Raw genomic sequence first — 45,075 nt, 5'->3', positions numbered from 1 at the left:
CATCTGATTGTTGGTCGAAACTCAATCATGGCACTCGATGCCGAGCGGCAAAGCCGCTGAAGTGGGAAGTCTCCTTTTTACTCATTCAAGCCGAAGCCACTTCGCGGCGCGGCTCAATTCAGCAACTGTCTTGTGATCGACGAGCTCAGGCGGCCATCGTCGCCTCTGCTCTCAACTCATCCCGCCGCCGTGCATTGACGATGGTCAGCAGCTTGCGCATGCAGGCCACCAGCGCCACCTTGCCGAGCTTCCCGCGTGTCCTGAGCTGTTGATAGTGCGCTCGCATCAACGGATCCCAGCGCACCGCCGACAACGTGGCCATATACAACGCCACGCCCACTGGAGCACGTCCACCCCAGATCCGGCGCTTGCCCGAGCTCTGGCCGCTGTCCCGGTTCATCGGCGCCACGCCCACGAGTTTGGCGATCTGCCGTCGCCTCAGCGTGCCCAGCTCGGGCAGCAACGCCAGACTCGTGGCCTGGAAGATCGGGCCCAGGCCTTTGGACGACTGCAACGCCGGCGTCGCGTGCCGCTTCAGCAGCGCTTGCATCGCCTTGTCGATCGCGGCCAGTTCACGCTTGAGTGCCGTCAGCGTCCCTGCCATGAGCTTGTGCACCGCCGGCGACGCCGGCGCAGCCAGTTCCGCAGCTCGCGCTGCCAGGGCGTCGGAGCTTCGAAGCGGCGCAGGCGATCAGCGAACAAACGCGACAGCAGACACAGCAGGCGTGCGTCGATGGCGTCCGCCTTGGCCAATTCACCCGTGGCCCGGGCAAAGTCCCGGGCCTGGCGGGGATTGACCCGGCACACCCACAGATCCGCATCGCAGCACGCCTCCAGCAGCGCGTCTTCGTAGCCGCCGGTCGCCTCCAACACGATGCGAGGGTCGTCCAGTTTCCCCAGCCGGGTCACCAGCTTGCCGATCCCAAGCCTGGTGTTGGCGAAGCGCACCACGCCGGGAACCCCATCCACGGCCAGGTCCAAAGCCGCCTTGCCCACGTCAATGCCGACTGCTGTTGTGATCCTGATTCTCCGATACAGTACGAAAGGTCGAGAGCATCGCGCCCGAGGCCCACGCTTATCGGTTCGAGGGAAACCTCGATCAACTGTTCGGGCACAGGGCGCGAGATCCGGCGTGCGGCCCCTGCTGAATTACGGTGGTGCTGACACCGAGGCGTTATCGGGCGCGCACGCCGGGCTTTCGGCTTCTACAGTAGGGAATATTCAAGACATAAGGCGTTGGGTAGCATGCCAAAGGACACGGCAAATATGAACATCCGCAAAGCACAAGCAGAGGATCATCAAGCTCTCCTGAGCATATGGGAGCAATCAGTTCGTGCATCACATAACTTCTTATCAGAGCAAGACATTCAGTCTCTTTTGCCCGTCGTCCGTGACCAAGCCCTGTCTAACCTTGAAGTATGGGTGTTGTGTGGCGAGGCATTAGAACCTATTGGTTTTATGGGGTTTGACAACAACAAACTTGAGGCATTGTTTATTTCTCCATCTCGTTTCCGGCAAGGTGGTGGAAAGCTCATGCTCAAATACGCAAGAAAATTGAAAGGCGCATTACAGGTAGATGTAAATGAGCAAAATCCTCGCGCGGTGGCATTTTATTTATCCAATGGATTTGTAGTAACTGGCCGCTCACCAACCGATTCTCAAGGGCTGCCATTTCCGCTGTTGCATTTGCATGAAATCAGTCGACATGAGCAGCTCACAAGAACAATTTAAAATCAATATTCTGGCGTTAGCCATCTCTTACGGTTCCATCGCCACAACTTAAAGGGAATTTTCAATGAAGCATTTATTTGCCATTGCTATGTCCGTCTGCATGTTGCTTCCGTCTCTCGCATGGAGCGAATCCACTACGCATGTTGACAAGGCAAAGTCATCTACAACTACATGGCTTGCGATCACAGACTCCCTTGAGTACGCCAGTAGCTGGGAGCAAACCGCCGAGCTCTTTCAGAAAGCAGTGCCCAAGCAGAATTGGCAGAGCCAACTGGAAAAAACTCGGCTGCCACTCGGAGCGGTGAAATCCAGAGAGTTCAAGGTGGCCGAGACGGCGCGTGTTCTTCCCGGAGTGCCAGAAGGTCAATACGTTGTACTCCAGTACGAGACCCAGTTCGAGAAGAGCCCCAAGATGATTGAGACCGTGACCTCTACGCTTGATGGAGACGGAACGTGGAAGGTGGTTGGGTACTATATCAAACAGGCGAAGTAAGCACGCAGACGGCTAACCATTCCATCGAGGGAATGTCTTCTAACCGGCTGTGCCGGCCGGTAACCTCTCATGTCAAACGTTAGGCTTTGCAATAGGAGTCGTCACTGAATGGAGGTCAGAATTCTCGTATTTCCCGAGACAAAGATTGCTGCCATAGAGCATCAACGTGGGGCCCAATGTGTGTGAAGAAGAAATGGTCACCGACGTCTACTTACCGTTGAGGTGAAATCTTATGCAACCACGGCGTAAGCGCGGCAACCGCTACCTCAAGAAAATGACCATGCCCGGCATCCAACGCATTGTTGCTGGCATGTTGTTCGTGGTGGCATTGGGTTTGGTTTCGGGGCTTTTGTAATTTGACGCGATCACGGCTATGCCCTGATTATTCAGGCAACTTGAGGCAATGACATAGCCTGGCTTAATCCAGGTGTCAGGTTTCCCACGGCATCCGCCCTTTCTAAAACAATGCAAGTTTGAGATTTCTTGCAGCCTTGCAGTCCATCAGAATACGTATCCCATGAATATCACCGCATTCCAGGCGTTGGCCTGTCCGCTGGACGGCGATCCGTTACAGCGCCACGACTCTGCATGGCGCTGTGCCGCCGGTCACAGCTTCGATATTGCCCGCCAGGGCTATACCTATTTGCTGCCGGTCCAGAAAAAACGCTCGCTCGATCCAGGCGACAGCAAGGAGATGGTCGCAGCTCGCCAGCGTTTTCTGGATGCCGGTTTTTACCAACCGATTGCTGCTGCCGTGAACCAGGCTGTGCTGGCAAACCTGCCACCTGCGGCAATGGCCAGTTGCTTGGACGCCGGTTGCGGTGAAGGTTACTACCTGCGGCAACTGGCAACTGCCAGCAACGGACGGGCACTGGCGCTGCTGGGGCTGGATATTTCCAAATGGGCGGTCCTGTCGGCAGCCAAACAGGACAAACGGCCCAATTGGGTAGTGGGCAGCAATGCCAACCTGCCGGTGCAGACAGGTACGCTTGATCGGGTCCTGTGTCTTTTCGGCTTTCCCGTTTATGCCGAGTTTGCCCGTGTGCTCAAGCCAGGCGGCCAGTTACTGATGGTCGATGCCGGGTCGGATCATCTGCGGGAATTACGCGAAATCATCTATCCGGCCTTAAAGCCCAAACGCACTGCCGAGGTGACGATACCGGCAGGCTTTACCGAGCTGCCAACCGAGACTGTCCGCTATAGCCTGGAGCTTACCAGCCCAGAGCAAATTGCCGATCTGTTAGCCATGACGCCACATCTCTACCGCGCCAATGCCGAGGGTCGGGCCAAGGCTGCGGGTTTGACGGCCTTGATAGTTACGGTGGATGTGCGTCTGGCACGCCTCGGGCGGATTTTTTAGTCGGGTTACTTGGCCCTTCAGGACAGCGTTGGGTTCTGAAGTCTTAACCATATTTATGATGTTATAGAAATCGATACTTACCGATCAGTACGCTTCCTACTAACAGCCTTACATTTTCGAACAACGTTCACCTATCGAACCCTGATTTTTCAAACATCCGGGAACGTTACGGATACTTACGTACATACTTGTATGGTTTTTTTCCTGGCATGTCGTTTGCCGTCTGGCCATCCGGACTGCATCCGATAGATAAGGATTAATCATGACCAAGCACAAAGCTCTGTGCCTGCTGCTGGCACCTACCCTGCTCCCCATGGAAAGGTATGTTTTGGCAGAATCGGACGAAATGGAGCTTTCCACGATACGTATCGAAAATCAGGCGACAGCCAGCCTTAACACACCTACGTCGCTGGTTCCGCTGGAAGGCAAAACTGCCCATAGTCGTTTCGCTCTGCCCAAGAGCGTGGAAGCCGTACAGACGTATGATCAGGAAGACATCCGGAACATGCGCCCGCGCGACGTCAGCGACCTGATCGAAAGTTCGCTGGGGATGAGCATCGGTCGCCAAGGTGCCCGGGTGCACAACTTTTCCTACAACCGGGGCGACAAGGTCAGCATCATCCTGGATGGTGTCTATCTCACCCAGACCCAGGCGCAGCGGGTGCTCAGTGATATCCCGGTAGAGATGATCGATTCGATCCAGTTCCTGCGCGATTCATCGGTCATTACCATCAGCCCGCTGATGGATTTCGGCAGTGCCGGAGCCGGTGCGCCCAACCAGGGCTTTATCGTCATCAATACCCGCAAGAGCGGCCCCGGCAAGGATGGCGGTGAGCTGCGGGCCAGCTATGCCACTTACGATACCTGGAAGCGCTCCGGCTGGATTGGTAATTCCTGGCTGGATGGCCGGCTCACGCTCGGCGGTGGCTACCAGCGTTCGGAATCCAATGGTAAACCCAAATGGAACATGGCCTACGACGCCGACACCTGGCTCGCCAGCAGCGGCTGGAAGGATGAAAATTTCATCGCTTCCGCCTCCTTCTATCTGAACAAGGCTTCTCGCGAGATCCAGCGAGCCCGGGGCACTTATCGTGGCAATACCAAATATTCGGTGAGCGGCCCGACACCTGCAGGCGTGCTGGACAAGACCATCTGGAAATATGCGCCCATGGATACCCGGGTAATTTCCGTCAACCTGGCCAGGCCCTGGAACGATGTGCATACCACCGCCTTCACCTACGGCTGGACTGATGCTAAGGGTACCCAGTATCGCTACACCACTACGACCAATAAATCGACGGTGAAGGGACAGTTCGCCAAGGATCGGGCCAAGGAATGGAATCTCTCGCACACCATCGCCACTGCCAACAGCACCCTCAAGATCGGTGGCCAGACGGTATGGTGGTACCAACTCACCGAGGGTGAAACCCGTTCCCGCTCGGAAAAAGTCTACGGTCTCTACGGCACGTTCGAGTATCGCTTCACGCCTTCCCTGTCTGTGGACGCTGCGGTGCGGACTGATCGCAAGCGCACCATCCGAGGCGGCGATAAGTATCTGGACAATGGTTTCAAGACCCAGCTTTCCGACGATCAATGGAACGACCGGGCGCTCCTGTATTCCATCGGTGCAGCCTGGCAGATCGATCCTGTCTGGCGACTTTCCGCACGCTATTCTTTCAATCGGACGCCCACGCCGGACGTGATCACCACACGCAACAACGAAAACCTGCCGGCCGAGAAACGCCACCGCTACGAATTCGGCATCAATGCCAATTTAGGCCGCGCCTTCCAGGCCAGCTTCACGCCCTTCTACTACGTGATCAAGAACGCCAAGGTGACCGATGGTGCCATCGGTGTGGATGTCAACGGCAATCCGATTCTTGATGACCGTGGCAACGAAACCAGCGTCACCGTCTACCGGAACGAAAGCCAGGTTATCCGCAAGGGTATCGAGATAATGGTCCAAGGCCGTTTCGCCAATGACGCTCTGAGCTATGAGTTGGGCTGGACCTATTTCGACGACAGTGGGGAAAACGGCCAGACCGGCAACGAGGTTCCCGACAACAAATACAACGCCCGCCTCGGCTGGCAGCAAGGGCCCTGGAGCGCCAATGCGAGTCTGGTCCGGGTCGATCCCTACAAGAGCTACAACTATACCGTCGGCGATTTCACCACCCTCAATATCAATCTGGCCCGCGAATTCGCCTCTGGCTTCACCGCTTCGCTCTATGCGCAAAACCTCCTCGACGAACACTACGCGACCAATAACAAGGGCATGCCGATCCAGGCCAACTGGGGCAAGTTGCAGGATGTCGGAGCAACCTACGGACTCGAAATAGGAATGAAATTCTGATGAACAGACGACAGATTCTAGGCACGTTGGGGCTGCTGGGCGCCTTGCTGGCGACCAGTAATCCAGTATTCGCCGAGCGCCAGATCACCGATATGGCCGGACGCCGGATCGAGATCCCGGATAAAGTCGAAAAGGTCTACGCAATAGGCCACTGCATCCCCATCGTCGGCGCCGTCGCGCCGCAAAAGCTGGCTAACAACTATCACCTGAGCGAAGCCGCGTTGCGTTTTCTGCCACCCGTCTTTATCGAGAACAAAGTCATACCCAATACGGGTAACAGTCTATCCGATGAGGAAGTCATGAAAATGGCTCCCGATCTGGTCGTGATGGAGAAAATTCCTGGCGCCCAAGAGCGCGCCGACCGCCTGCAGGAGCGGCTGAAAACCCCGGTGTTGCTGGTGGACCTGGACATGCTGCAATACAAGCAGGCATTCACCTTTCTCGGCGAGCTGTTGCAGCAACCGGAACAGGGCCGAAAATTGGCCGACTTCGTCGCCACGAACATGGATCCGATTGCAGAGAAAGCCAAAAGCATTGCACAAGACCAACGAGTCAGGGTGTATTACGCGGAAGGCCCGGACGGCCTTTCCACCAACCCGGCCGGTAACAGCCACACCCAGGTGCTGGATTTCGTCGGCGGTATCAATGTAGCCAAGGTCACCAACCTTCCTGATGAGGGAATGAGTAGCGTCTCACTGGAGCAGCTTTATATCTGGCAACCGGATGTGATTCTGGCCTGGACGCCAGCGGCGGATCGCCTGACCACCTGGAAAGCCATCGTGGAAAACCCGCTGTGGCAAAAGGTAAAGGCAGTGAAGGCCGGGCAGGTGCTGCAGGTTCCCTGGATACCGTTCAGTTGGTTCGATCGCCCGCCGAGCAGCAACCGCATTCTCGGCACCTTCTGGCTGGCCCAGACGCTTTATCCGCAAACCTTCCAGTTCGACATGACGACCCTGACCCAGGAATATTTCCGCCTCTTCTATCACAAGGAAATTTCCGCAGCCGAGGTACGTTATTTGTTGGATCTGGCCCGGCCAACAGCAGCGGCTTCTCGATAGCCAGCCAAACGTCGACAGTTGGAAAGCACCGGTATCGCCGTTGTCGAGCTACGTTTCATTCGTCGCTCGACATACTGCGCGAGCAAACTCGGCGGACCGGCGAGGTTCTTGGCCCAGTGCTTGCTGTAAGCCTTGCAACAAAGTTGTTCCAGTCGCCTCCCGCGGCCCCGCAATCAATCAACAGCATGGAAGCCTTGCATGCGATTTTTCGGCGTCATCCTTGTTCTTCTGTTAGCACTCGTTCTGCTCTCCTTCACAGTCGGTCGCTACCCGGTCCCGGTCGAAACGGTATTGTCCATCCTCGGCGCGCAATTTCTGCCAGTCACGCCCGACTGGCCGCCGGAAACCGAAGCCGTGGTGATCGGTATCCGCTTGCCGCGTATTCTCGCGGCCCTGCTGGTAGGTGGGGCGCTGTCGATTTCCGGGGCAACCTATCAGGGATTGTTCCGCAACCCCATGGTTTCGCCAGGCATTCTCGGTGTTTCCGCCGGGGCCAGCGTAGGTGCGGCACTGGCCATCCTGCTGGGATACGGCATGCTGGGTATTCAGTCATTTGCCTTCGCCTTCGGGCTGGTCGCCGTCACGGCAACCTGGGCCATCGGAGCGACCATGGGCAAACGCGGCGATCCGATCCTGGTCATGGTGCTGGCCGGAATCATCATCGGTACCCTGTTCACGGCCTTTGTCTCGCTGGTGAAGTTTGTTGCCGATCCCTATAACACGCTACCCACCATCACCTTCTGGCTGATGGGCAGCCTGGCTTCGGTCGAATTACCCGACCTGGCCATAGCAGCCATTCCTGTTTCGCTCGGCCTGGCAGTTCTGTTGGGTATGTCGTGGATTCTCAATGTGCTCTGCTTCGGCGATGAAGAAGCCAAGGCTCTGGGCCTGGAAACCGGCCGCCTGCGCCTGGTGATCATCCTGTGCGCCACCATGGTTACGGCAGCGGCCGTGGCCATTGCCGGCATCATCGGTCTGGTGGGGCTGATCGTCCCGCATCTGGCACGCATGCTGGTAGGGCCGGATCATCGGGTTCTGCTGCCGGTATCGACAATCATGGGCGCCGGCTTCCTGCTGGCAGTGGATAATCTGGCTCGCTCGCTGTTCGAGGTCGAGGTTCCGTTGGGCATCGTCACGTCCATCATCGGTGCGCCGTTTTTCCTCTATCTGCTCAACCGCACCCGCAAAGCCTGGACCTGAAGGAGACCCCATGCTGGAACTACACGAACTGGATTGCGGCTACGCCCAACGCAACATTCTCGAGAAGCTCTCGTTTACTCTGGGCGAAGGTGAATTGCTCTGCCTGCTAGGCCCGAACGGTGTAGGCAAGACCACTCTGTTCAAGACCATTCTCGGCCTGCTGCCATCGCGCGGCGGCGAAATCCGCCTGAACGGCACACCGACGCGCAACTGGTCACGTCGGCAATTCGCCCAATGGGTAGGCTACGTTCCCCAGGCCCATACACCGCCGTTTCCCTTTACCGTCAGGGAAGTGGTAACCATGGGCCGGGTCGCACACCTCAGCACGTTCTCCTCGCCTACGCGCCAGGACCGGGAAATCGCCGAGCAGGCGCTGGATACCCTGGGTATCGCCTACCTGGGGCAATCCAGTTATACGGAAATCAGCGGTGGGGAACGGCAACTGGTCTTGATCGCCCGTGCCCTGGCCCAGCAACCACGCATCCTGGTGATGGACGAACCCACCTCGAATCTGGATTACGGCAACCAGTTGAAGGTCATGGCCCACGTCAGCCGGATCGCCCGAGAGCAGAACATGGGCATCATCCTGACCACTCACTACCCCAACCACGCCCTGCTCTATGCTTCACAAGTCCTGGCGCTGACACGCGACAAGCGCTACCACATCGGTCATCCGGACGCGATCATCACCGAAGGCTACCTGCGAGCCACCTACGGAGTGGAAACGGAAATCCACGACATTCATCACCGGGACGGAAACCGGAGCCGGCTGTGCGTTCCGGTCTGCGCAAACGTGAGGGTTGAGGCCTGAACCGCGCTTATGAACGATAGTCCTTGTAGTTCAGATTGTGCTTGGCCATGCGCAACCCAAGGATGCGTCTGGTCAAGCCCAGATGGTTGGCCGTCTCGGTCATGTTGCCCTTATGGATTTTCAGGGCTTCGACGATCATGTCTTGCTCGGCCTTGCCCAGTCGGGCATCGAGGATACCGCCGCCACTATTGGCGATCTCGGAAAGCATGGGCACCTGCAAGGACGGCGGCAGGTGTGCATCCTCGATGGCACCACCTTCGGAGAGGATCACTGCCCGCTCGATGATATTTTCCAGTTCACGCACATTGCCCGGCCAGTGATAGCACATCAGCATGCTCATGGCCGAAGGAGCGATGCGCTCCACATGGATGCCCATTTCAGTAGAAAAGCGCGCCACGAAATGCTCCGCCAGCGTGGCAATATCAGCGCCCCGCTCGCGCAGGGACGGGATCGTGACGGGGAATACGTTAAGCCGATAGTAGAGGTCTTCCCGGAACGTGCCTTTGTCGACCATTTCCTTGAGGTTGCGGTTGGTCGCCGCCAGAACCCGCAGATCCACCTGGATAGTGACGTTTCCCCCGACTCGCTCGAAACTGCGTTCCTGCAGGATGCGCAGCAGTTTGGCCTGCATGGACAAAGATAGCTCGCCAACCTCATCAAGGAAGATAGTCCCGCCATCGGCCTTCTCGAAGCGCCCCCGCCGCAGATTGGCGGCCCCCGTGAAAGAGCCGCGTTCGTGGCCGAACAGCTCGCTTTCGATGATGCTTTCCGGCAGTGCTGCACAATTGAACTTGACGAAGGGCCCGTCCGCATTGCAGCTGTTGTAGTGGATGGCACTGGCCACCAGTTCCTTGCCCACGCCACTCTCACCCAGGATCAGCACGGTGGTCTTCGAGCGGATCACCTTCTCGATCAATCCATACACTTCCTGCATGGGTTTGGAGTTGCCGATGATGTTGGTCGGCTTGAAACGATCCTGGAGCGCCGAACGCAACCGGCGGTTCTCCTCCAATGCACGGGTCTGGGCCAACTCCAGAAGATGCAGTTCAGCGGCCGGTGCCGTCGTAGCTGCCAGGATGGAAAGGATTTCCACATCCAACTTCAGCAGGTCCGGCTTGTCGTAGATGCGCTCGGCGCTGATGGTGCCCATTACCTTGCCATCGCGCAGGATGGGGACGCAGAGAAAGGACAGGTTCTGATCCGCTCTGGCGTTGCGGTTCGGGATGCGGGCGATAATGTCGGGATCTTCGCCAATCCGGGGAATCACGATGGCCTGGCCGGTTTCCACTACTCGTCCGATGACTCCTTCGCCCAGATCGTAGGTACCACGGATCACTTCGGTTTCTGTCAGGCCACAGCTTTTATGGATGAAAATCTTGCCTGATCCCGGCTCGTAGAGGCTGACCATGCCCCGCACCACTTTCAAGTGCTCCTGCATCAACGTCAGGAGAACGTCGAGAACGTCCGAAAGATTCCCCGTCTCCGTAGCGATACGGCCCATTTCGTAAAGCAGGGGCAAGAAATCGGTACGGCATTCGCCCAGGTCGAATTCGCAATACTTGGTCTCTGGATTTTGTGTCAGCACCGTCAGGATCTGGTTTCCGGACTTTTGTTGGCCCTTATCGGGTAATACGGGAAAGTGAGTCTTCATGAACTGGTCCTGGCTCGGCTACCCGATTTGCGCCACGGCAGCACGATACCACCCTTGTCGGTGTTCTCGGTCGTGGCGCTGCGGAAGTCGACCCGCGCCTGTCCCTGCTCCGAGCCGGAAGGTTGCAGGCGTGCCTGAAGAATGTTTTCCATCCAGTAGCGCACCCGATCCACATCGGCATCCACTGCAGGAATGAAAGCGGTGGCTCGATAAACGCCCAGCGTGGCGAGATCATTGAGGTTGACGAAAGCCTGACGCAGCGATTCACGCAGATCCAGCGATAGCCCTTCACGGAAAGTCCACATGTACTCGGGAATCGGCTGCGACTCGGCAAGAATCCGAATGGCTTCGCCGTCGATTCGCCCTTCGTTCAGCAGGCGCTGCAGAATCGGCAGGGAAAGCCCGCCGGCAGCCACCGTACGGGATACAACTGCCGCCGCCACCTCGTCGTGGGCACCCAGGCTACGCCGAACGTAATCCTGCTCCAGGGAAAGCCCGGCCTCCAGCAGCATATAGCGCGGCACCCAGGAACCCGAGGTGGAAACCAGGTCACCCATGGCAATCTCGCAACCGCGCAGTTGGCCGAGGTTTTCCACTGCGCTGTCGACAGGCACGATGATCGCGGCCTTGAAGGTTGGCCCGGCACTGCCCCCGTGAGTCGGCCTGGCAAAGGGTTCGAGCCCGGCGTTGCGACTTTGCAGGATGTAGGTCACCGGTCCCAGGTAGGCCAGATCCAGCTCGCCACGACGCAAGGCTTCCCCAGTCGCTACATAGTTACTACCGATGATCAGTTCCACCGGCATGCCCAGACAGCGCATCAGGTAGGCACGTAAGGGCTCGTTGAGTCGTTCGACGACGGCCCGGGATTCACCGGGCAACAGTCCGCATCGGATGGCTTTCATAGAAAGAATGACGTCCTCAAAGCTGCTTCTGTCTTGCCGTCCACAGTGCGGACGAGACTTACCTTGCAAGCTTGGCAAGCAAGCTTCATTCCATGCCTGATTGAAGCAAATAGCCCTGATTTCCTTGAAAAATCGTACCAATAAGTACCTTTTCGTCAGGCAGGCTGACATTTTCGTACAGCGGATACCTAATGATCCGGCCTTCACTCACAACAAATGAGAACTATTCTCCTGATTTGCACTACGAGGTGCGTTTAACCGGTCTTTGTTGCGCTGGCACATCCCTTGCCCTATCGCCAAACGGGGAAGGCTTCACCACACATAGGGATATCATCATGAAGATCTGCCGTTACTACAGATATAGAAAAATCAATGGCTTCATCTTCAGTCTGGCATTCGTCCACAGCATCGCCTGTGCCGTGGATGATGCCGATACGCAAGACAGCGACGAACCCATGGAGCTGGAACAGATACGCATCAGCGGCACGGCCTTGAATGGCAGCAGCACAGCTGGCTATCGGGTGGATACCGTCCAGCTCGGCCCCTTCGGCGATGCCCGGCCACAGGACACGCCGTTTTCCATCAATAGCGTATCGTCCGAACTGATCCGCAATACTCAAGCGACCACGACCACCGAAGCCCTGAAGTACGTACCGACGGTGTACAACAATACCAGTGCCAGCCAGATCACGCCCTACTTCACCATCCGGGGGTTTTCCGCCTCGACCTGGAGCTACAACATGGCCGTGGATGGCATGCGCAGCTTCGACGTCTACCAACCGATGGAAGACAAGGAACGTATCGAAGTCATCAACGGTGCCACCGGTTTTCTCTATGGCATCACCTCGCCGGCCGGCATGATCAACCATGCGCTCAAGCGTCCTACGGCAACCCCGCTGCACGAATTCACGGTGGGTATCTACGACGAACAGGTTTATGGCCACCTGGATCTGGGCGGTCCGCTAAGCGAAAACCTGAGCTACCGGATCAACCTGGTCCAAGCTGACAAGGGCGATACCGGCGGGATCGCCAACCAGACTCAGAAGCGCCATGTCTTTTCCGGGGCGCTGGACTGGCGGCTCGGCGCGCAAACGCTGCTGCGCCTGGATGCCAGCCGCTCCCGGCGCAACCTGGAGTACGCCCAGGCATTGTTCATGACCACGGCGGCCATCGGCATCCCCAAGGCACCCGATACCTCGCGCAACCGGGGCGCTCCCTATACCGGCGCAACGGATGCCACCAACCGCTTTGGCATCGGCCTGGACACACGCCTCAACGATATCTTCAGCCTGCGATTCAAGGCACGCTACAGCAAGGTCGAGCGGGAATATTTGCTCAATCGGCAGGTTTGGCAGAACAAGCAGTTGGATTATCGCTGGCGGGTGGATTCGCAACAGGAGTTCGATACCATCGTCAAACAGCTCAACCTGTTCGTGGATGCGGATTTCTTCACCGGTCCACTGAAGCACAAGATTACCCTGGGCGTGACCCGCGACGCCTTCGATGCCGCCAATAGCGGTTACCGGGGTACGACCTACAGCACCCAATATCCTGGCGATCTGTACGAAGATCCACAATATCGTCCCTACAGCCTGCCGCCCAAGGGCACCAGTACCTCGCAGGAAACCCACTACACGACAGTGATCATGGCCGACCAGATCGACATCGGCGACTACTGGTCGCTGATGGTCGGCGGTACCCGCGCCCGGGTGGATGACCATCTCAAATCGAGGACCGCAGCCGGTGCGCTCAGCACTACCCGTTACGATCAGAGCGAATTCAGCCCGGCCTATTCGCTCTCCTTCAAGCCCTTTTCCTGGATCACCGCCTACGGCACCTACGTCGAAGCCTTGCAGCAGGGATTGGTTGCCGGAGCGACCACGGCCAATGCCGGGGAAATCTTTTCACCCTATGTGAGCAAACAGAAGGAATTCGGCATCAAGAGTACCCTGGGTGCAATGGAGCTGAACCTCGCCTGGTTCCATATCGAAAATGCCAACCAGTACGTCAACCCGGCGACCAACACCGCAACGCAGGACGGCAAAGCCATTCACAAGGGCTGGGAATTCACCTTTACCGGCAGGGCGACCGATAACCTGACCCTGGTCGGCGGCTTCACCAGGCTGAACGCCCGGATTGATCGGGCAGCGACCAACGTAGGCAAGACGCCTCAGGGCGTACCCGAGAAAATGGCAACTCTCTACGCCGAATATGACCTGGCCACCGTACCCGGTCTGACACTCAACGGTGGCTTGTCCTATACCGGCAAAGTGCCCTGGGATGCCGCCAACAAGCTCTATGTAAATCCTGTGACCATCTACGAGACAGGATTGCGCTACAGAGCCAGGATCATGGACAAGACGTCCACCTGGCGGCTCAATATCGCCAACCTGACCAACAAGAATTACTGGACCACCCGCTCCGGCATTCTCTATCCCGGTGCGCCGCGGACGGTTTCCCTGTCGACTACGCTGGCTTTCTGAGCATGTCCTGCAGGATCGTTTCGACAAGCACCCTTCTGGCAACGCTGGCCATCGTCGAGATACTGTTTGGCAGCCATGCCAGCGCCAGTTCGCGAACCGTCATCGACCAGACCGGTCACCTCCTGCACCTGCCGCAACAAGTACGCAGTGTGGGTACGCCGGGCATCTCCATGGCCTCGCTGATCCTGGTCCTGACCGAAGGCCAGAAGCTGACAGCAGTGGCACCGGAAGTTCGCGACAATCCCTGGCTACGGCGCGTCATGCCATCGGCAGCCACTCTTGCTACGCCGTTCAGCCGCCCTTCCGGGGTGAACCTGGAAAGCCTGCTGGCGATCAAGCCGGATCTGGTCACGCTCTGGCTCGGCAATGCTGTCCTTGGCAAGCAATTGGAAGCCTTGGGTATTCCCGTCTTCAACCTGGGCTATACCACGCCCGAGGAAATGAAAAATGCCGTGCGTCTGCTCGGCACGGCCCTGGGCGACAACGAAAAACGCCGGGCAGAAGATTTCATTCGTTATTACGACGACAACCTGCAACGAGTCGCTCAAGGCCTTACTGGCCTGCCGCCAGACACCCGGCCACGCGTCTATTACGCCTCCATCTCGCCGCTGCATACCGAAGGTCTCGGTTCCATGATCGACTCGTGGATCGATACCGCTGGCGGGATCAATGTCGCGGCAGCCAGCGGTCTGCGTGGCGATGTCCAGGTACAAATGGAACAAGTGATCGCCTGGAACCCGGACATTATCGTCACCCTGGATGCCACCCAGCAGCAAGCCATCCTGCAATCGCCACGCTGGAAGCACATCAAGGCTGTGCGCAATGGCCAGGTCCTGCTCAACCCCAGAGGCATCAATGCCTGGTGTACCCGCGCGGCCGAAACTTCCCTGCAAATTCTCTGGGCCGCCCGAACCTTGCATCCGCAGCGTTTTCCTGCCCTGGACATGGCAGAGGAAACCCGAATTTTCTATCGCCGCTTCTATCGGTACACACCAAGTGACGATGAGTTAGCACTGATTCTGCGCGGAGCCTCTCCAGAAAACCTGCCCTCCGGGAGCCAACCATGAGCAGGAGCGGATCGCTCGATCGATGCAGCCCGGCCCCCACTTCTGGTAGTACTCGCTCCAGAACTGATGGCGGTAGGTGGCGCTTTCCGGGACACATCGGCAGATATTCGAAACGGTACGATCATACCCATCATTACGCAGGGGTACTCGAAGAACAGGGTTGCCGTCTCGCCCTCCACGTGAAGCTCTGCGATGAGGAAAACAGTTAAGTCATGCCTGGCCAGAACGTTTTTTCATTGAGCGAAAGAACCGGCCTATCGGGCTGGAACCATGCCTGCATTCGCAGCGCACCCTTAGCCCTCTGTCCCAGGATCAGAGGCTCGTATTTTGTCCTGCTGTTCCGAATCGACCGATACAGGAGAACCGCTATGCCAGACCTTACCTCCGAACCGCAGCAAAGCGCCCGCATCTACCGCTTCGAACCCTACAACTTCCAGAACAACATGCCGCCGCAGATGCGCGACAAACTCAAGGAAATCTTCGCCCACTGGTCCGAGTCGGAAAAAGCGGAAACGCTGGTGCGGGAAATCATTGACGAAGCACCCGATACCCTGGGAGTGCGCATCGTTGCCTACCGCTTCTACTTCTACCGCCGCCGCTCGCTGGAAGCAGCCCATTGGGCCATGGCCTGCCTGGAGTGGCTGTCCAAGCGCCTCGATCTGCCGGCCGACTGGCGCCAGGTGACGCCGGAAATGGCCGACTTCAGGCACTGGCATGCCTACACCAGGCTCTGGTTGCAATCCCTCACCGCCTACGCCTACAACATGGCCCGCCTGAACCGCGAGGAAGAATCCCTGGTGGCGCTGGACAAAGTGGAAGAGCTGGACCCAGAAGGCAAGCTCGGCGCCCCGCGCTTGCGCCAGGTTTTCAGCGGTCCGCGCGGCGATGCCGGCATGCTCTTCCCCAAGGAATTCGACAATTGGCGTTTCAGCAAAGAACTGTGACCAACAGCCCTGACGAGTCGAACACCTAGCCCTTGCAAATCAGCCTGGACGCCTTTTCGTTGCGAAACTGCAACTGCTCCAGAGCGGGTGCCGCTTCTTGCGCTTCGCGCCGAGCATCGAGGATGAGGTCGTGCCGGTCCGACTTGGCGCAGACCGGATCAGGGTTGGCCGCATCGCCCGTGAGCAGGAAAGCCTGGCAGCGACAGCCACCAAAGTCTTTCTCCTTCTCATCGCAGGAACGGCAGGGCTCGGGCATCCAGTCGTAGCCGCGAAAACGGTTGAAGCCGGACGATTCCTGCCAGATATGCCGGATGCTGTGCTCACGCACGTTGGGAAAGCGGATCGGTAGCTGCCGTGCGCTATGGCACGGCAAGGCAGTGCCATCCGGCGTGATATCGAGAAACAGGCTGCCCCAGCCATTCATGCAGGCCTTTGGGCGTTCCTCGTAGTAATCTGGCGTGACGAAGATCAGTTTGCACGGATGGCCCTGCACCCGCAGCCGCTCGCGGTATTCATTGGTGATGCGCTCGGCTCGCTCCAGCTGTGCCTTGCTGGGCAACAGGCCCGCACGGTTGAGCTGGGCCCAGCCATAGAACTGGCAGGTCGCCAATTCGACATAATCGGCTTCCAGCTCGATACACAGCTCGATGATCCGGTCGATCCGATCGATGTTATGCCGGTGAGTGACGAAATTGAGCACCATCGGGTATCCGTGTGCCTTCACCGCACGGGCCATCGCTACTTTTTGCGCGTAGGCCTTGCCGCTGCCAGCCAGCAGATTGTTCAGTTCTTCATCGGCGGCCTGGAAGCTGATCTGGATATGATCCAGCCCGGCCTCGGCAAAAGCCGCGACCTTGGCCTCGGTCAGACCGATGCCGGACGTGATCAGGTTGCTGTAATAACCCAGTTCGCGGGCGGCACGAATCAGCTCGACCAGATCCTGCCGGACCAGCGGTTCGCCACCGGAAAGGCCAAGCTGTGCCGCTCCCAGCTCGCGAGCCTGGCGAAAGACGTCGATCCACTCGGCAGTGGACAGCTCTCCACCTTGCGCCGCAAAGTCCAGCGGGTTGGAGCAGTACGGACACTGTAACGGGCAGCGGTAAGTCAGCTCGGCCAGCAACCAGAGTGGCGGGCCGGGCGTTCTAGCGGAATTCGAGCCAGTGGTTACCATGGGCGACCTCGAGAAACTCCAGAATATCTTCCCGGATGCCGGGCACATTATCGAAGCGCGTGCGCAAAGTATCGACGATGGCAGCAACGTGGCGCTCGCCATCCACCAATTCGAGGATCAGCGCAGCAGCCTCATTGAGCTTGATCATACCTTCCGGGTACAGCAGCACATGGGCTTGCTGGGCCGGTTCCCACTGAAAGCGGAATCCACGCCGCAAGTTGGGGATCTGCTCGTCGGCAATGGCACTCATGAGTCAAGCCCCCGGTGCCAGACACGCTGGCCGGTCACCGAGTGGTAAGGCGGACGATCGAGCTCATAGGCCATGCTCATGGCATCCAGCATGCTCCAGAGAATATCCAGCTTGAACTGCAGGATTTCCAGCATGCGCTCCTGGGCTTCGCGGGTTTTATAGTGTTCGAGGGTGATCCGCAGCCCATGCTCGACATCACGCCGCGCCTGGCTCAGGCGGCGACGAAAATAATCGTAGCCTTCCGCCTCGATCCAGGGATAGTGCTGCGGCCAGGTATCGAGCCGGGATTGATGGATCTGCGGCGCGAACAGTTCGGTCAGCGAACTGCTGGCCGCTTCCTGCCAACTGGCTCGGCGGGCGAAATTGACATAGGCATCCACCGCAAAGCGCACGCCCGGCAGTACCAGTTCCTGGGATTGCACCTGCTCACGATCCAGTCCGACCGCTTCGGCCAGGCGCAGCCAGGCTTCGATGCCACCCTCCTCGCCCGGCTCGCCATCGTGATCGAGAATGCGCTGAATCCACTCGCGGCGCGTCTCGCGATCCGGGCAGTTGGCCATGATCGCGGCATCCTTCAACGGGATATTGACCTGATAATAGAAACGATTGGCCACCCATCCCTGGATCTGCTCGCGCGTGGAGCGGCCTTCGTACATGGCCACCTGGAAAGGATGGTGAATGTGGTAGTAGGCACCCTTGGCGCGCAGGGCCTGTTCGAATTTTTCGGGTGTCATGGCAGGCTGCATGATGATTCCTCTCGTAATCCAGAAAAACGGCTGGCTACAGCTCGATATCCATACCGTCCCAGGCGACTTCGATCCCCCGGGAAACCAGCTCGGCCCGTTCTGACGAGGCTTCGTCCAGAATCGGGTTGGTGTTGTTGATATGGATGAGCACCTTGCGCTGCCTCGGCAGCTTTTCCAGTACTTCGAGCATGCCGCCCGGGCCAGTCTGTGGCAGATGGCCCATGGCGCTGCCGAGCTTGTCGCCAACGCCGGCATGGATCATCTCGTCGTCGCGCCAGAGCGTGCCGTCCAGCAGCAGGCAGTCGGCACGCTGCATCCAGTCCAGCAGTCCGTCGTGCATCTGGCCAAGGCCCGGTGCGTAGAACAGCTTGCCGCCCGTGCGGGTATCCTCCACCAGGAGGCCGATATTGTCACCGGGATGCGGGTCGTGGCGATGCGGCGAATACGGTGGTGCGGCGCTGCGCAAGGGAACCGGTGTGAAACGCAGCCCCGGACAGGCGTCGATGACGAAGCCCCGATCCAGCTCGATGCACTTCCAGTTCAGGCCACCATTCCAGTGGCCCAGCATGGTGAACAACGGAAAGCCGCTGGTCAGATCCTGGTAAACCATTTCGCTACACCAGACATCGTGCGGGCAACCTTCGCGCAGGGTCAGCAGACCGGTGGTGTGATCGATCTGGCTATCCAGCAGAATCAGTGCCGCGATGGCCGTATCCCGCACGCGCCGCGCTGGCTGCAGCGCCGGGAAGGATTCGATCTGGGCCCGGATATCGGGCGAAGCGTTGCAAACGATCCAGTTGCTGCCATCGTCGGACAAGGCGATGGACGATTGGGTGCGCGCAGTGGCTTGCAAGGTGCCTTCACGCAAGCCGCAACAGTTGCGGCAATTGCAGTTCCATTGGGGGAAACCACCACCGGCAGCGGAACCAAGAATCCGGATATACATAAACCCTCTGGCGAAAACGCTAAAAAAAGCCCCGAAGAACCGGGGCTATGCTGCGATCAGCGATTGGCGAAGTACATGGTGACTTCAAAACCGATACGCAGATCGATGTAAGCAGGTTTGGTCCACATGGCTGGATTCTCCTCTTGTGATTAAGCCGGGAAAGTTCGGCCTGGCTACTATCGTCGATTTAGTAAAAAAAATCTGGATTACTTGGATGAGATATCAATTTATGATGTTATAAATTAATTAGAATTTACTACGCCTCAGTATCGTACAGATAGCTGATTTCACAGAAAGCCGATATCTCTGCAGATAGGCAAGCATCGCTCATCGCCCTTCCCGTTCCATCAAGTGACTCATAGTGGTTTTGAGCTTCATCGGCCGGATGGGCTTGTGGAGCAGCATATGGCCCAGGTCGCGCAGTTGTTGCTTGAGTTCATTGCTGTAGTTCGCCGTGATCATCAGGGCCGGCAAGGATATGGCGCGGCGGGCATTGACGGCGGCGACGACCTCAACGCCATTGCGACCGTTGTCCAGATGGTAGTCGACGATCAGCAGATCAGCCTCGGCATGGAAGTTGTCCACCTGGCGCGCCAGATCCTCTTCGCCGAGCGCCGTCACGACCAGGCAGCCCCAACCTTCCAGCAGCGTTCGCATACCGGCGCAGATCGCCGCATCATTGTCCACTACCCAGATCCGCGAACCATACAGCCGCTCGGTCAAAGGCTGCGGCGACTCCGTTGGCAGGCACTGCGGCGGCATACTCCGCAGCAGCGGGACTTCGATGCTGAACCTGGATCCCCGACCGAGGACAGAAGCGACGCGGACCTTGTGGCCCAGCATGCCGGCAATCTTGTCGACAATAGCCAGGCCCAACCCCAGGCCACGATCCTGATTCGGCCGTTGCTGTTCGCCGCGCTTGAACTCCTGGAAAATCTCCTGGAGCTTGTCGGCGGGAATCCCGATGCCGGTATCCCAGACCTCGATCGACAGGCTCTGGCGATGCCGACGGCAACCCAACAGGATGCGACCGTCGATGGTATAGCGAATGGCGTTGCTCAACAGGTTGCGCAGGATGCGCGCCAGCAATTGCAGATCACTGCGAACCATCGCCGAGCAAGGCACAAAACGCAGTTGCAAGTGTTCGCTGACCGCTATCTGGCCGAACTCCACGGCAAGGTTACCCAGCAGCTCGCCAACGGCGAAGGAGCCGATCTCCGGCTTGATCACGCCGGCATCCAGCTTGGAAATGTCCACTAGCGTGCCGAGCAGACTTTCCACATCGTCCAGTGAATTGCTCAGGTTACGCACCAGCGAACCGGCACTGGCCGGATCGCGCTCTTCGAGCAAGGCACCCGTGAACAGCCGAGCGGCATTCAAAGGTTGCAGCAAGTCATGGCTGACGGCGGCAAGGAATTTGGTCTTGGACATATTGGCCAGTTCCGCTTCGCGCTTGGCTTCACGCAGGCGTGCTTCGGCCTGGCTGCGTTCGTCGATCTCGCGGCGTAGTTGATTATTCAGGGCCGTCAGCTCTCCGGTACGCTCGCGCACCCGCTGCTCCAGGTTCTGGTAGGCCTGATGCAAGGCTTCGGCAGTTCGCTTGCGCCCGGTGATGTCGCGGATCAGCACGAAGATCCCGATCACCGCACCATCGCTGCCGCGGTTGGGCACGTAGGAGCGCAGCATGCAGCGCTCCTGGCCATTGAGATTGGTTTCGATGACTTCGAAGTTGAGGCTTTCGCCCTGCAATGCCCGCTCGATGTACAGCTGCAGGCGCAAGTAATGGGCTTCGCCATGAGCTTCCAGCAGGGTGCGACCGAGCATGGCCCCATGCGGCCAGTGATACCATTGCTCGTAGACCTTATTGATGAATTCGTAGATCAGCTCGGCCGATAGATAAGCGATCAAGGCCGGCACATGGTCGGTGATCAAGCGTATCCAGCGTTCGCTCTGGCGCAGCGTTTCGGCATGTCGGTAGCGCTCGGTGATATCGGTGAAGGTATTGACGAAACCGCCGGTCGGCAGTGGATGGGTGCGGATTTCCAAGACTCGGCCATCGAACAGGTGCTGTTCGAGCTGATCCACCTGCTGGCCATCAGCGTTGCGGCTGGTCGGCGTCAGCAAAGGCAGTTCGCTATCGGCCATGACTTCAGCAAAACGGCTCCGAGCAGAGATCGGGGCCAATCCGCAAAGCTCCAGGAAACGATGGTTCCAGAGTTCCAGCCCGCCGTCGGCACCGACCATCGCCACGCCTTGCGAGAGATTGTCGATGGCGCGCTGCAGCAGGTTCGATTTCTGTGCCAGTGCCTGCTCGCGGCGGATCGATTCGCTGTGTTTCACTTCAGTGATATCGGTATAGAGAATCACCAGTCCGCCACTGCGCGTGCGCCGCTCGCTGACCTGGACCCAGCGCCCATCGCTGAGCCGGTAGAGCATCTGCTCGGTACCATTGCCACCGTGTTCTTCGACAATCAGCCCGGTGCTCTGGGCCAGTTGCTTGATTTCCCGGAGTCGCATGCCCGTGGTGATACGCGCATGGTTTTTGCCCCAGAAAGACTTGAAGCGGCTATTGGACAAGACGATGCGCTGCTCGCTGTCGAATAGCACAAAGGCGTCGGAAATGCTTTCGATGGCATCGCTTAAGTGCAGGTGAGCAGTTTCCGCACGCAGGCGAGATTCGCTCAGGAGGCGGTTGCTGGCCTTGAGTTCGGCCATCGCCTGGTTGAGCGCATCGGTTCGCTCGCGCACCTGCTCGGCCAGCTCGACCGAATAGTGAAATGCAGCATAAGCATCATCTGGCGGCGCGGCGCGCGACTCGACCCGCTCGATCAACGCGGCGTTGATCTTGCGCAACTTGTAATTGTCACGCTCGAGCCGCTCGAGCCGGGCTTCTAATTCAGCGACGGATGCCACCGGGCCGTCCGATGGCGACTCCGGTGAAGGTCTGGTTGAGATGCAGGCCATTGCACTGCTCCCCGTAAGTGTTGAAACCGATCACCCGGCGCTGCCGGAGAAAGGCTGAAATGGATTCGGCGCTTCCCTCGGCCTCGCCGCCCAGGCGGCGCAGAAAGCAATCACAACCGATGGTCAGCAAAAGCGGCCCCAGGCGTTCTTCAAGCCCGGCGAACAGCGTTTCGAGATTCGGCAATAGCGACCCTGGGCGCATGCCGGTCAGCACGATGCCATTCTCGACAGCGCAATAGAAACTCAGGCTGAGGTCGGCGTTAACTTTCTGGATCGAGCGCACGTAATAACGTTCACGGATGCGTACTGCCAGCGGATGTGCGGCAAACAGTCGGTGATCGAGCGCCTCGAGTGGTACCCCGACCCAGTCGGCATAAGCCTGGGCTGCCGGTTCGGCATTCAGTTCGAAGACCGTGCGGGTAGCACTGTCGGCATGGGTCACCACGAGCTTTTCCTCGCGCGGCAGCATGTGGTGGGTGCTGAAGACTTCGAAATCCAGCCAGGTATTGATCAGCACCACAACCGCCGAGTTGCTGTGAAAGCGGCCCTGATAGTACACATAGGTGTGAGTCAGGTAATTATCGTCGCCAGCCGAACCGCCGAAGTGCGGAATCCGCCCGAAAGCCGCACTGAGCGCTGCCAGCACCACTTCTTCGCGGCTGGAAAGGCCGTCGAACAAGGTCAGCGCGAAACTGTGATCGGTGATCGGTGCCAAGACGTTGCTGCGGCAGTCGCTCATCAACCGTTCCACCAATTGTTGCGCATCGATCAGGCTGAAACGGTCCATTTCCTCGATCAGGGTGCAGGCCATCGAGAAATGCAGATGGCTGAAGCCGATTGCCGTAATGCAGTTGCGTCCGTAGCCCTGCGGGGTAATTTCCCCGGCCGTGGTACAACCGACCAGGGTCAGGCCGCCGAAATATTGCTCCAGGGCATACCCCAGGGCCTGCAGGTCATATTCCGCCGAACAGAAGAACAGCACGAACCCCAGATGCGGGTGAATCAGTTGGCGGGCCAGATCCTGTGCCACCGTTTCGGGGTCCTTTGACTCCGACATGGCGGTACGCACCATGTCGGCAAGGGAAGACTGTTGCATGCATCCGGCTCCCGCTCAGCATCGAAGGCCGGTCTTTATCCACGGAAAAGCCGGCCGGATGGATATGAAATGAAATCCTGTCGATAGCAGCAACAGTACTTTCACAGGCATCGTACCTCACCAGCCGTCTCGGCGATGCAGCGCCAAGCAAAACCACCGGCTCGCTACCCGTATTTCGCGAACTTCATCTTCAGCAAGTCTTTTTCTGTAAGGTGTGGGGAACCGGTGCGAATGCCTGACCACCTTTCCTCGCCTCAACAAGGATCGATTTTGATGAGCAATATGGCAGCCCAATCCACGCAACGACTGGGATGGGCAACGCTGGTCGCCGCCATCGGCGTGGTCTACGGCGATATCGGTACCAGTCCGCTCTATACGCTGAAAGAAGTGTTCGCTCCGCATTACGGCGTACAACTCAACCACGATGGCGTACTGGGTATTCTCTCGCTGATCTTCTGGTCACTGATCTGGGTCGTCTCGGTCAAATACATGCTGTTCGTACTGCATGCGGACAACGAAGGCGAAGGTGGCACCATGGCCCTGACTGCCCTGGCCCGACGCGCGATGGCGAATTATCCGAAATTGCGCTCGGCCATGGTACTGCTCGGCCTGTTCGGGGTCGCACTGTTCTATGGCGACAGCATGATCACCCCGGCTATATCGGTACTGTCGGCGGTGGAGGGTTTGGAAATCGCTTTCGCGGGCATCGGCCATCAAGTGATTCCGCTTGCACTGATCGTACTGGTCGCACTGTTCATCATCCAGAAGCATGGGGCTGCCCGCATCGGCACACTGTTCGGCCCGGTGATGATCCTCTGGTTCCTGGTACTGGGGTTACTCGGCGTCTACGGCATCGTGCTGCAACCGGAAGTGCTCAGGGCCCTGAACCCCTGGTGGGCGTTCAATTTCTTCGTCACCCATCCGCATACCGGGTTCATGGCTCTCGGTGCGGTAGTGCTGGCACTGACCGGTGCGGAGGCGCTCTATGCCGACATGGGCCACTTCGGTCGCCAGCCAATCGCACGGGCCTGGTTCATCCTGGTGTTGCCGGGGCTGGTACTGAATTACTTTGGCCAGGGTGCCTTGCTGCTGCAAAATCCTGAAGCGGTACGCAATCCCTTCTATTTGCTGGCGCCGTCCTGGGCGCTGCTGCCATTGATCCTGCTGGCCACCCTGGCGACCATCATCGCTTCGCAGGCGGTGATCTCCGGCGCCTTTTCCCTGACCCACCAGGCCATCCAGTTCGGCTACATACCGCGCATGCTCGTCCGCCATACATCCAGCAGGGAACAGGGCCAGATCTACATCGGTGTAGTCAACTGGGCATTGATGATCGGTGTGGTGCTGCTGGTGCTCGCCTTCAAAAATTCAGGCGCTTTGGCCATGGCCTACGGTGTGGCGGTGACCGGCACCATGCTAATCACGACATTGCTGGTCACAGCGGTCATGCTGCTGCTCTGGAAAATTTCGCGTTGGGTAGCTATTCCGGTACTGCTTGGTTTTTTTCTGGTGGATGGTCTGTTCTTCGCCTCCAATGTACCGAAGATCTTCCAGGGCGGTGCCTTTCCGATGCTGGCGGGTATCGTCCTGTTCACGCTGATGACCACCTGGAAACGCGGCAAGCAGATTCTGCTGGAACGCCTGGATGAAACTTCGCTGCCATTGCCTGTGCTGATCGAGAATCTGCACCAGCAGCCACCGCATCGCGTCATAGGCACAAGCGTATTCATGGGCGCACGCTCGGACGCGATACCCCATGCGCTGCTACACAACCTGCTGCATAACCAGGTCCTGCATGAAAAGGTCGTGCTGGTGACGGTGTTCACCGAGGATACGCCACGGGTCCCGGACAGACGCCGGCTGCATCTGATTCCCTATAGCGAAGGCATCTATCGCCTGCATCTTCACTTCGGCTTCATGGAGGAACCAAACGTGCCAAAAGCCCTGGGTCTTTGCGCTCACGACGAGCTGAATTTCGACCCCATGCGCACCACCTATTTCCTCAGCCGGGAAACGGTGATTCCGCACAAACAGAAAAAAGGCATGGCGCACTGGCGCGAAAGTCTCTTCGCCTTCATGCAGCGCAACGCCAACAGCAGCATGCGCTACTTTCGACTACCTGCGAACCGGGTGATCGAACTGGGAGCGCAGGTAGAGATTTAGCCTGCGCCGATTGCGGATTTCCATGCCGTGGGATACGTACCCCAAGACATGGCAGAATGGATAACGACAAGCATGCGAGGAAATGGCTGTGTACAAGATTCTCATCGCCGATGACCATCCGCTGTTTCGCGAGGCCATCCACAATGTGGTCAGCGATGGATTCCCGGGCAGTACCATCCTGGAAACCGCCGATCTGGACACAACCCTGGCGTTGACCCGGGAACATGAGAATCTCGACCTGATCCTGCTGGATCTGAACATGCCCGGCATGCATGGCCTCAACGGTCTGATCAGTCTGCGTAATGAAGCACCGACCATCCCGGTGGTCATCGTTTCCGCCGAGCAGGACAAGCAAGTCGTCCTGCAGGCCATCACCTGCGGTGCAGTGGGCTTTATCACCAAATCCTCGCCACGCCCGCAGATGATCGAAGCCATCGAGCAGATTCTCAATGGCAATGTCTATTTGCCTTCCGACATTATCCGTACCCAGCAGAGTACAACGCGACACAATCTGCCGGAATCCATAATTGCGACTCAACAGTTACAGGCACTGACCCGCAAGCAGTTGATGGTGCTGGAACGCATGACCCGAGGCGAATCGAACAAGCAGATCGCCTACAACCTGCATATCGCCGAAACGACTGTGAAAGCGCATGTATCGGCCATTTTGCGCAAACTCAATGTACACAACCGCGTACAAGCCATCCTGTCGGCCAGCGATATCGACTTCAATACCTACCTGCGGCGCTGAAGCACTCCGCTATCGAGGTGCTTACGGCCTCAGCAAGAACCCTCTGCGCCGTCCCAGGCCAGCACCAGCCAACCACCCCTGGCATCCTGTAGCGCCTGATGCCAGGCCAGTAATCTTTCGTGGGAAAGCTGTCGTAGCGCAGCGCGCACGGCAGCCGGCCAGGTCGCATCATTGCCGGCCAGATGCGCTTGCCAGAGTTGTTCCGCGCTAGTACGCAGCCCTGCCGATTCCTGTTCGAGCTGCATGGCCAGCTGCAAGCTGTCCGCATCGATTTTCCTCGGCAGCATGGCTGCCTGATCTGCGAGAAAACGCTCGATCTCCGTGAAAATATCGCGCACAGATGCGCTGGGCGATTGCACGGCAAAGAGGATTCCAGAGTGCCCATCCAACTGATGAAAGCTGCAGAAAACGCCATACCCCAGTTGCAAATCGCCACGGATACGCTGGTAGAAGGCTGGCTGAAAATAGCGGGCCAGCAGCCGCCAGGCTGCTTCAGCTTCGGGCAGGCGACCGGCGACCGGGCAAAACACCAGCAAAGCCGAATCGCCTCGACTGGCAGGCAGATGATGCCAATGCCTGCCGGCTTTCAATCGCACCCGCGAGCGTCCTGGTGCCGGTCGCCCCGGCAATGCCAGAAGCGCACCGCCCAGGCGCTCACGCTGTTCTTCATCCAGGCCAAGCAGCAAGCCCTGCCAACGCAACGAAGAGCAGGGATCGAGCGGGATGACGCTCGCTTCATCCAATACCGGGTCGAGGTAGTAAACAAGCTCGCTCAACAAGCGCCGAACCGGCATTTCGTCACCATCGTGCTGCGGCGATATCGGCCCGGATGTGCTGGATACAAGCCTGTCGATAACCTCAGCCACCGCCTGCACCAGATATGCAAGCACGTGCGCAGTTCCCTGGAAACGCAGCTGCCAACCAGCCGGCATGGCTCGAATATCCAGAACCAACCCTAACGGCTCGGCGGCAGCCTGCACGCTGCGCAGAGCAAGGCCTAGCGTTCGAGGCCAGGAGGCACGCCTGGCCGTATCGGACCAACAGCGCAGATACAGCACAGCCTCACCCGCCGTCCAGGGCTGAATCGCCAGCTCACGCCAGAGCGGCCCGCGCAGTTCGCTTTTTCCATGCAATAGCGGATTGCTCGGCAGACTCTCGAAAACCAGTCTCGTCGAGGCAGCCGGCCAGACTGTTGGCAACATCCGGGCGGGGAAGCCGCATATCTGCCGTGCATCGCCCTGCAGATCCTGGGCAGCCAGAATGCCCACCAGTCGCTCCTCCATCACGGACTCGAGCAAAATCCGCAAAGCCTCGCAGCCCTGCGCTGATAACGTCGCTGTCGGTCTCCCGCCACGCTCCAGCCAGCAATGCCCGGCTTCCAGCGGTGGCAGGCCAGCCATCTCAGGACCGGACCGAGGAAGCCCATGCCACGGCGCTTGCGCAGTGAAAAACGCCAGCCAATCCAGAACAGCGCGACGAATGGCAGCACAGACTGGGAGCGACGCATCCGCCAAGGAAAACTCCAACCCCAGAAGCACCTGGCCGGCATATTCGTAGAGTCTGTGTACTCGCAGGCTGTCGCTCCACCCCTGGCGCAGCAAACGATCCGCCAGGCTGCCAGCAAGCCCACTCCCCACCTGTTCGGCAAGCACAGCGACAGCTTCGCTGACGTATTCATCCACACCTGCAGTCAACGCGACCCCCAACCACAGTCGTGGAGAGCCGCTGTGCAGACTGAGTTGCCAGTTCTGGAATTCCGGCAAGGCAAACGCCGGTGGTCTGGCGCGCTGGCTCGGCTCACCGGCAGCCAAGCGATTACCCAACTGCCGACCCAGCGCCAACAAATCATCGGTGGATGGCGAACCGATCAGGACCAGGCGGCAATGCGGCGCACAATAGAAACGCTGATGAAATTCGTGCAACGCCGCCTGAAAATCCGGCGATTCCACTGCAAGGCTGTCTTTATTACCCGCATGAAAGGCAGAAACGGGATGCGCCGGAGCGACCACGGCCAACAAGGCGCTTTGTCCCAACTGCCCTGCATCCGCGGCACGGGCGCTATATTCGGCATCGAGCACGTCTCGCTCGCGCAGCTGCTCGTGGTAATCCAGGCGGGGATTCACCAGCATGTCCAGCAGGCGCTGGCCGGCTTGTTCAAAATGGATCGACGGCACCTCGAAGAAATAGCGGGTGAAGCTGGGGCCTGTGCGGGCATTGACGCGCCCGCCGCAGGCCTGGACAAAGGGCATCAACCGCTGCTCCCCAGAAAAATCTTCGCCTCCCAGAAAAAGCAGATGCTCGAGAAAATGCGCCAATCCTGGCCAGGCTGCCGGTTCGTCGTGGCTACCGGCGGCGATCTCGACGATCAACGCACAAACCGTTGCCCGTGTCTGCCGAAGCACCTGGATAGCGCAGCCATTGGCAAGCGTCTCATGAAGCTGCATATGCATAAATCAGACTGGCAAACGGGGGGGTTCGCGCCCCAGCCGCTCGGCGACGTATAAATCGATCAGATAGCGGGCAATGGAATGGACGCCCGGCAAACCCGGCAATCGCTGAATGGAAAACCATTGTGCATCGTCGATTTCAGTGGGCTGAGGGACAATTTCGCCGGCCGTGTACCGGGCATGGAACCCCAGCATCAGCGAATACGGAAAAGGCCAGTTCTGGCTGGCGATATAGTGTGGCTGATCGATAGTCACGCCGACCTCTTCCAGCACTTCCCGGGCAACGCACTGCTCGACGCTCTCCCCAGGCTCGACGAAGCCGGCCAGCGTGCTATACACCCCGGACGCATGACGCGGAGAACGAGCCAGCAGAATCTCGTCACCGCGCGTCACCAGGACAATCATGCTGGGTGATAAACGGGGATAGTGGCGTACCTGGCAGGCAACGCAGCACATGGCACGCTCCCCCGCCAACGGCGTCATCGGCGTACCACAACTGCCACAGAAGCGATTCTGGATCGCCCAGGTGCCGATCTGCGTGGCAAAACGCAACATCGACAACAACTCGGGATCGTGCTCGCCGACCATCAACTGACGCAAGCCGTACCAGGCAGTGCCCGGAATCTCCACCTTGCCCGCCAGTTCATACAGGTGAACCGGAACGCCATTGAAATACCCCAGCCCCTGTTTGCAGACCAGCGGTAACTCAATTTGCCTGAACCGATCCGAAGAAAACAGCAGCCCCTCTGCAGTACAGAGAAAATGCTGGCGATAATGCACCAGTACATGGCCGTACTGAATGGCTGGATCGAGAACCTGCGGTTGCCAGACAGCCATCAGGCAGCTACCTCCCTACCGAATGCACGGAGCCAGCCGGCAACCGGGTCAGATCCCCTGTTGCGTGCTCTAACGGAACTCCCCATTGCACTAACCTCCATACGCTTGCGGCTGACACAGCTTATATCGTCGAACTTGCCGCAATACAGTCAACCGTAAAGATTTGTCCATTCGCTCTGGTTTCACGCTGCAGACCATGCACATCGACATCGAAACCAGGGAAACGCATGGAAAAATCCTGGGCAAAGCGCAGGTAATCCTGGATCGATCGGTTTTCGGCAGTGAAACGCTCGCCCGGCATGATCAACGGAATTCCCGGTGGATAAGGCACCAGCATCACGGCAGCGACACGGCCATCCAAGGCATCGACAGGGACTGCCTCGACTTCTCCTCGAACCAGCTTGTCGTAGGCCTCGGCTGGTTTCATCACCTGCTCGGGAAGCACCGTGTACATTTGCCGCATGGATCTAGCCGTGGCGCTTTCCCGGTAGCAAGCGTGCAAGGCAGCACAAAGATCGCGCAGCCCCATACCCGCATAGGCCCGCTGATCGGCTTCAAAAACGGAAGGCAGCGCATCGCCGAGCGGAAGATTGGCATCGTAATGGCGCTTGAACTCCAATAGCTCGGTCAACAGCGTGCTCCATTTGCCTTTTGTGATACCTAGCGAGAACAGCACCAGAATGGAATACAGGCCGGTCTTTTCCACCACCAGACCACGCTCCCAGAGGAAACGGCTGACCACTACCGCTGGGATGCCGTGTTCATCGAGCCGCCCGGTAGCAGTAAGCCCCGGCGTGATCAGGGTCACCTTGATTGGATCGAGCAGGACGTAATCGTTCGCCACTTCGCCGAAACCGTGCCAGTCCGCCTCCGGTTCCAGTAGCCAATCGCGCGTCTCGACCCGCTCGACGCCCTGTGCCCGGCTCGGCTGCCAGATATCGAACCACCAATCGCCATCAGGCTGCTGTCGCCGCAAATTGGCCAGGGCACGGCGAAAACTCAGGGCCTCATCAAAGGTTTCCTGGATCAGCGAACGACCGGCCGGGCCTTCCATCATCGCCGAAGACACATCCAGCGAGGCGAGAATGCTGTACTGGGGTGAGGTGGAAATATGCATCATGAAGGCTTCGTTGAAGCGGTCGCGGTCCAACTGGCGCGTCTGGCTATCAAGTACGTGAATCATCGACGCCTGGCTGAAAGCGGCGAGCATCTTGTGGTTGGAATGGGTCGCGAACACCAGCGCTCCTTGCTCGCGGGTATCCATGCCGTAGCGCTCATCGTAGAACTCGTGGAAGGCGGCGTAACCGTACCAGGCCTCGTCAAAATGCAGCGCCTGCACACTATCGCCCAGAGTACGCTTGATCATGTTGGCGTTGTAGCAGAGCCCGTCGTAGGTGGAGTTGGTGACGACGGCCAGACGCACCTCGGGCGGACGACCTCTGGCCAGCGGGTTGGCATCGATCTTGGCCTGAATCGATTCCCGGCTGAATTCATCGAGCGGAATCGGGCCAATGATGCCCAGTTCGTTGCGCGCTGGAGTCAGGTAGAGCGGAATAGCACCGGTCATGATGATCGCGTGCAGGATCGATTTGTGGCAGTTGCGATCCACCAGCACCAGATCATCCTGCGCCACGATGCCGTGCCAGACGATTTTATTGGCGGTGGAAGTACCATTGATCACGAAAAAAGTATGATCCGCGCCGAAATTGCGCGCCGCTCGCGCCTCCGCTGCCGCCAGCGGGCCGGTATGATCGAGCAGAGAACCCAGCTCCGGCACCGACACGGACAAATCCGAGCGCAGCGTGTTCTCGCCGAAGAATTGATGAAACGCCTGTCCCACCGGGCTTTTGCGAAAAGCGACTCCGCCGCCGTGACCCGGCGTATGCCAGGAATAATTCGACTGGAAGGTATGCTCGACCAATGCGCGAAAGAAAGGCGGCAGCAAACCGTCCAGGTAATTGCGCGCAGCCCTGGCAACCTGTCCAGCCAGAAATGGGGCGGTATCTTCGAACAGGTAGAGAATCCCGCGCAGCTCATTCAGATCGGCCATCGCCTCGGCCGGTGCATTCTCGATAGTGACCTGCTCGCCCAGAGCGAAGATCGGCAGTCGCGGTGCCCGGCTGCGGGCCACACGAATCAGCTCAATCACATCCTGCAACAGCCGCCGATTATCGCCAGCGCCCTCCGCCGCCACGAGGATGCAGGCCAGCCCGTGGTGGGTCGAAGCGACGATACGGCCTTCGCTCGGGCTGGCTGTCGGCAGGATGCTAAAGCCATCCCCTTGCAGCTCGGTAGCGATGCAGCGCACCCGCTCACCGGCGACAGTATCGGCCTTGATATCCCGATGAACGATAAGAATGGGGAAATTCAGGTCTTTGTAATACATGCGCCTTTCCTGAAGGAATTTGTTTCAGGATAGGACGCATCACCTGATGAGCGAAGCGAAAAGAATTCGCTCAGACTGGATCGGCCGCCTTGTCCAACTGGACCCAGAGCGGCTCGGCACCGGCTGATTTTTCGATGATAGCCAAGCGCGTGGCATGGGCCGCAAGCTCTTCTGCCGAGGCACGAACTACCCGGGTACGTGGTCGATCAGCCGGCAAGCGGCGAATCTCACTGGCTCGCCCGAAACCATTGGCAGACATCCCACTGCCCTCGCCCGCCAGCGACAAATGCGTCTGGCCACCGGTCATCGCCAAATAGACGTCGGCGAGAATCTCCGCATCGAGCAAAGCGCCGTGCAGCTCGCGACAGGAATTATCGATATCGTAGCGCCGGCACAATGCATCCAGGCTGTTGCGCTGCCCTGGATGCATCTCACGGGCCATCAACAGGCTGTCCAACACTGAGCAATACTCGGCGACCTCAGCTCGCTCAGATTGCCCAAGCCGCGTGAACTCATCGCTGATGAAGCCGATGTCGAACGCCGCGTTATGAATAATCAGTTGGGAATCCTTGATGAATTCAAAGAATTCATCGGCGATATCGGCAAAACGAGGCTTGTCGATCAAGTCTTCGTTCCTGATGCCGTGCACGGCGATCGCGCCCTCGTCAATTTCGCGATCAGGCTGCAGATAGACGTGGAAATGCCGCCCGGTCAGACGCCTACCAAGGACTTCGACACAACCGATCTCAATGATCCGGTGCCCTTCCGTCACAGGCATACCGGTAGTTTCCGTATCCAGCACCACACTACGCATGCTTGCAGCTCCTTCAGCTTATCGGTTGACGCCTGGCTTGAACGACACCACGGTTGGCTAGGGCATCAGCTCGTTCGTTACCGGCATGGCCGTTATGGCCACGCACCCACTCCCAGTTCACCTGGTGACGATTCACCTGTTCGTCGAGTTGTTGCCAGAGCTCGGCATTCTTGACCGGTTGTTTGTTGGCAGTCAGCCAGCCACGCTTCTTCCAGTTCGGCATCCAGTCGTTGATTCCCTGCATCACGTATTGGGAATCGGTGATCAGGCGCACCTGGCAGGGACGATTCAACGTAGCCAACGCCCGGATGGCTGCGGTCAGTTCCATACGGTTGTTGGTCGTTTCGGCTTCCCCCCCCCAAAGTTCCCGCTCCACGCCGTTGTAGACCAGCAGGGCACCCCAGCCACCAGGGCCTGGATTACCTTTACAAGCGCCATCCGTGTAGATTTCGACCAGTGAGTCGCTCATCGATGATTATTCATTTCCCTTGTTTGTTCTGTCCGGGCTGGTGTCCCGATTACCGGGGATCAGGCGAGAAAGTCGCCCACTCCGTGCAGCAGCCCTCAGCGTTGTTTGGCATCGCGTCGACTGACCTTGGCTACCGGTAAAGGAATCAGTTGCCCCATGTGCTCACGACGATCCCTGCGCAACGGGCGCAACCCCACCATCATTTTGCGGACCGTCAGCACATAAAACCCTCCGGTCGGCATCTGTATGCGTTGCCCCAAGGATTCCAGCCAAGCCAGGTGCGCCCGCCACGAAAGAGAGGAAAGCGGCGGACAATAGCACCCATAGCGACGCTTCTCCAACGCGAACCCCAGTACATTCAACCATTCGCCAACCCGGGAAGGCTTGATGCAGGTCGCTTGATGAAAAGCTCCGAATGAAAAAGTGCTGCGCAAGCGCCACAAGCTCCAGGGATTGATGCCGATGATGAAAATATGCCCACCAGGACGGACACTACGCGCCGCTTCTCTCAGCAGGGCATGCGGTGATCGACTGAAATCCAAGGCATGCTGCAGAATCACCGCATCGGCTACATTTTCCCCCAGAGGCCAGGCCTGTTCGTGGCATTGGATTTCCACACCGGACAAAGGTGGGCCGATACGCACACAACGGCCTATCTGTTCGAGTTCGAGAGGACTATCGATAAACGGGGCGTAATGCACCAGGTAACTGCCAAAACAGCATTTGAGCTCCCTGGCCAGAATTTCACGTTCCTGCGCCAGCAATTGCTGGCCCAACGGTCCTTCGAACCAGGCATTGGCCTCTTGAACAAGGTCTAGCCAGCGTTCGTCCGCCCGGGTAAATGGTTCTGGAATCATGATTCCTCCTCCATTGTCGGATTACCCTGCAACCACCAACCTCGATTGGAAGATCACAGCACTGTTAGCATGAACCTTTATGCTGAACTTGGCGATTTGCAAAATGTTGAAGATCGAAGCGATTCCCGCTTTTTCGGACAATTACATCTGGCTGCTGCAAGATAACCTCTCGCAACGCTGCGCCGCTGTCGACCCAGGCGATGCCGAGCCGGTCCTTAGCTGGCTCAACGCGCACCCGGACTGGCAACTGACCGATATCCTCGTTACCCATCACCATCAGGACCACACTGGCGGCGTGACACGCCTCAAGCAGGAAACCAGCGCTCGCGTAGCCGGCCCGGCCAGCGAACCGATTCCTGCCCGCGATCTGGCACTGACCGCTGGCGATCTCATCGAAGTACTCGGCCAGCCGTTAAAGGTCTTCGCAGTCCCGGGGCATACACTGGGTCATATCGCTTACTTCCACGATAGCCCCGATGCACCATTTTTGTTCAGCGGCGACACCCTGTTCGCCGGAGGGTGCGGCAGGATCTTCGAAGGCACCCCAGCCCAGATGCTCGAATCACTGCGACAATTAGCAGCATTACCGCTATCTACCATGATTTACTGCGCACACGAATACACCTTGTCCAACTTGCGCTTCGCTCGGGCAGTCGAACCACAGAACAAGGAGCTCGCCAAGCGCTTCGAAGACGTCACCCAACTACGCGCAAAGTCCCGTATTACCTTGCCTTCAAGCTTGGCAGAGGAACTGGCAACCAATCCTTTTCTACGCTGTGAAGAACCTGCAGTAAGAGCTGCTGCCATCCACCTGGGAGTTTCTGCAAAGGCTTCTACAGAAGAAATATTTGCTGCAATTCGTGCCTGGAAAGATAAATTCTGAACGATATGGGCGACATGAAAATCGTTCTCGACCTTGACCCTTGAGGAATCGCATTCCTAGAATCCCCCCATTTTGCGAATGGGGAATAACTGCCAATGCCGCCCGCCCCTCACAAATACCGTGCTCCTGCCGCCCAGGCAGCCGTAGGACCGGTACTGGCTCTCGCGCTGTGCATCGCTCTGGCCGGATGCCAGAGCCACGACTCGACTCAGGACAGGGGATACGAACGCACAAAAATCGTGCACCACAAGCACCACTATCGACAAAGCAACTGGACACCGCCCAAGGAAACGGCTCCAGTGGTCTATCAGGACATCTGGGAACGCATGCGCGCCGGATTCCAATTACAGGACCTGGTCGACAGCAATCCCCGCGTGGAACAGCAACGCTTGTTGTTCGCCAGCCGGGCTTCCTCGATAGAAATATCCAGTGAACGCAGCGCTCCCTATATTCATTACATTGTCGAGCGCCTTGAAGAACGCGACATGCCGCTCGAACTGGCACTTCTACCGATCATCGAAAGCTCGTACAACCCTTTCGCCTACTCCTCGGCGAATGCTGTAGGGCTATGGCAGTTCATCCCCTCTACCGGCCTTTATTACAATCTGCAACAAACCAGCCTGTACGATGGTCGCCGCGATGTCACTGCCTCGACCAATGCAGCCTTGCGCTACCTGAGCTATCTGCATGACCTGTTCGACGGTGACTGGCTGCTGGCCTTGGCTGCCTACAACGCTGGAGAAGGTACGGTCGGCCGTGCCATCGAACGCAACGAAAAGCTGGGTCTGCCAACCGATTATTGGAATCTCCCGCTTCCCCAGGAAACCCGCGACTACGTACCCAAACTGTTGGCCGTTTCGCGACTGGTGCTTTCTCCCGACGCTTACGGTATCAGCCTGAGCCCGGTGGCCAACGAGCCTTATTTTGAATCGGTTGCCCTGAATCAGCGTGTCGAGCTTGCTCGCGTGGCACAGATAGCCAACCTGGACGAAGAAGAGCTATACCGGCTGAATCCCGCTTTCACCCGGCGCATTACGCCGAACAGCCCTATCAATCTGCTGGTCCCTACTGAAAAGGCACAGCTACTGGTAGCGAATCTGGCGAACCTGAAAAACCAGGAGCCCGCCGGCTGGCAACGGCATCGGGTTCGCCCTGGTGATACCCTGAACAACATTGCCGAACGCTATCAGGCATCTATTAAAAAGCTAAAGGATATTAATCAACTACGTTCCAATCAGGTGAATATTGGTCAGGTTCTGAGTATTCCTGTAGCAAGATCGGAAGAAGCTGAACCAACCCGGCAGGCCACTCGAACAATAGCTAAAAGAAGCTCACCGACAAACTCCGCGCCACGTACCTATCGCGTCAAAGCCGGTGAAAATCTCTGGGGAATTGCCGAAAAGCAGAAAATATCGGTGCGCAACCTGCAACGCTGGAACATGCTTTCGGGCAGTAGCGTAAATACTGGCCAGCTTCTTTTACTGCAAGCTCCTGCTCCCAAAACAGTAGTGGCCAACAATACCAAAGCAGGCGGGCGCATCGCCAATGCAGGCCGAGTATCAATCACCTACTACAAGGTGAAAAAAGGCGATTCCCTGCATGAAATTGCCAAACGCTTCAACGTACAACTACAAGCGCTGAAACGCTGGAATCCGCATAGTGTGGAGCTGAAGCCTGGGCAGATGCTTACGCTTTATCCTCTATAGCAGCAGGCCGTTGAAAAAAGATGGAGCAAAGCACTGTTGCCAATAATTTATGATGTTATAAGCTTTTCCAGATATCATCGCTGTATTGCTGGCAGCTAACATCCATCACAGATAGGAATCCAGAGCTTTTTCCATCCTCTATGAGCTGCTACTGTAGCGGCCCCAAATCGACCAGCCGCCAGGGATTGGACCGCCAGCCGATGCGCCTCACCTTATTGCTGATCAGCCTTGGTCTAAGCACTCCACTCCTCGCCACACCAATCGAAAGTCATGGATTCGCCCAGTTCGGGCTACTCAAATATCCGGCGAATTTCACGCACTTCGCCTGGGTGAACCCGAGCGCGCCCAAAGGCGGCAGTGTCCACCTGATGGCGTGGGGAACGTTCGATACACTCAATCCCTACACGTTCAAAGGCACCAGCCCCAGTGGAACCGGTGATTTCCTGGAATACGGAGTCAATGAACTGAACGAGCCTTTGATGGTGGGTTCAGGGATTTACGATCCATCCGGCGATGAGCCATCGTCGAGCTACGGACTTATCGCGAAATCCGTCGAATATAGCGATAACCTCAGTTGGGTCGTCTTCAACCTGCGTGAAGAAGCCCGCTTCCACGATGGCAAGCCGATTACTGCCGAGGATGTAGCCAACTCCTTTCGGCTATTGGTCGAACAGGGTCATCCGCAATACCGCACCGGCTTCAAGGGCGTCAAACGTATCGATATCCTGAATCATCGACGTGTGCGTTTTGTCTTCGACCGGCCTGGCGACCCACTCCTGCTCATGCGCCTGGGCGAAATGCCGGTTCTGCCGCAACACTACTGGGATAACCGGGACTTCCAGGCCACATCCTTCGAGCCACCACTGGGCAGTGGCCCTTATCGAATCACCGAAGTCCAACCGGGACGCCGCATCGTCTTCGAACGGGTCAAGGACTGGTGGGGCGCAGGGCTGCCGGTCAATCGCGGCAAGTACAACTTCGACCGCGTCGAGGTAGAATTCTACCGGGATGCGACAGCGGCTTTCGAAGCCTTTAAGGTTGGTGAATTCGATTTTTTCATTGAGCATCAGGCGAAGAACTGGGCCAACGGCTACCAATTTCCGGCAATCCAGCGTGGCGATGTGATACGCGCGGAAATTCCCCACCAGATTCCCTCGCCAATCCAGGCGCTGTTCATGAATACGCGCCGCCATATTTTCAACGATATCCGGGTACGTCGGGCGCTGGGCATGATGTTCGATTTCGAGTGGACCAATCGAGCGCTGTTCCATGGTGCCTACAAACGCAGCGAAAGCCACTACCCGAACAGCGAATTTGCCGCGACAGGAAAACCCGTGGGCAAGGAATGGCTACTGCTTTCCCCTTTGCGCGAGCAGTTGCCAGCACAAGTATTCTCCGAAGAGTTTCATCTGCCGCGCACGGATGGGCAGGGAATTCCCCGAGCAACCCTGCGTCAAGTGCTTGCCTTGTTTGAGCAAGCAGGCTGGCACTTGAACGAAAGTGGAATGAGCGATGCGGCAGGTCACCTATTGCATTTTGAAATCCTGCTAGTCAACTCACGTCTTGAGCGCATTCTTCAAGCCTATGTCGAAAACCTCGCCCGAATCGGCATTCGAGTCAGTCTGCACACAGTGGACCAGGCACAATACAAACAGCGCCTGGACCATTACGACTTCGACATGATCATCAATACCTTGGGACAAAGTTTGAGCCCGGGGCTGGAGCAGTGGATGTACTTCCATTCATCTCAAGTCGGAATCAAAGGCGGCAGGAATTATGCTGGCATTGCCAATCCCGTTGTCGATGCCTTGCTCGACCGGTTAATGGCAGCGCGCACTCGAGATGACCAGATTGCGGCTGCGCGGGCCGTGGATCGTGTCCTGCTATGGAATCACTACACCATTCCCAACTGGTTCATCGGTTATCACCGCCTGGCCTATCGCAACCGTTTTGCCCATGTAACCCCTCCCCCTTATGCGTTAGGGTTGCGGGCTTGGTGGCTGAAAAACCCGAAGAAGGCTGAATGATGAATATTTCTCTGCGGCACGTTTTTCTGCATGCGAGCCTGGCATTCGCTTGCTTGGCAAGTACTGCCCAGGCCGCTCCGCAACACGCTTTGACTCTCTATGACGAGGCGCCTAAATATCCGGCAGATTTCCAGCATTTCGACTATGCCAATCCCGATGCGCCCAAAGGTGGTACGTTGCGCCAGGCTGGCAACGACAGTTTCGATACACTCAACCCTTTCATCAACAAAGGCAACTCAGCCGAAGGTATCGGCCTGACTTACGATACCTTGACGGTAAATAGCTTGGATGAAGCATTTACCGCCTATGGACTAGTAGCGGAAAAGCTCGAAAAAGCACCCGACAATAGCTGGGTACGTTTCTATCTGCGCCCCGAAGCACGCTTCCATGACGGCAAACAAATCACTGCCGAAGACGTTGCTTTCACTTTCGAAACCTTGATTACCAAGGGAACCCCTCAATATCGGGCCTACTATGCCGATGTCGATAAAGTAGTGGTCGAATCCAAACAGCGGGTTCGCTTCGACTTCAAACACCGAGGCAACCGCGAATTGCCCTTGATCCTTGGCCAGTTGCCAGTCCTGCCAAAGCACTGGTGGGCAGAGCGTGACTTCAGCGCCAGCAATCTGGAACCACCCTTGGGCAGCGGCCCTTATCGCGTCGAACGGATCGAGCCGGGTCGCTCCATCTATTACACACGTGTCAACGATTACTGGGGCAAGGAGCTGGCCGTCAATCGCGGCTTCAATAACTTCGATCGGGTCATTTTCGATTATTACCGCGACACCAACGTCGCCTTGCAAGCCTTCAAGGCCGGGCAGTTCGACTACTGGCTCGAAGTCAGCGCCAAGAACTGGGCGACAGCCTACGATATCACCGCGGTGCGCGATGGCAGGATCATCAAGGAAGAAATCCCGAACCGTAACCCTGCCGGCATGCAGGGATTTGTCTTCAATATTCGCCGACCAGCCCTGCAAGATCGCCGTGTACGCGAAGCGCTGTCGGTGCTGTTCGATTTCGAATGGACCAACCAGCGTCTGTTCAATGGAGCCTACACTCGTACCCGCAGCTATTTCGATAATTCCGAACTGGCTGCCACGGACATGCCAAGCCCGGAAGAGCTGAAAATTCTCGAACCCTTACGTGGCAAGATCCCTGATGAAGTTTTCCAAAAGCCCTTTGAACCACCGGTGAGCGATAGCAGCGGTATCATCCGTGATCGCCAGCGCCAGGCTTATCAACTTTTGACGCAAGCCGGCTGGAAAATAGAAAACGACCGCATGGTCGATGCCCAGGGCAATCCTTTCAAGCTGGAATTTCTGCTGGTGCAGGCCGACTTCGAACGGGTGCTGCTACCCTACAAGCGAAACCTGGCCGACCTCGGTATCCAGTTAGATATACGCCGAGTAGATGTATCGCAATACATCAACCGTCTACGCTCGCGTGATTACGACATGATCGTCACCGGCTTTCCCCAGTCCAGTTCACCAGGTAACGAACAGCGTGAGTACTGGAATTCAGCCAATGCCGACAATCCCGGCAGCCGTAATTTCATTGGATTGAAGGATCCGGCCATCGATACCCTGGTTGAAAAACTGATCGGCGCTGATACTCGCAAAGAGCTGGTTACTCGTACTCGTGCCCTTGATCGAGTGCTGCTCTGGGGCTATTACGTGATCCCCAACTGGCATATCAAGACTTGGCGAACTGCTTACTGGAATCAACTCGAACATCCCACAGTGACACCAGATAGCGATGTCGGCCTGATGAGTTGGTGGCAGAAACCTGCAGTGTCAAAGCCGCTGCCTGATAGCTCAGAGGCAAAACCCAAGCCCGAAATCCAAGACAAGGAAGAATAATGCTGGCGTATATTCTGCGGCGCCTGCTGCTGATCGTTCCGACCCTGTTCGGTATCCTGCTGATCAATTTCGTCATTATCCAGGCTGCTCCTGGCGGCCCGGTCGAACAAGCCATCGCCAAGCTTGAAGGCATCGAAGGCGGTGCCACCAGCCGTTTCGCCGGCGGCGGTTCGGAAGTCGCCACGGCAACCAACAGATACCGTGGAGCTCAGGGCCTGGATCCGGAGCTCATAGCGGAAATAGAGCGCCAATACGGTTTCGACAAGCCACCTCACGAGCGCTTCTGGACCATGCTGGTCAATTACTCGCAGCTGGATTTCGGCATCAGCTTTTTCCGTGACGCAAAGGTAACCGATTTAATCCTGGAGAAAATGCCGGTTTCCATATCCCTCGGGTTATGGAGCACCTTGATCATGTATATGGTTTCCATCCCGCTGGGGATAGCCAAGGCTACTCGCCACGGCAGCGCCTTCGATGTCTGGACCAGTTCGGTGATCGTGATCGGCTATGCCATTCCAGCCTTTCTTTTCGCCATCCTGCTGATCGTGCTATTCGCAGGGGGTAGCTACTGGAACTGGTTCCCGCTACGCGGCCTGACCTCCAGCAACTTCGAGGAACTCACCCTGGGCGGCAAAATCATCGATTATTTCTGGCATCTGGCGTTGCCTATTACTGCATTGGTAATCGGCAACTTCGCTACCCTGACGCTGTTGACCAAGAACAGTTTTCTCGACGAAATCAACAAACAATACGTGATAACTGCTCGCGCCAAGGGGTTGAGCAATTATCGTGTGCTGTATGGTCATGTCTTTCGCAATGCCATGCTGATCATCATTGCCGGTTTTCCTTCTGCCTTCATCGGGATGTTCTTCACCGGATCGCTACTGATCGAAGTGATCTTCTCTCTCGATGGACTTGGCCTGCTCAGCTTCGAGTCTGCCGTCAATCGAGATTACCCTGTCGTGTTCGGAACGCTGTTCCTCTTTACCTTGCTTGGATTGCTGGTAAAACTGATCGGAGATCTTACCTACACCCTGGTCGATCCACGCATCGACTTTGCAAGCAGGGAGGGTTGAGATGTCATTGTCTCCTATCAACCAGCGCCGACTGGCACTGTTCAAGGCCAACAAGCGAGGCTGGTGGTCGCTCTGGATCTTTCTGGTACTTTTTACCCTCAGCCTTGGCGCCGAACTGATCGCCAACGATAAGCCGATCGTCGTGCGCTACGATGGCGAATGGTATTTCCCGGTATTCAAGCGTTACGCGGAAACTGCCTTTGGTGGCGAATTTCCCCTGCAGGCAAACTACAAAAGCCCCTATATCCAGGATCTGATAGCGAAAAAAGACGGTTGGATGATCTGGCCACCACTTCCCTTCGACTATGCCAGCATCAATTACGAGTTGCAGATCCCTGCCCCGGCCCCCCCTTCGCTGGTCAACTGGCTGGGTACCGACGACCAGGGGCGCGATGTACTGGCCAGGGTTATCTACGGATTCCGGATTTCGATACTATTCGCCCTGACGCTGACCTTACTCAGCGGCATTATCGGCGTGATTGCCGGTGCACTTCAGGGCTATTACGGCGGCTGGGTCGATCTGGTCGGACAACGCTTGCTGGAAATCTGGTCCGGCTTGCCGGTACTTTACCTATTGATCATTCTGGCCAGTTTCGTCCAACCTAATTTTTGGTGGTTGCTCGGAATCATGCTGCTGTTTTCCTGGATGGCTCTAGTGGACGTGGTGCGTGCCGAATTCCTGCGCGGACGCAATCTGGAATATGTCCGTGCTGCCCGAGCCCTGGGCATGCGCAATAGCGCCATCATGTTCCGTCATATTCTGCCTAATGCCATGGTCTCCACCCTTACCTTCCTGCCGTTCATTCTCACCGGTGCCATCGGCACTTTAACGGCGCTCGATTTCCTCGGTTTCGGCCTGCCACCCGGTGAGCCTTCGCTGGGCGAGCTGGTCGCCCAGGGCAAGGCCAACCTGCAGGCACCCTGGCTGGGAATCACCGCTTTTGCCGTCCTGGCGCTGATGTTGACGCTATTGGTATTCATCGGCGAAGCCGCCCGCGATGCCTTCGATCCGAGGAAAGGAACATGACCGAAAATCTGATCGAAATACGTGATCTTTCTGTCGAGTTCGTCAACGGCGGCCAGGCTCAGCGAGTAGTTGAAGGTGTCAATTTCGAGATTCGTAAAGGCGAAACCCTGGCCATCGTCGGCGAAAGCGGCTCGGGCAAATCAGTCACAGCACACTCGATTCTGCGCCTTTTACCCTATCCGCTAGCTCGCCACCCTAGCGGACAAATCTTCCATAATGGCGAAGATTTGCTTAAAGCCAGCGAAAAACATCTACGCACATTGCGCGGTAACCGCATCGCCATGGTCTTCCAGGAGCCGATGACCTCGCTCAACCCATTACATACTGTCGGTCAACAGATCAACGAGGCTCTCCAGCAGCACAAGAAACTGCGTGGCAAGGCAGCCACTGCCCGCACGCTAGAGTTACTCGAATTAGTTGGGATCAAGGAGCCACGCCAGCGCATCCGTGCCTACCCCCATGAACTGTCAGGAGGCCAGCGCCAGCGAATCATGATTGCCATGGCCCTGGCCAACGAACCACAGTTGCTGATTGCCGACGAACCGACCACAGCACTGGACGTCACGGTGCAACTGAAGATTCTCGATCTACTCAAGGATCTGCAGCAGCGTCTGGGTATGGCTTTACTGTTGATCAGCCACGATCTGAACCTGGTTCGACGTGTCGCGCACCGGGTTTGCGTGATGCAGCATGGCCGAATCGTCGAACAAAACAGCTGCGACCAGTTGTTTTCATCTCCGCAGCATCCCTATACACGCGAACTGCTAGCGGCCGAACCCAGTGGGGGCCCGGTAGAGGTCGGACCAGCCAGCCCTCTGCTCGAAGTGAATGACCTACGCGTGTGGTTCCCCATTAAAAAAGGGTTGTTCAAACGTACGGTCGATCATGTCAAGGCAGTCGACGGTGTCGGTTTCAGCTTGCCGAAAGGCCAGACACTGGGCATTGTCGGTGAGAGTGGTTCGGGCAAATCGACGCTCGGGTTGGCGATCTTGCGGCTGATTTCCAGTCAAGGCCAGATCCGTTTTCATGGGGAGGCGCTGGATCAACTCTCACAGAGGCAAGTCAGGCCACTTCGACGCGAAATGCAGGTCGTATTCCAGGATCCTTACGGTAGCCTCAGCCCACGCATGTCGGTAGCTCAAATTATCGGTGAAGGTTTGCGTATTCATGGCATGGGTAACGCAGTGGAGCAGGAACAGGCAATTATTGATGCGCTGCAAGAAGTAGGGCTCGATCCGGAGACTCGGCACCGTTACCCTCACGAATTTTCAGGTGGACAGCGCCAACGCATCGCCATAGCCCGAGCACTTGTTCTCAAGCCGGCCATGATCCTGCTCGACGAACCTACCTCGGCGCTCGACCGTACGGTGCAACGTCAGGTAGTGGAATTGCTACGAACCTTGCAGGCCAAGTACAACCTGACCTATCTGTTTATCAGCCATGACCTGGCAGTGGTAAAGGCGCTCAGCCACCAACTGATGGTGGTAAAGCACGGACAAGTGGTGGAACAAGGCGCGGCAGATGCCATCTTTGCCGCACCACAGCACCCCTATACGCGTCAGTTGCTCGAATCGGCCTTCATGGCCCCGGTAACTGCCGAACAACCAGAAGAGGGACAAGTACATGGGTTTTCTTAGTGGCAAGCGGGCATTGATCGTCGGTGTAGCCAGCAAACTATCGATCGCTTCCGGCATCGCCGCAGCCATGCATCGCGAAGGTGCGGAACTGGCTTTCACTTACCAGAACGACAAACTCAAAGGACGTGTCGAGGAATTTGCCACTGCCTGGGGTTCCAGTCCCGAGTTTTGTTTCCCCTGTGATGTCGCCAGCGATGAAGAAATCGCTAATGTTTTCGAAGAGTTAGGCAAGAAATGGGATGGCTTGGATATCATCGTACATTCGGTAGGCTTTGCTCCGGGCGATCAACTGAATGGCGATTTCACCAACGTCACCACGCGTGACGGCTTCCGCATTGCCCACGATATCAGTGCCTACAGCTTCGTCGCCCTGGCCAAGGCAGGACGGGAACTGATGAAAGGCCGTAACGGCAGTCTCCTGACTCTTTCCTACCTGGGCGCCGAGCGGACTATGCCCAACTACAACGTGATGGGCATGGCCAAGGCCAGTCTCGAAGCAGGCGTCCGTTACCTGGCTTCCAGCCTCGGCCCGGAAGGTACACGTGTGAATGCCGTTTCCGCCGGCCCGATCCGGACCCTAGCGGCCTCGGGGATCGCCAGTTTTCGTAAGATGCTGGCTGCCAATGAGCGCCAAACGCCTCTACGTCGCAATGTAACCATCGAAGAAGTAGGTAATGCAGGAGCATTCCTCTGCTCCAACCTGGCTTCAGGTATCAGTGGAGAAATCCTTTATGTCGATGGTGGCTTCAACACCACGGCAATGGGCACACTTGAAGATTGAGCCGTATATTCCACAAAGAAACCCGCATTTCTGCGGGTTTTTTTATGACTGAAACAAGTGCACCGAATCTATCCTAGAAACGCTCGATCTCGGCAGTTGAGCGAATCTTGTTCATGAAAGCAGAGAAGT

At 57.5% G+C, this 45,075-nt stretch carries 37 protein-coding genes and 1 pseudogene (1 of these 38 cut by a window edge); 21 read left to right on the top strand and 17 right to left on the bottom strand.

From position 1 onward, the window contains the following. Positions 1-145: 145 nt before the first annotated feature. A pseudogene (locus FHR87_RS14385) lies at positions 146-1,026 on the bottom strand (IS110 family transposase). A 240-nt stretch (positions 1,027-1,266) separates the two neighbouring features. Here FHR87_RS14385 and FHR87_RS14380 point away from each other — a divergent pair. The 8 genes from FHR87_RS14380 to FHR87_RS14350 all read left to right on the top strand — a co-directional run bounded on the left by FHR87_RS14380 (position 1,267) and on the right by FHR87_RS14350 (position 9,006). Further along, the gene (locus FHR87_RS14380; RefSeq protein WP_183167400.1) at positions 1,267-1,731 is read left to right on the top strand and encodes a GNAT family N-acetyltransferase; all 465 of its coding nucleotides are present in this window, start codon (positions 1,267-1,269) and stop codon (positions 1,729-1,731) included. 64 nt (positions 1,732-1,795) lie between these two features. Beyond that, positions 1,796-2,224, top strand: coding sequence for a DUF4019 domain-containing protein (locus FHR87_RS14375; protein ID WP_183167399.1), 429 nt, complete (start codon positions 1,796-1,798; stop codon positions 2,222-2,224). Positions 2,225-2,456: 232 nt separating this feature from the next. Beyond that, the gene (locus FHR87_RS19510; RefSeq protein WP_275944084.1) at positions 2,457-2,579 is read left to right on the top strand and encodes a hypothetical protein; all 123 of its coding nucleotides are present in this window, start codon (positions 2,457-2,459) and stop codon (positions 2,577-2,579) included. Between the two features lie 162 nt (positions 2,580-2,741). Beyond that, the gene (locus tag FHR87_RS14370) at positions 2,742-3,584 is read left to right on the top strand and encodes a putative RNA methyltransferase (protein ID WP_183167398.1); all 843 of its coding nucleotides are present in this window, start codon (positions 2,742-2,744) and stop codon (positions 3,582-3,584) included. Positions 3,585-3,846: 262 nt separating this feature from the next. Beyond that, complete coding sequence (locus FHR87_RS14365) at positions 3,847-5,937, top strand: TonB-dependent receptor (RefSeq protein ID WP_183167397.1); 2,091 nt, start codon at positions 3,847-3,849, stop codon at positions 5,935-5,937. Next, on the top strand, positions 5,937-6,995 hold the full coding sequence (locus tag FHR87_RS14360) for an ABC transporter substrate-binding protein (protein WP_183167396.1): 1,059 nt from the start codon (positions 5,937-5,939) through the stop codon (positions 6,993-6,995). The genes FHR87_RS14365 and FHR87_RS14360 overlap by 1 nt, the downstream gene beginning before the upstream one ends. 198 nt (positions 6,996-7,193) lie before the next feature. Further along, positions 7,194-8,195 (top strand): FecCD family ABC transporter permease, encoded by a 1,002-nt coding sequence (locus tag FHR87_RS14355; protein ID WP_183167395.1) that lies wholly within the window; start codon positions 7,194-7,196, stop codon positions 8,193-8,195. Between the two features lie 10 nt (positions 8,196-8,205). Next, on the top strand, positions 8,206-9,006 hold the full coding sequence (locus tag FHR87_RS14350; protein WP_183167394.1) for an ABC transporter ATP-binding protein: 801 nt from the start codon (positions 8,206-8,208) through the stop codon (positions 9,004-9,006). Positions 9,007-9,013: 7 nt separating this feature from the next. Here the strand turns inward: FHR87_RS14350 and FHR87_RS14345 are convergent, their stop codons facing one another. Together FHR87_RS14345 and phnD are read right to left on the bottom strand one after the other, a co-directional pair. Continuing rightward, positions 9,014-10,657 carry a sigma-54 interaction domain-containing protein gene (locus FHR87_RS14345; RefSeq protein WP_183167393.1) on the bottom strand — a complete coding sequence of 548 codons (1,644 nt, stop codon included), beginning with the start codon at positions 10,655-10,657 and terminating at the stop codon, positions 9,014-9,016. Further along, on the bottom strand, positions 10,654-11,559 hold the full coding sequence (phnD, locus tag FHR87_RS14340) for a phosphate/phosphite/phosphonate ABC transporter substrate-binding protein (RefSeq protein ID WP_183167392.1): 906 nt from the start codon (positions 11,557-11,559) through the stop codon (positions 10,654-10,656). The genes FHR87_RS14345 and phnD overlap by 4 nt, the downstream gene beginning before the upstream one ends. A gap of 335 nt (positions 11,560-11,894) precedes the next feature. On the opposite strand from phnD, the gene FHR87_RS14335 reads away from it, so the two are divergent. From FHR87_RS14335 to FHR87_RS14325, 3 genes are all read left to right on the top strand, one after another. Beyond that, positions 11,895-14,042 (top strand): TonB-dependent receptor, encoded by a 2,148-nt coding sequence (locus FHR87_RS14335; RefSeq protein WP_183167391.1) that lies wholly within the window; start codon positions 11,895-11,897, stop codon positions 14,040-14,042. Positions 14,043-14,044: 2 nt separating this feature from the next. Then, entirely contained in the window at positions 14,045-15,109 is a 1,065-nt protein-coding gene (locus FHR87_RS14330) for an ABC transporter substrate-binding protein (protein WP_183167390.1), read from the top strand. 368 nt (positions 15,110-15,477) lie between these two features. Continuing rightward, positions 15,478-16,053: a hypothetical protein gene (locus tag FHR87_RS14325; RefSeq protein ID WP_183167389.1), complete on the top strand. Its 576-nt coding sequence runs from the start codon at positions 15,478-15,480 to the stop codon at positions 16,051-16,053. A 25-nt stretch (positions 16,054-16,078) separates the two neighbouring features. Here the strand turns inward: FHR87_RS14325 and pqqE are convergent, their stop codons facing one another. From pqqE to nosP, 7 genes are all read right to left on the bottom strand, one after another. Then, complete coding sequence (gene pqqE, locus FHR87_RS14320; protein WP_183167388.1) at positions 16,079-17,224, bottom strand: pyrroloquinoline quinone biosynthesis protein PqqE; 1,146 nt, start codon at positions 17,222-17,224, stop codon at positions 16,079-16,081. After that, complete coding sequence (gene pqqD, locus FHR87_RS14315) at positions 17,196-17,474, bottom strand: pyrroloquinoline quinone biosynthesis peptide chaperone PqqD (protein WP_183167387.1); 279 nt, start codon at positions 17,472-17,474, stop codon at positions 17,196-17,198. Before pqqD ends, pqqE begins: the two co-directional genes overlap by 29 nt. Further along, positions 17,471-18,223, bottom strand: a complete 753-nt coding sequence (gene pqqC / locus FHR87_RS14310) for a pyrroloquinoline-quinone synthase PqqC (RefSeq protein WP_183167407.1) — start codon at positions 18,221-18,223, stop codon at positions 17,471-17,473. The genes pqqD and pqqC overlap by 4 nt, the downstream gene beginning before the upstream one ends. A 31-nt stretch (positions 18,224-18,254) precedes the next feature. Further along, on the bottom strand, positions 18,255-19,166 hold the full coding sequence (gene pqqB / locus FHR87_RS14305; RefSeq protein ID WP_183167386.1) for a pyrroloquinoline quinone biosynthesis protein PqqB: 912 nt from the start codon (positions 19,164-19,166) through the stop codon (positions 18,255-18,257). A gap of 56 nt (positions 19,167-19,222) precedes the next feature. Continuing rightward, entirely contained in the window at positions 19,223-19,294 is a 72-nt protein-coding gene (pqqA, locus tag FHR87_RS14300; RefSeq protein WP_075961633.1) for a pyrroloquinoline quinone precursor peptide PqqA, read from the bottom strand. A gap of 199 nt (positions 19,295-19,493) precedes the next feature. Next, positions 19,494-22,130 carry a hybrid sensor histidine kinase/response regulator NahK/ErcS' gene (gene nahK / locus FHR87_RS14295; protein WP_183167385.1) on the bottom strand — a complete coding sequence of 879 codons (2,637 nt, stop codon included), beginning with the start codon at positions 22,128-22,130 and terminating at the stop codon, positions 19,494-19,496. Continuing rightward, positions 22,063-23,226 carry a nitric oxide-sensing protein NosP gene (gene nosP / locus FHR87_RS14290; protein WP_183167384.1) on the bottom strand — a complete coding sequence of 388 codons (1,164 nt, stop codon included), beginning with the start codon at positions 23,224-23,226 and terminating at the stop codon, positions 22,063-22,065. Before nosP ends, nahK begins: the two co-directional genes overlap by 68 nt. Before the next feature lie 273 nt (positions 23,227-23,499). On the opposite strand from nosP, the gene FHR87_RS14285 reads away from it, so the two are divergent. Together FHR87_RS14285 and FHR87_RS14280 are read left to right on the top strand one after the other, a co-directional pair. Then, the gene (locus tag FHR87_RS14285; protein ID WP_183167383.1) at positions 23,500-25,389 is read left to right on the top strand and encodes a potassium transporter Kup; all 1,890 of its coding nucleotides are present in this window, start codon (positions 23,500-23,502) and stop codon (positions 25,387-25,389) included. Between the two features lie 88 nt (positions 25,390-25,477). Continuing rightward, positions 25,478-26,140, top strand: a complete 663-nt coding sequence (locus FHR87_RS14280; RefSeq protein WP_183167382.1) for a response regulator — start codon at positions 25,478-25,480, stop codon at positions 26,138-26,140. A gap of 29 nt (positions 26,141-26,169) precedes the next feature. Here FHR87_RS14280 and pqqF read toward each other — a convergent pair whose 3' ends face one another. The 6 genes from pqqF to FHR87_RS14250 all read right to left on the bottom strand — a co-directional run bounded on the left by pqqF (position 26,170) and on the right by FHR87_RS14250 (position 33,950). Beyond that, a complete protein-coding gene (pqqF, locus tag FHR87_RS14275) occupies positions 26,170-28,584 on the bottom strand; it encodes a pyrroloquinoline quinone biosynthesis protein PqqF (RefSeq protein ID WP_183167381.1) in 2,415 nt (804 codons plus the stop codon). 9 nt (positions 28,585-28,593) lie between these two features. Next, complete coding sequence (gene nudC / locus FHR87_RS14270) at positions 28,594-29,424, bottom strand: NAD(+) diphosphatase (protein ID WP_420826743.1); 831 nt, start codon at positions 29,422-29,424, stop codon at positions 28,594-28,596. Positions 29,425-29,545: 121 nt separating this feature from the next. Then, positions 29,546-31,810 carry an Orn/Lys/Arg family decarboxylase gene (locus tag FHR87_RS14265; RefSeq protein ID WP_183167380.1) on the bottom strand — a complete coding sequence of 755 codons (2,265 nt, stop codon included), beginning with the start codon at positions 31,808-31,810 and terminating at the stop codon, positions 29,546-29,548. 70 nt (positions 31,811-31,880) lie between these two features. Further along, positions 31,881-32,624, bottom strand: a complete 744-nt coding sequence (dnaQ, locus tag FHR87_RS14260; protein WP_183167379.1) for a DNA polymerase III subunit epsilon — start codon at positions 32,622-32,624, stop codon at positions 31,881-31,883. Positions 32,625-32,637: 13 nt separating this feature from the next. Continuing rightward, positions 32,638-33,093 carry a ribonuclease HI gene (gene rnhA, locus FHR87_RS14255; protein WP_183167378.1) on the bottom strand — a complete coding sequence of 152 codons (456 nt, stop codon included), beginning with the start codon at positions 33,091-33,093 and terminating at the stop codon, positions 32,638-32,640. Between the two features lie 95 nt (positions 33,094-33,188). Beyond that, entirely contained in the window at positions 33,189-33,950 is a 762-nt protein-coding gene (locus FHR87_RS14250) for a class I SAM-dependent methyltransferase (protein WP_183167377.1), read from the bottom strand. Between the two features lie 103 nt (positions 33,951-34,053). Between FHR87_RS14250 and gloB the strand changes: the two genes are divergently transcribed. The 8 genes from gloB (at position 34,054) to fabI (ending at position 44,946) form a co-directional block, all read left to right on the top strand. After that, positions 34,054-34,833 (top strand): hydroxyacylglutathione hydrolase, encoded by a 780-nt coding sequence (gene gloB, locus FHR87_RS14245; protein WP_183167376.1) that lies wholly within the window; start codon positions 34,054-34,056, stop codon positions 34,831-34,833. 95 nt (positions 34,834-34,928) lie between these two features. Further along, positions 34,929-36,539 carry a lytic transglycosylase gene (locus FHR87_RS14240; protein WP_183167375.1) on the top strand — a complete coding sequence of 537 codons (1,611 nt, stop codon included), beginning with the start codon at positions 34,929-34,931 and terminating at the stop codon, positions 36,537-36,539. Positions 36,540-36,739: 200 nt separating this feature from the next. Beyond that, positions 36,740-38,566 carry an extracellular solute-binding protein gene (locus tag FHR87_RS14235; RefSeq protein ID WP_183167374.1) on the top strand — a complete coding sequence of 609 codons (1,827 nt, stop codon included), beginning with the start codon at positions 36,740-36,742 and terminating at the stop codon, positions 38,564-38,566. After that, entirely contained in the window at positions 38,566-40,425 is a 1,860-nt protein-coding gene (locus FHR87_RS14230; RefSeq protein WP_183167405.1) for an extracellular solute-binding protein, read from the top strand. The genes FHR87_RS14235 and FHR87_RS14230 overlap by 1 nt, the downstream gene beginning before the upstream one ends. After that, the gene (locus FHR87_RS14225) at positions 40,425-41,501 is read left to right on the top strand and encodes a microcin C ABC transporter permease YejB (RefSeq protein WP_183167373.1); all 1,077 of its coding nucleotides are present in this window, start codon (positions 40,425-40,427) and stop codon (positions 41,499-41,501) included. The genes FHR87_RS14230 and FHR87_RS14225 overlap by 1 nt, the downstream gene beginning before the upstream one ends. 1 nt (position 41,502) lies before the next feature. Next, positions 41,503-42,528 carry an ABC transporter permease gene (locus FHR87_RS14220; protein ID WP_183167372.1) on the top strand — a complete coding sequence of 342 codons (1,026 nt, stop codon included), beginning with the start codon at positions 41,503-41,505 and terminating at the stop codon, positions 42,526-42,528. Further along, a complete protein-coding gene (locus FHR87_RS14215; protein WP_183167371.1) occupies positions 42,525-44,165 on the top strand; it encodes an ABC transporter ATP-binding protein in 1,641 nt (546 codons plus the stop codon). Before FHR87_RS14220 ends, FHR87_RS14215 begins: the two co-directional genes overlap by 4 nt. Continuing rightward, on the top strand, positions 44,152-44,946 hold the full coding sequence (gene fabI, locus FHR87_RS14210; RefSeq protein ID WP_183167370.1) for an enoyl-ACP reductase FabI: 795 nt from the start codon (positions 44,152-44,154) through the stop codon (positions 44,944-44,946). The genes FHR87_RS14215 and fabI overlap by 14 nt, the downstream gene beginning before the upstream one ends. 73 nt (positions 44,947-45,019) lie before the next feature. Here fabI and FHR87_RS14205 read toward each other — a convergent pair whose 3' ends face one another. Beyond that, positions 45,020-45,075, bottom strand: the end of a protein-coding gene (locus tag FHR87_RS14205) for a SurA N-terminal domain-containing protein (RefSeq protein ID WP_183167369.1). The gene runs 1,816 nt beyond the window's last position; only the last 56 of its 1,872 coding nucleotides appear in the window; its start codon lies beyond the right edge, outside the window; its stop codon occupies positions 45,020-45,022.

This window comes from Azomonas macrocytogenes, assembly GCF_014191985.1.
Taxonomy (GTDB): Bacteria; Pseudomonadota; Gammaproteobacteria; order Pseudomonadales; family Pseudomonadaceae; genus Azomonas; species Azomonas macrocytogenes.
This window is presented reverse-complemented; position numbering and strand designations above follow the sequence as displayed.

Bases quoted from the DNA above. Each gene is read 5' to 3' on its own strand.
- FHR87_RS14335 (WP_183167391.1), top strand. From the start codon at position 11,895: ATGAAGATCTGCCGTTACTACAGATATAGAAAAATCAATGGCTTCATC.
- dnaQ (WP_183167379.1), bottom strand. From the start codon at position 32,624: ATGCGTAGTGTGGTGCTGGATACGGAAACTACCGGTATGCCTGTGACG.
- fabI (WP_183167370.1), top strand. From the start codon at position 44,152: ATGGGTTTTCTTAGTGGCAAGCGGGCATTGATCGTCGGTGTAGCCAGC.
- FHR87_RS14355 (WP_183167395.1), top strand. From the start codon at position 7,194: ATGCGATTTTTCGGCGTCATCCTTGTTCTTCTGTTAGCACTCGTTCTG.
- FHR87_RS14380 (WP_183167400.1), top strand. From the start codon at position 1,267: ATGAACATCCGCAAAGCACAAGCAGAGGATCATCAAGCTCTCCTGAGC.
- FHR87_RS14375 (WP_183167399.1), top strand. From the start codon at position 1,796: ATGAAGCATTTATTTGCCATTGCTATGTCCGTCTGCATGTTGCTTCCG.
- FHR87_RS14250 (WP_183167377.1), bottom strand. From the start codon at position 33,950: ATGATTCCAGAACCATTTACCCGGGCGGACGAACGCTGGCTAGACCTT.
- nahK (WP_183167385.1), bottom strand. From the start codon at position 22,130: ATGGCCTGCATCTCAACCAGACCTTCACCGGAGTCGCCATCGGACGGC.
- nudC (WP_420826743.1), bottom strand. From the start codon at position 29,424: ATGGCTGTCTGGCAACCGCAGGTTCTCGATCCAGCCATTCAGTACGGC.
- pqqB (WP_183167386.1), bottom strand. From the start codon at position 19,166: ATGTATATCCGGATTCTTGGTTCCGCTGCCGGTGGTGGTTTCCCCCAA.
- FHR87_RS14285 (WP_183167383.1), top strand. From the start codon at position 23,500: ATGAGCAATATGGCAGCCCAATCCACGCAACGACTGGGATGGGCAACG.
- rnhA (WP_183167378.1), bottom strand. From the start codon at position 33,093: ATGAGCGACTCACTGGTCGAAATCTACACGGATGGCGCTTGTAAAGGT.
- pqqD (WP_183167387.1), bottom strand. From the start codon at position 17,474: ATGAGTGCCATTGCCGACGAGCAGATCCCCAACTTGCGGCGTGGATTC.
- FHR87_RS14225 (WP_183167373.1), top strand. From the start codon at position 40,425: ATGCTGGCGTATATTCTGCGGCGCCTGCTGCTGATCGTTCCGACCCTG.
- FHR87_RS14230 (WP_183167405.1), top strand. From the start codon at position 38,566: ATGAATATTTCTCTGCGGCACGTTTTTCTGCATGCGAGCCTGGCATTC.
- FHR87_RS14330 (WP_183167390.1), top strand. From the start codon at position 14,045: ATGTCCTGCAGGATCGTTTCGACAAGCACCCTTCTGGCAACGCTGGCC.
- FHR87_RS14215 (WP_183167371.1), top strand. From the start codon at position 42,525: ATGACCGAAAATCTGATCGAAATACGTGATCTTTCTGTCGAGTTCGTC.
- FHR87_RS14325 (WP_183167389.1), top strand. From the start codon at position 15,478: ATGCCAGACCTTACCTCCGAACCGCAGCAAAGCGCCCGCATCTACCGC.
- FHR87_RS14220 (WP_183167372.1), top strand. From the start codon at position 41,503: ATGTCATTGTCTCCTATCAACCAGCGCCGACTGGCACTGTTCAAGGCC.
- FHR87_RS19510 (WP_275944084.1), top strand. From the start codon at position 2,457: ATGCAACCACGGCGTAAGCGCGGCAACCGCTACCTCAAGAAAATGACC.
- gloB (WP_183167376.1), top strand. From the start codon at position 34,054: ATGTTGAAGATCGAAGCGATTCCCGCTTTTTCGGACAATTACATCTGG.
- FHR87_RS14265 (WP_183167380.1), bottom strand. From the start codon at position 31,810: ATGTATTACAAAGACCTGAATTTCCCCATTCTTATCGTTCATCGGGAT.
- FHR87_RS14240 (WP_183167375.1), top strand. From the start codon at position 34,929: ATGCCGCCCGCCCCTCACAAATACCGTGCTCCTGCCGCCCAGGCAGCC.
- FHR87_RS14360 (WP_183167396.1), top strand. From the start codon at position 5,937: ATGAACAGACGACAGATTCTAGGCACGTTGGGGCTGCTGGGCGCCTTG.
- FHR87_RS14345 (WP_183167393.1), bottom strand. From the start codon at position 10,657: ATGAAGACTCACTTTCCCGTATTACCCGATAAGGGCCAACAAAAGTCC.
- FHR87_RS14365 (WP_183167397.1), top strand. From the start codon at position 3,847: ATGACCAAGCACAAAGCTCTGTGCCTGCTGCTGGCACCTACCCTGCTC.
- nosP (WP_183167384.1), bottom strand. From the start codon at position 23,226: ATGCAACAGTCTTCCCTTGCCGACATGGTGCGTACCGCCATGTCGGAG.
- FHR87_RS14235 (WP_183167374.1), top strand. From the start codon at position 36,740: ATGCGCCTCACCTTATTGCTGATCAGCCTTGGTCTAAGCACTCCACTC.
- FHR87_RS14370 (WP_183167398.1), top strand. From the start codon at position 2,742: ATGAATATCACCGCATTCCAGGCGTTGGCCTGTCCGCTGGACGGCGAT.
- phnD (WP_183167392.1), bottom strand. From the start codon at position 11,559: ATGAAAGCCATCCGATGCGGACTGTTGCCCGGTGAATCCCGGGCCGTC.
- pqqE (WP_183167388.1), bottom strand. From the start codon at position 17,224: ATGGTAACCACTGGCTCGAATTCCGCTAGAACGCCCGGCCCGCCACTC.
- FHR87_RS14350 (WP_183167394.1), top strand. From the start codon at position 8,206: ATGCTGGAACTACACGAACTGGATTGCGGCTACGCCCAACGCAACATT.
- pqqF (WP_183167381.1), bottom strand. From the start codon at position 28,584: ATGCAGCTTCATGAGACGCTTGCCAATGGCTGCGCTATCCAGGTGCTT.